Genomic DNA, 57,671 nt, shown 5'->3' on the forward strand with positions numbered 1-57,671 from the left:
CGGATGTAAGAGAGCGTTGGCGGATATGGGCACTGGACATGCAGCAAATACGGCGCTGACCATTTTTGAAAGGTTAGGATTAGAAAAAAGTTCAATACCCTTTGAACTGCCAATCGAACAGCATATTGAACAGCTTAAAGCTTTTAAACCTGATCTGCTCTATACGATGCCGTCCATCCTTGACCATATCGTATATGCTGCCGGAAACCCGCGTGAATTCGGAATTCGCAAGATTATTTTGGTAGGGGAAATTGCTCCGCCTGAGTGGCAGCGGAACATGGCTGGCTTGTTCGGTATTGAGCCTAGAGACATCATCGATACTTACGGCTCCATTGAAATCGGTACGATCGCTTATTACTCCCATGATCATGGCAGGTACATTTTTGCCGACGGAATTTTTGCGGAAGGAATCGGGGTTCAGGAGTTAGACGAAGAAGTAAGCCCACTTCGGAACAATGAAAGTATTCTGGTGCTTACCTCAACTGTCCGCAAGATGCTGCCAGCTCTTCGTTTTGTTACTTATGACGTTGTAAGGGATTTTAGGCCTGTGATGATAGACGGGGTTGAACAACAAAGCTTTGAGTCTATTGTAAAAAGAGTGGGTCAAGAACTGAAGCACGGTGAGAAGATCAGCCTGTACGATATCGAGCAGGTCGTATACCGTCATATTGAAGATGCGATCATTCGGGTCAAGGTAAAAAACAATGCGCTCTCTATTTATATCAAGAGTAAATCTGTGAAGCCCTCTATTATTCCGGTAATCAAAGAGGAAATCAGGGAGTGTATTCCGGAAATCGGGATGATGATTCGCAACCATCTGCTTGATGATATTGAGATCATTATAGTAGCTAAAGGGGAGTCACTGGCCAGCGGGCAGGTCAAGAACAAGAAGTTATATTATCAGAAGAACAAAGCTAAGGTGGACATAAATATCCAAGGCGGTATCTTGTCGACTATCGGAAAAACGCCATTAATCAAGCTGAATAATCTGTTCCAGAATAGTGAGTTTGAAGTCTACGCAAAAATGGAACTGCTAAACCCGGGAGGAAGTGCGAAGGACCGTCCCGCTCTGCGGATGATCCATGAGGCATGGAAGGAAGGGAATATCGGGCCGGGAACTACTATTATTGAGTCGAGTTCGGGAAATATGGCGATTAGCTTGGCGATGATTTGCCAATATTTAGGGCTGCGATTTATTAGCGTGGTTGATCCAAGAACTACCACAACAAATCTGCAGATTCTGAAAGCATTAACTGCAAAAATTGACTTTGTTAGCGAACCCGATCCTGAGACCGGTGAATATCTGCCTGCTAGACTGAATCGAGTGCAGCGACTCTTGGAGGAAATACCGGGCAGCTACTGGCCGAATCAATATGCCAACGTAAATAACTATTTGTCCCACTACCATACGACCATGAAAGAAATCGTGACTGAGCTTGGCGAAGTGGATTATTTGTTTTGCAGCGTAAGTACATGCGGCACGATTCGAGGTCTCGCGGAATATGTAAGAGATCAGGGTCTGAAGACTAAGATTGTTGCCGTCGATGCGGAGGGAAGTAGTATTTTTGGTGGCAACAAAGAGAAACGGCGGTTCCCGGGACTGGGTGCTGGCATCGTACCCCCTTTCTGCAGAACGGATTTAATTGACCGTATCGTGCATGTCTCAGACTTGGATATCGTAAAAGAATGCCGAGCACTTGCCCAGAATGAATCGATTCTGGCCGGTGCATCCTCAGGGGCTAACATTGCCGCTGTTAGGCTTATGGAGCAAGAATTGGCTCCAGGAGCTGTCTGTGCGGTAATTCTGCATGACAAAGGGGAGCGTTACCTCGATACAGTATACTCTGACCCATGGATTCAGAATGAATTTGGGCAGGAATTTTCGGCTGACGGCGGAGATGTCCTTGCTTAACGAACGGAAAAAGGAGGTTGTGGAATGCTGTATTTAAACGATCGGGACATCCGGGAGGTGGGGCTTGATTGGCCTTCTCTCGTGGAATCGATAGAAACTACGGTGCGCATACTTGATTCTGGAGATTACGCACAGCCCGTAAAACCTTATCTAAGGTATAAGAATCCTCAAAATCGTATTATTGCAATGCCCGCATACGTAGGGGGGAACGTGAATGCAGCAGGGATCAAATGGATTTCCAGCTTCCCGGATAATATCCAGGCTGGTCTTCCCCGCGCGCATAGCATCATTGTCTTGAATGATCCCATTACGGGCGAGCCTATATCCGTCCTAAGTTCTCCGCTCCCCAGCATCGTAAGGACAGCTTCCATCAGTGGACTGATGATTGGTCACTTTTTGCAGGCTCGTTCACTTGAACGGATTCATCTTGGCATTATCGGCTGGGGACCAATCGGGCAATATCATTTTCAAATGGTTATGGCATTGTACGGAGATCGAGTTGAACGTATCCGCATCTTTGATATAAGGGAAGTAGATTTGTCAGACATCTCATCTATATATAAGGATAGGATAGAAGTGGAGGAGACGTGGGCGGACGTTTATCGAAAGTCCAATATCTTTATCACCTGTACCGTATCCAATCATAGATATATCGATATGCTTCCGGCGGAAGGTAGTCTTCTACTGAATATTTCACTGCGTGATTATAAGCCTGAGGCATTAGCTTCGGTGAAGGCCATAATCGTCGACGACTGGGATGAGGTGTGCCGCGAGAATACTGACATACAGCAGCTTCATCTGAAACATGGGTTAACTCGTGCCGATACCCGAATGATTACCGATGTTGTCTCGCGCCATTGCCTGAATGAGCTCAGAGCAGATGAGCCGATTTTCTTTTGTCCGATGGGGATGGCGGTTTTTGATATCGCAACAGCGGTATACTTCGTGAAAAAGGCGAGAGAAAAAGGGATCGGGACTGAGCTACAGTAAGGTGGTAGGCATACGTTCGCTATGGTATTTTTTATAGGTTTTTCTGATGTAACTAGACTGATGATCCATCACTTTTAAGAGTGGATTGCTGTCTAGTTTTTTTTATTGTCTTGTTAACGTTCCATTCATAATACTCTGATAATCTCTATAAGTGTTAGGCGGATGATCATCCACCCCAATAAATGATGACTCGGAGGATAATAATGTTAACACCTATGAAAAAAAGGCTGATCGCTGGTCTGACTCTATTGGCTATAATTAGTGTCGGCTTAGGCGCAAGCTTGGTATTTCCCGGGAAACAGGCCTCGGCTGAGACCAAAATGGGTCAAACCGCGCTGCCGGCAGCTCAAATTGAAGCATTTGCCAATCTTGATGATACCGCGGGACTGACTAGCTTCGTTGATGGAATTATGGAAAAAGATATGAACCGGCTGCAAATTCCGGGAGCGGTTATCTCCATTGTAAAAGACGGCAAAATTATTTTAGCCAAAGGTTATGGCAGTTCCAATCTGGAAGAAGCGGCACCGGTTGATCCGACAACCAGCATGTTTCGAATCGCTTCAACAACAAAGCTGTTCACCTGGACAGCGGTGATGCAACTGGTCGAACAAGGCAAGATAGATCTGGACACTGATATTAACACCTACCTGAAATCAGTGAAGATCCCTGCTACTTATCCTGAGCCGATCACGATGCGCCATTTGATGACACATACAGCGGGGTTTGAAGAGGGTGGAGTGGGTTATCAAATCACTACCGACCCTGCCAAATTGCCGGGATCAATCTCGGAAACACTTAATGAGCATATGCTGGCACGGGTAAGACCTCCCGGAGAGATGAGTTCTTATTCGAACTTCGGGGCTACACTCGCGGGTCTGATAGTGGAGGAAGTCAGCGGTGTTCCTTACAATGACTATATACAAAAGTATATTTTCGATCCGCTCGACATGAAGTATTCGACTGTGGTAGAGCCTTTGCCGGAGTCATTCATACCCAATCAAGTTGTAGGGTACACGAGTGAGAACGGCAGTTTTATTCCTGGCACACCTACCTTCGAGGGTGGCTTTCGTCCTGCCGGCTCGGGTACAGTATCAGCAGTAGATATGGCGCACTTTATGATTGCCCATCTGCAGAACGGGAAATATGGTGACCAGCAAATTCTTAGAACCGAGACCGCAGAACTAATGCATTCAACGGCGTACCAATTTGATAAACGTCTGCCGGGAGTAGATCTGGGGTTCTCTGAGAAACGCATCAATGGTCTTAGACTAATCACTCATGGTGGTTCCGACCCCATGTTTAATACTGAGTTTTATCTTGTGCCTGCCAAGCAAATAGGTATCTTTGTTTCCTATAACGGCGGTCAGGGCGGTGATTCCGCGGCAGGCCTAGTCCATGCCTTTTGTGAGCGTTATTATCCCGATCCTGAAGCGAAGCAGCCTGAATTCTCCACTTCTGCGGAATCTGTTCAGAAATATGCGGGAACCTATCAATTCACACGCCGTAACCACAGTGATATTGATAAATTTTTCAATTTTTTTGCCCAGCTAAATGTTAAGGTAGAGGAGAATAAGCTATCTTTGGGAAGTGGTAGTGAACAACAGCTGTACAGAGAAATCGGTCCGAATCTGTTCCAGCTCGAGGGAGGTACCGAACAAATAGGCTTCCGCACAGATGAGTCCGGTAAGGTTACACATATGCTCTTAGGTCTGGCACCGGAAATGCCGCTGGAGCGTACGCCACTCTTGAATCAGAATAAGTTTTGGCTTATCATACTTGGCGGCTCGGGGTTGATTTTCATCACTGCATTGCTTGGGCTAATCTTCTCCAGACGCAAGATCAAGGCGATGACGCCTCCGGAAAAGTGGGCCGTCCGCTTATCTGCGGGAACTGCCGGGTGGGCGCTGCTATCTTTCGTCACGATATTTATGGTGGTTATGTCCATGGACACGATGCAGAAGTTCAGTGGTATCAGTCTTTCGCTTTCGCTCAGTTTAGTTATGCCAATCCTTTTGGTTGGTCTGACTTTAGCTTTGCTAATCTCGGCTATACTGGTTTGGAAGAATAAATACTGGACAGTTTTCAAGCGTGTGCATTATACACTAGTGGCACTTTCGGCTGTAGCAATAACTCTGTTTTTCTACTATTGGAACCTGTTGGGTTGGCAGTTCGGATAACTTCGTTTCTTGTCAAGAATTTATCATATATAATGTAAGCTTATGAGAGGAGGACAATCGTGGCTACTATACTTATTGCTGATGATGATGATAACATCCGAAAGCTAATGTCTTTGTTTTTGCGAAAAGAAGGTTTTGACCTCAAAGAAGCCAGGGATGGCACCAAAGCGCTGTCCATTATAGAGAACTCGCGAGTCGATCTCGTCATCCTAGATATTATGATGCCAGGATTGGATGGTTGGGATCTGTGCAGAGAAATCAGGCGCTCTGATGCCAACATTCCCCTCCTCATGGTGACGGCTAAAGGAGAATCTGCACATAAAGTGAAAGGTTTTCAACTCGGCACGGATGACTATCTGACCAAACCGTTTGATCCGCTTGAACTGGTGATGCGAGTAAAGGCTTTGCTTAAACGCTCGCTGGTCGTTTCTTCCCAGTCTGTGCAGTTGGGCAATGTGGTGCTTAACCGCCGCACTTTCCAGGTTACGCGTGATGAAGAACCGGTAACGATTCCTTTGAAGGAATTTGAGCTACTGTTTCTGCTGGCTAGTCACCCTAGGCAAATCTTCACAAGAGAACAGTTGATTTCTCAAATCTGGGGATTGAACTATGAAGGAGACGGCCGGACTGTAGATGTGCATATAAGCCGGTTGAGGGAGAAATTCTGCGGTAACGACGAGCAATTTCAAATCGAAACGGCCCGCGGCCTAGGATACCGGCTGATCCCTGCGCTATGATCAAGACATTGTATGTACGCGTCGTTCTCACGTTTCTAGGCATCATTATCTTTAGTCTGATCTGTTCCTTTTTCATTGGTTTGTATGTCTTTCAGAAACAAATAAGTTACGAGGGACAGAATGAAATGATCACAGTGGGGAAGGAGATCATTCACCGTTATGATGACGCCAAGCCTGAGGATACAGGCGAGTTCTTGAATAGTATGGTTAAGGTATCTGCATACCCTATCCACCTGTATAATCATTCCTGGGAATATACCTTTTATGGGCTCAAGGATAGTCCGGCCGTCACTATCACTCCCGATGCTGTGAAACAAGTGCTGCAAGGAAAACTCTATCGTTCCTCCGCGAAAGATAAGGATACCTTTATCGGGATGCCCTTTCTGTTTAACGGGGAGTGGCAAGCAATGTTCTTGCAGTATTCTGCCGAGAACGAAAATATCGTCAATCGGATGCTGCTCTTTGTGCTTTTACTCGTGCTTTTACTGGGTAGTCTATGCATTCTTATTGCCGCCAGATATTTGGTGGAGCCGATCAAAGCTTTGACGAATGCGACAAGAAGGCTAGGCAAGGGTGATTTCGAGGTAGAGCTTAAAGTAAACCGAGTAGACGAAATAGGGGAACTGACACAAAGCTATGTGGAGATGGCCGGGGAGCTGAAGCAGCTGGAACAGATGAGGCAGGATTTCGTATCCAACGTTTCTCATGAAATTCAGACACCGCTTACGTCTATTTCCGGCTTTGCCAGGGCATTGCAGAACAATGATCTAATCGCGGAAGAGGAACGTTCTGAATATCTTGATATCATCATTGCAGAGAGTGAACGTCTGTCGAGGTTAAGTGATAATTTGCTGAAGCTCGCTTCCCTGGATTCTGAACATCATCCCTTTAACGCAGGTTCCTTTAATCTTGACGAGCAGATTAGAACCATCGTTGTGACCTGTGAGCCACAATGGTCAGCCAAAGGCCTCGTTATCGATCTTGAGCTGCCGGAAGCTGTCAAAATTAAGGGTGATGAAGACCAGCTGAAGCAAGTATGGATGAATTTGCTTAGCAACAGCATCAAGTTCACACCGGAAGGCGGGAACATCCGCATCAGTATAGATGACAGTGCAGCAGATGTATCGGTCACCATCAGTGATAACGGGATCGGGATTTCTCCGGAAGAGTTCAACGCCGTATTCCAAAGATTTTATAAAATAGACAAATCACGGAATGGAAACAATAATGGCAATGGCTTGGGACTTGCAATCGTTAAAAAAATTGTCTCCCTGCATCAGGGAAACATAGAAGTGGACGGTGCGGTTGGAGCGGGAACGACGATTATCGTCAGGTTGCCCCATAAGTGAAATTAAGGGTTTGTCTGATTCTTGGATTGCCGTACGCCAAACATAATGAAATCCTTGAATTGCCGGTCCATAACCCGATCTTCCTCCGTAACCACACCCCCCCGCTGGTGAGTAATAATGACGGCTTTTTGTAAATACATGAAATACAGGTGGGTGGACTTGTGCAGAATGTCCAGCCACTTATTTTTTTCCTCCGGAGCGACTGAAATTGTCTCAAGGAGAATTAACCGTGAATACCAGCCTTCCATAGCCTGCTTAAAGTCAGGAAGTTCTGCGGGATTTTTGGAAAGCGTGCTGTAGTAAACTCCAAAAATAGCATCATAGTAGATCAGGGCTTCCTGATGATCTCTTAACGCCAGATATTTATCGAGAATGTTCTCCAATGACTGTACAGGGTGTTCAAAATCAAAATCAAACAGCAGCTGTCCAAACATCCGCTCTAGATTAAGGGCATAAATTTGAGCGGCTAATTCTTCTTTGTCCTTATAATGATGATACAAAGTACGCCGGGAGATGCCGGCTTGTTCCGCAATCTGTGCCATATCCGTGCGCTCAATACCTTGGGCACAGAATAAGCTAAGCGCTGTATCCTTAATGATCTCCCTTGTCATTTGCATTTGCTTTTCCCGCAAATTCATTGATTTTCTCTCCTGTCTTGTTGCAACTCTTCCGCTGCTTCTAGCACTATTTCTGAGCTGGCTTCGAATTCATGAGGAATTTGCTGCCCACTGAATAGGGGTTCTGCCGGTTGATCGCATCACCTAACCAATTCAGAAGCTTCACACCATCCTGTTCAGCCTGAAAGAAGGTCTCTCTGGTGGCAAAAGTGTGCGGAGTTGTACCCGTCTTTGCGTTCAGTCCATAGTCGGTGAGATAGTAATAATAATTAGGTAAAGTGGCTGCCAAAGAAGAAACAGATTGCCGCATTTCCTGTGACCACTCATTAATGATGCTTTGATCTCTTGGCCCCTTGTAATCGTTGATGTTGTTCTGAAAGTGGATCAGAATCTCGTCAAATACCGAGTAGGATTGCAATATTATCGCATTCACAGGAAGTAGATGGCCGTTTGCTTTAAAAGCTGCCCCGATGATATCCGCTTCAGGGGCATATCCGAAGTTCTTCACGAAGTCTGCCTGCCATTCCTGCTTCACAACATTTGGCCACTTGTCTGATTTCAAGAAGGAACTGTCCGAATATTGGAAGATCTCGGAGTCCTTGTAGTGAGAGGCGATCTCGGGAGCCCAAAAAGCGGACCCAAAGCCACCAGCACTTTCGCCAGCAATCAGTAGTTTGCCGGGTTTATCCACGTTGGCATATATCCAATCGAGGCTGCTTCGCACATTATTGCTGCCGTTATAACGCATAGTAAAGGGGCTGCCGTCATCTTTTTTATATTCAACCGTGCGGTTGCCGATATGGAAATCACCAGTTGAATAGGGAAGATAGACCACATTCCAGCCATGAAAAGGATTGGCAGGGTTATCCGTATCCATCATGCCTCTCAGCAATGTCAGCATATAGAAGGGGATGTTGGGGAAATAGTTGCCTGTATCTCCACCTTTAATAAAGTTCATAAGCTTGATGGGGTGTGCTGCACTTTGGGCATCCCAGCTGGCCCCGCCACCGGAAAAGAAGATGATCCAGTTATTATTTTCACCCTTTTTATTCCACAAAAAATACTCTGATCCATCACTTGATATGACATTTTCGTCTAGCGTGACTTTATTCCACTTGTAAGGCTTCACTTCCGCGATTACGGGGGTGGTAGTCGCCGGTCTTTTGATTACAAAAGCGCTGATTGCAAACATGGCAATCAAAACAAGGCTGAATAATCCAATACCTGTGAATATTGTGATTTTCCTCAGTTTTCTCATATCCATCTCTCCCTTACTCGGAGTATACGTCAAGATCACTCATTACACAAGGTGTATACTTAAAGGCATAAGAAACAATCGTGAGAAAATATATAAAGAGGTGTCCTCGCAGCCTTTGATCCATGGCTACAGAGACACCTCGATTTTTGTATGTTACTTTATTTTTTGTGTATTACTTTATTAATTTCTCTGCTTCGATTTCAAATGTTTTTAGTTCGTAAGGTTCAAGTATAAAAGTAATGACAGGTTCAGTGTGGACTTCCCCTTCAGGACGCTCCATTAGATTACACTCTTGCCACGAAATAATATTCAAGTCGCTAGTCATATCAATTTGCTGGCGGCTTCCGGAATAGTCGTGCACACGTACGATTAATTTTTGACCATCCTCAGACTTCTTAATCGCAGAAACCATAACCGTTTGAGTAGAAAGGCGAATAAGCGACTTGGTTGCTACTTCTGCTTGACCCATGGTGCTCCGTAGAGGGTTGTTGACGGACCAAGCTTGACGGACGGTGTCACCCTGTAGCCAATCCCCAGTATGAGGCAGGATAGAGTAGGTGAAAGTATGTTCGCCTTGATCCGCTTCAGGGTCAGGGTGCGTTGCCGATTTGATTAAGGATAGACGCATCACATTATCCTTGATGTCATAACCGTATTTGCAATCGTTCAGCAAGCTAACGCCATAACCACGATCTGATAAATCCGCCCACTGATGCCCCACAGTCTCGAATCTAGCGTAATCCCAGCTAGTGTTCCAATGTGTTGGACGCGTAACATTACCGAACTGGATATCATAAGTGGCTTCGGTAGCTCGTATCGCAACAGGGAAAGCTACTTTCATTAGCTGTTGTCGCTCATGCCAGTCTACCTTCGTCACGAAATCGATACGACGATGGTGTGCATGTAAGATCATTTGCTGCTTAATCGTGGAATCCATATAACTCCATGTGAATTGTACAACACATCGCAGTGAACCCTTTTCTATGACTTCAATACTACGGCAGTCGATTACTTCGCGCATTTTTTGTTGATAGTAGATGTCAATGTCCCACGCTTCATGGGCCAGAGGTTTATCTTCAAACACTTGGAACACGTTACCGTGACTTCCGTTTGCTAATACTTGTCTTTGTTCATTTATATCATAGATAGATACTAATTGACCTTGTTTGTTCCATTCAATTTCGAAGTGAGGCGTTGAAATTCCTGATTCATTTAGCTTGAATGGAGCGCTTAGAGACTCGGAATTCACATCTTCTATGAAGGAAATGGTGGTGTATCCGAGAGAAGGAATGTTAGATACTTCAACGATCCAGCGGTCACCTTCACGTTGAGCTTGTAGTTGTTTACCTTCTGAACTTATCCAATGTCCTGTTTCCATCCCGGCTTCAACAGTAATTTCTACGAGTTCTGTCAGCTCCCAAGCAGCATTGTTCCAGATCGTGTATTTACCGGCTTCATTTCCGCTCATAAGTGCCTTACTGGATTGCTCCCAGACAGACTGACCTATTGCTTCTGCTTGTGCATATTCAATTGTACTGTCTTCATATACTTCACGAATCGAAGAGCCCGGAATAATATCATGGAATTGGTTGCGCAAAATAATTCTCCAGCCCTCGTCTAAATCGGTCTGACGATAGTTCGACCAGTCACCTGTCATCACACTTTGCAGTGTATTTAGCCATTCCGCCTCACGGTATAGCAGTTCAAGCTTACGGTTCATCCGCTTATTGTAGGCTTGGCTTGTGTAGGTGCCGCGGTGATATTCTAAGTAAAGCTCACCATCCCATACATGGACATAACGATCTGTATTTGCAACAGTTTCTTGCAGGGTACGGAAGTAGTCTCCCGCTGTTCCTGTTTCAATCTTCGGCAGACCCGGAAGATCGTTTAGCCGACGGCGCATCTCTAGCATTTCACGGTTCACACCCCCGCCACCATCGCCATATCCGTAAGAAAGTAACAGATTGCGATTCACTTCTTTATCCCGGTAAGTATCCCAAATTCCTTTTACAGTCTTAGGAATAATCCGGCCATTATAAGTGTAGAACCAAGAATCTTCTTCCGACCAAGGCTCAGGCGTTGTAATAAAATGTGTTAACACCTCAGTGCCATCAATCCCACGCCATTGAAAGGTATCATGTGGCATCCGGTTATATTGATTCCAGCTAATTTTTGTGGTCATGAAGGTATTAATTCCTGATTTTTTTAGAATTTGTGGCAAGGACCAGCTGTAGCCAAATACGTCCGGCAGCCATAAATAGTCACATTCAACCCCAAATTCATTACGTAAGAAGCGAGTTCCATAGAGTAGTTGACGGACTAGAGACTCCCCTGAGGTCAAGTTGCAATCTGCCTCAAGCCACATGCCACCGCCAGCTTCCCAGCGTCCTTCAGCTACACGTTCCCGAATATTTTCATAGATTTCTGGATAGTCATTTTTGATATATTCATAGAGTTGCGGCTGAGTCTGTAAAAAGGTATAGTCCGGGAACATTTCCATCAGACGTAGTACGGTTGAGAAGGAACGCGCACATTTCTCACGGGTGTGTTTCAATTGCCACAACCAAGCCACATCAATATGGGTATGGCCAATACAGGTAACGGTGACTGGTGAGGACTTCTCCATTTTATTAATTTCATCACGCAAATAATTGCGGGCTTCCCCGATCGAAGCGTAGAAGTTGTCTGAACCTGGGCGAGACCAGTCGATCAGAAGAAAGGAGCGGTCCACTGTACTCATAAGTTGTGTGTATTCTGGAGTTTTGGCATCGAGTACGTTCAGCGTCTCAACTACAGCAAGCGCGGTAAAATAGAAATCATCCGTTGGTTCATCCAGCCAACAAATTTCAGCCATGCGAATGCCATGTGTCTGATCCTTTTTAGGGCCGCCACCTTCGAGTCCCGACCATAACCGGAAGGTCAGTGGAAGCTGAGTGCCTACCGTTTCATTTGGCAAGAACACTTCGGTATGATTGGAATCTACACCTTGATAGGGTTTGCCGTTGAAAAAGAATAAGGATTCAAATCCGGAGTTATTTCCAGCACCCGTCTCGCCAAAATCAAATCGACCCAGTACTCTACGGCCTGCCCAAGTAGCGGGTACGTCTATATTTGTCGTTAGCCATAAATACAAATCGCGGCCTTTCCAGGTATCGCCAACTCGTAGCTTAGACCATTCTCCATCCACGGGTGGTTCGGCTGCAATTTCACCTTGTTCGTCAATCATTGAGTTGAAAAAAGGAATGTGTATACGATCCCGGTAACGATATTCGGAAATTTCGTTTAGTTGGGAGTTGAGTTTGCGTTTGGTTAGAAACATGAGTAATAGCCCCTCCAATATGTTGATGGGGGACGAGGAAATTAAGATCTATTTGGGTTATTATAGGTTTGTTTGGGGGGTAGAAATCAACTATAGACGATTTTGTGTGAGTTGTAAACTCTCGGTGAAGAGAAAAGTTGGAGCGCTAGAATTTATAAATAAAAAATGCATGCGCTTCCATTGCAGAAAAAGAAGTGTGATGTTAAGCTTCTAATCCTAAAGGTGATATTTAGAAAGAAGGTGGCTTTGTTGAATGTAAAGAAATTTTATCAAAACCATTTGCAGAAAAAACTGTTCAATAAAATTTTAGCTATATACTCTTCGATCATTATAATTACGTTAATTGCCTCATCCATTACCGTATATAAATACTATGAACAGACGATCACTCGCCAACATGTAGATGCCAATCGGGAGGTGCTGGATTATGTAAGTTTGTATATGAATCAGCAGTACGAAAGCATCCAAGTAGCCATCCAGCAAATTTATAGCGATGCCTCTGTCAGTGAGGATTTGTCCTACTTTTTGCAACATGATTATGAGGATTATCTTAAATACCGTTTAGATCAATATGCAGACATAGGGAGCTCCGTTCCTCATACGTTCGATACGTATTTCAAAACCTATTTGAATCAGAAAAACGGGATTTATGACGTTATTTTATACAGTACAAAGAAAGAATTTTATTATTTATATAAAAATAATACCCGGCAATTCTACTTGAGCGACATGGACGGCTCTAAGCAAAAATTATCCTTGCCGAAGAATGGCTGGGTCTCGCATGAAACCAAATTAGTGCTTAAGGAAATAAGAGAAGACAATAACAATTTATATACAATGACTAGGGAAATTAAAGATCCGATTACACTGAAAACGATCGGTATGCTCATAGTAGATTTTGACGCAGAACTTATTTCAAAATGGCTTGGCACAAAAGTTGCAGAAAATAATGGTCAATTGTTGGTCTTAACCCCAAGCGGTGACGTTATATATGATTCATTGGGAAGGTATATGGGACAGCGATATCCACATATCGATGCGCTTCATGCCGATGGCTGGACAACACTGGATGGGATCTCCAAGGTTAACTTAAATACAACGAATAGCTCAGGTCTTATTATGGCAGGGATCATTCAGAAGTCACAGGTCAACAACGAAATGAAAACGGTTCGAACTTGGATTATCGGGATTACCACAGCGCTTATTATTACTGCAATGTCTTTTACATACGGTATTATTTTACGTTTTTCTAAAAAAGTGAAGATCATTATCAAATCTATGAAGCGCTTACAGGAAGGCGATTTAAGCACACGTATTCACCTAAATCGAGAAGATGAATTGCAGCTAATTGCCAACAACTTTAACTATATGTGTGAAAGATTAGAACTCTATATTAATAAAGTGTACATTTCGGAGCTTACGCAGAAAAATGCAGAGCTAGTAGCACTTCAATCGCAGATTAATCCACATTTTTTATATAACACACTAGAGGCGATTAGGATGCGGGCAATTACGCAAGGAGCGAAGGATGTAGGTCAGATGATTTACATTTTATCGACATTATTTCGAACGATGATTAAGAAAAGCATGGTCGTTACAATATCTGATGAGATTGAATACTGCAATTTGTATCTGGAGCTATTTCAGATTAGACATAAAGATAGGCTCCAAATCATATCACAAATAAGTCCAGTTGCCATGAATTGTTCTATCGTTAAATTGCTCATTCAACCGGTCATTGAAAATTATATTGTTCACGGATTTAGACCTGACCGTTTTGGCAATCTCATCCGTATTGAAGTTACTGAATCTGGCGGGGAAATTCAAATTGCTATAAGTGATAACGGAAATGGAATTACTCCCAGCAAGCTAACAGAGCTACAGCAAATGCTTCAAGTCAGTATGAGAATGGATGAACCGCCTTCTTCGGTAGGCCTATGTAATGTGAATGAACGAATTAAACTTTATTACGGGACTGAATATGGATTGACGATCGCCAGTGAAGTAAATAAAGGAACAATAGTCATCATGAATATACCAGTCGTAAGGGAGAGTACTAATAATGCACAATATACTTATCGTGGATGATGAACCTCTTATTCTTGAAGGATTACGTTCAGTGATTGAATGGGAGAAATATGGATTGAGAATCGCGGGACAAGCGACTAATGGGGAAGAAGCTTTAGAATTTCTGCGCAATCATAACGAAGGGATCGACATATTAATTACTGACATTACGATGCCCAAACTTACGGGACTTGAACTGATTCAACAAATAAAGGTTTTTGATTCAAAAATGAGATTTATTATCTTGAGTGGCTATGAGCAATTTGAGTATTTAAAAGCTGGAATGAGTCTAGGCATTGAAAATTATATTCTCAAACCCATTAATATAAATGAGTTGGAATCAACCATTGAACAAATTGTTGAAGTGCTGAATCAAGAGGATGTTGAACAATTTCATGCTAAAGAGGATTGGCAAGTTCTGCGCAACAATATTCTAAACCGCTGGGTAACTGGCAATATAGGCCGGCAAGAGCTACAGCACCGTTCAAAAGTCTTAAATATCTCATTGGATTGTTCATTTTTTACGGTGGCTGCGATTCGGCTTATCACTGAACAGGATGACGATGAGGGCCAAGATAAACTCCATAGGAATCAGCTTATGGATGAATGTTATCGTATCGCTGTGAAGTCATTAGAGCAACTTGGAACCGTTATTGTATTTAAAGATATGGAAGGTGATCTTGTTCTTATTATTGCTGAGCGGGCTGAAGCTGAGAACAAAGAAGAGCTTTATTGTGTACTGGAGCAAGTACAATATGAGATTATGCATGAGTTGGAGAAGTCTGTCTGGATAACGATAGGGAGTAAGGAGCATGCTTTTCAGGAAGTCCCCAAAAGTTATAAAAAGGCGAAGAGTTTATATGTTGATCATCTTATGCTACCGGGTTACCCGATTATAGATGTGGAACAACTATCAAAGATGGTTCTGCACGATGAGAAGCTCGAAATTGATTATGAGGAATTCACCAAATTATTATTATCTGGGGACCGGGAGGCTACGAACCAGTTTATCGCAGAAACGTTCGAAAAGCTGTTTGGCTGTGGCATGATTACCCGCATTGATAATTACAACGTAGCGATTGAGTTAATGTTGATTGCTAAGAAAATGGAGAAAAACTCTAATTTTAGTGCCGTGTTTAATCCATTGCTGCGCATACATACTATTGAGCAATTGGTGCACCATGTGCAGGAAAGTGTGAAAGAAACGCTGGACCAATTATCATTAGTAAATGATGAGCTCAGTCCAAATATGAGATATATGGTTGATCAAGTAAGCAAACACTATAGAGAAGAGCTATCCCTGAAAACGCTCAGTCAGCGTATGGAAATGCATCCCAATTATTTGGGGCAGCTATTTCAGAAGGAAATGGGCCGTAGTTTCTCTGATTATGTTAATCAATTTCGAATTGAAAAGGCAAGACAATTGCTGCTTCAAACTACGTTACTAACCAACGAAATTGCAGCTGAAGTAGGATATCCGGATCCAGCATATTTCTATCGCCAGTTCAAAAAATCAGTAGGTGTATCGCCAACAGAGCTTCGGAATATGTACAAAAAAGCAAAATCCTAAAATAAAGGAAATGTTCCTGGGTATCGCGTTCAAGTACGGGTTTCATGGACGTTGATAACGAGAATGTTTCCTTTTTTTTTGCTCAAATTTAAGAGGAAATAGACTTTTTAAATGTCCTTTCTGCTGTGGATCTTTAATTTTTACATCTGATTCTGGAGTTTTTCAACTTTATGAAACCGCTTTTATAGCGCAGAATTAAGGGTAGTTAAAGGGGCGAGGGAAAAAGATCTAAGGGATATATAGGGGTTGTTTGGGGATAGAGAGAAGGGGGATGTGGAATAATGCCTGCATTTTTCAAAAGTTTAATTAAGGATAAAGTACTCTGGTTTATGGTATTACCAGGGACATTATGGTTCCTGATCTTTTGCTACTTACCGATGTTTGGAACAGTAATTGCATTCAAGGATTTCAAGATTCATCGGGATGGATTCTTTGCAAGCGTTTTAAATAGTAAGTGGGTTGGCCTTGAAAATTTCAACTTTTTGTTCTCGACGGAGGACGCCTATATCATTACAAGAAATACGATTCTTTATAACTTGGCGTTGATCTCTCTCGGTTTAGTTCTTGCGGTGGGCATTGCGATCACCTTGAATGAACTTGTGAACAAACGGATGGCTAAAGTTTATCAAACGGCGATGTTTATGCCGTACTTCCTTTCTTGGGTCATTATTAGTTTCTTTACCTTCAGCTTTCTGAGTGTAGATAAAGGAATATTGAATCAAGTGGTTGTTTACTTCGGCGGCGATCCTATTTCCTGGTATGGGGATACTCGCTTTTGGCCATATATCCTAATTTTCATGGGGATTTGGAAATCAATTGGTTACTCAAGTGTTGTTTACTTAGCGGCTATAGCGGGTATCGACAAGTCCTATTATGAAGCGGCTATGATTGATGGGGCCAGCAAATGGCAGCAGATTAAGTTTATTACACTTCCTTTGCTTAAACCTTTAATGGTAACGCTAACGATTTTAGCGATTGGTGGTATTTTTAGATCAGACTTCGGTTTATTCTATCAAATCCCTCGGGATTCAGGTGTTCTATACTCCGTAACGAATGTTATCGATACTTATATTTATCGAAGCATGAGTACGACAGGTAATCTAGGAATGAGTACAGCGGCGGGTCTATATCAATCGATTGTTGGATTTATCATGGTGCTTGTAACGAATTCTATTGTGAAAAAGATCAGCAAAGAGAATGCGATATTCTAGAAAGGAGTTAGTGACGTTATGGCAGTATTCAAACGTAAACCAAAAGAAATCGACAACAACGCCATTACTCCTTTATGGAATGTGGCACTCAATATTATAATTGGCATCTTCGCTTTTACTTGTGTGTTTCCGTTCTTGTTTGTGATAGCGATTTCTTTTACAGATGAAAAAGTACTTGCTTTAAATGGATTTAGCTTGTTACCCGAAAAATATAGTTTAGCAGCTTATCAGTTTGTTTTTAACACAGGTGATCAACTACTTCGTTCCTTTGGAGTTACTTTGATGGTTACTGTACTAGGTACACTCATTAGTTTATTTCTAATAACAACTTATGCGTATGTACTCTCTCGAAGATCATTTCGCTATCGTAATTATTTCAGCTTCTTCGCCTTCTTTACGATGTTATTCTCAGGCGGAATGGTTCCTAACTATATCGTGGCTACGCAGTTTTTACATCTGTACAACACGATATGGGCTTTGATATTGCCAATCGCGATGAATGCATTCTTTATTCTAGTAATGCGGACCTTCTTCCAGACTAGTGTACCTGATGCACTCGTTGAGGCTGCCAAAATTGATGGGTCTGGTGAGTTTCGGACCTTCCTGCAAATTGTACTTCCCATCTCTTTACCGGGGATTGCAACGATTGGATTGTTCTGTACGCTGGGCTATTGGAATGATTGGTTTAATGCCCTGCTGTATATAGATGATGCGAGTCTTGTACCACTCCAAGCGATGCTGATGCGGATTCAGAATAATATGGAGTTTGTCATTCAGAACAGTATGCAGATGGGATCAAGCTTTGAGATTGCTGCTACCTTGCCAACAGAAACCGTTCGTATGGCGATGGTTGTACTGGCGACCTTGCCTATAGCACTAGCGTATCCGTTCTTCCAAAAGTATTTTGTACAAGGTTTAACCGTGGGCTCTTTAAAGGAGTAACACTACTAAGATGTATTTATTCGAATCGCTAGGACAGGAATCGATATAAATAAAGCGTTCATTAATCTAAAGGGGGAAAATAGAAATGAAAATGAAAAAAGGCTTAACACTCGCTCTTGCAGGGACAATGCTTTTTTCTGGCCTTCTAGCTGGATGTGGTTCGAATAATAATACAAATGCTGCTAAAGAAACAAACAATTCAGCGGCAGCAGGGGATTCAGCAGGGAACACATCAGAATTAAAGCCATATGAGTTGAAGATGTATTTAATTGGTGGACCTCAAAAGGATTTGGATCTTGTCTTAAAAGAAGTTAATAAATATACCCAAGAAAAAATTAATGCGACGTTGAACATTACGATGTTCGATTGGGGCGATTACGATAAGAAGATGCAAGTCATCACCGCTTCTGGTGAGCCTTATGATATTGCCTTTACCTCTTCTTGGACAAATGACTTCCGCCGTAACGCTGCTAATGGTACGTTCTTGGGTCTGAATGATCTGCTGGATAAGTATGGTAAGGAAACGAAAGAAGTTTTGGACCCTCGTTTCTTAGAAGGAACTAAGATTAAAGGGGAGATCTATGGTGTTCCTGTAAATAAGGAGCTTGGACAGCAATGGGTATGGCGCTTCAATAAGAAATATGTTGATAAATACAACATGGACATTTCCAATATCCGTACATTGGATGATCTAGAGCCACTGCTTAAAACGATTAAAGAGAACGAGCCGGCTGATATTACACCGCTAGCTGTTCCTAAAGGCTTTAAACCATTTATGCCATTTGACTATGTACTAGGTGATGAGCTACCTATCGGGGTCTATATGGATTCCACAGATGGCAAGGTTGTTAATATTCTGGAGACACCTGAACTTGCAACATCGTTAGATACGATGCGTAGACTTTACACAGCAGGTTACTTACGCCCAGACGTTGCGACACTTGAAGGAATTGATAACATTAAGACCGGTAAATGGTTCGCCGATCGCGAAATTACACAACCTTATGCAGAAAAAGGTTGGTCTCGTTCAGCAGGTTATGAAATTGTAACTTCGCCTATGCATGAGCCTTATGTATATACACAGTCCGCCGCAGGTTCGATGCACGCGATTTCCGTAACCTCAGGTGATCCTGAACGCGCGATGATGTTCTTGAATCTTTTGAATACAGATAAGTACTTACGCAATTTGCTCAACTATGGTATTGAAGGCACTCATTATAAGAAAATCTCCGACAATGTCATTGAAGATCTGCCAGCTATGCAAGATAGCTATGCAATGCCAGGCTTCACGCTTGGGAATATGTTATTGACTTATCTGCATGCTGATGACCCTGCTGATAAATGGGATGCTTTCAAGAAGTTTAATGATTCTTCAAAAGAAGCCCCTACCTTCGGGTTTGCATTTGATCCTACACCTGTGAAAACAGAAGTAGCGGCCATCAACAACGTAACTAAAGAATTTATGCCAGCGCTGTACACAGGTTCTGTTGATCCTAAAACATATCTGCCAAAAGCAGCGAAGAAATTTAAAGAAGCTGGATTGGATAAAGTCATTGCAGAAGTTCAAAAGCAACTTGATGAGTGGAACCAGACAAAGAAATAAGCTAATGAACGTAACACGCCTAAGATTAATCACTAAAGGTAACACAAATAGGATTAGTGGAGACGGGCAGCTATGCTGCCCGTCTCTCTATCTATCCCCATTTATTATGAAGGAGTAGTGAGAATATGGAAAAATTCCGACTTCCCACCATCTCTATGCCGAAGCTGCCGCTTCCTCAAGCGGTTCAAGAGGTATTGAACGAAGCAGAGGAGAAGTTAGCTCATCGGCCGAAGCTGTTGCAGCTCTTTAAGAACTGTTTCCCTAATACGCTTGAGACAACGACTAAGCTTATGGATGATGGAACAACGTTTGTGATTACAGGAGATATCCCGGCTTCTTGGTTGCGAGACTCTGTAGAGCAGGTTATGCACTACGTGCCCTTTGCTAAAAACGATCCCGATCTTCAGCGGATTATCAGCGGGTTAATTAAACGTCATATCGAGTATATTCATATCGATCCGTACGCCAATGCGTTTAATGAGACGGCGAATGATTGGCATTGGAGCACTAGCGATATTACAGAAATGTCCCCCTGGGTGTGGGAGCGTAAATTCGAGATCGATTCTCTTTGTTTTTCCATGCGTCTGGCGTATGCCTATTGGAAAGAAACCGGAAAGGCTGATATATTCGACGCCGGATTTAAGGCAGCCATGGTCAAAATATACAACCTGTTCAAAACTGAACAGCACCATAGTGAATTATCTCCATACCGCTTTACGCGTAACAATGGGATTCCTGAAGATACACTGCGTAATAACGGCCTGGGTATGCCTGTTAATTACACGGGCATGGTTTGGTCCGGGTTCCGCTCGAGCGATGATGCTTGCGACTTCCATTACAACATTCCGGGGAATATGTTCGCTGTTGTTGCATTACGTCATATGCAGGAATTCGCTGAATGGGTATTCCGTGATCTTGAATTTCTGGAACAGCTTAAAGCATTAGAAGCTGAGATTGATCACGGAATTCAATTGTACGGTATTTATCGTCATCCGAAATTCGGTCCAATCTACGCCTACGAGACCGATGGTTATGGCAACTACTGCTTGATGGATGATGCGGGAACACCAGGACTCCTGTCGATTCCTTATCTCGGCTATGTTACCGCAGAGGATGGAATTTATCAGAATACGAGACGATTTGCTCTGAGCAAGGAGAATCCTTTTTATTTTGAAGGAACCGCAGCGAAGGGAATCGGCAGTCCGCATACTCCTAAAGACTACATCTGGCATATGGCATTATCCATGCAAGGTTTGACGGCTTCAACTAAGGAAGAAAAGCTGGAGATGCTTACGATGTTAGAAGCTACAGATGCGGATACTGGCTTTATGCATGAGGGATTCCATGTTGATGATCCGAATACGTTCACTAGAAAATGGTTCGCCTGGTCCAATAGTCTGTTCTCCCAACTTGTCTATAAAACGATGAAGGAAGGACTACTATGAGCAGCCTGAGCAGACCTGTCATCATATTTTATGATTCTGATTTTCCAATTTCCAGTCCCATTCCTAGCGATGCGATTACATCCATGAGTGAGTTCGGATCTATTGTAAGTGAGAATCAGCTTGCACAAACGCTATGCGAAACGGAAGGCGGCTGTTTCATCAATCTGCATGCCCCTTATTTCCCGAAAGCGGCTTGGATGGCCATTCTTGAATACCTGCAAAGAGGTGGAGGGCTGATTAGCATTGGAGGCGCACCCTTCAAACAACCTGTTCGTTGGGAAAATGGCCGATGGCATGTGGAAGCGGAGCAGACTTCCTATCATCAGGAGTTGTATATTCATGAGGCACTTCGTGTTGAATGCTCACGCAACCATTCATTGCTTGCCTCGGATGTCATTCCTCTGCTTAAGGGTCAAGAAACTCTTTTTCTAACGAGTGCAGACACATGGAACCTCGTGCCACATACGACAAAGACGAGTGATTTACCACATCAAATGGGCTCGGCAGGTCCGATGAGCACACGGATTTACCCGCTATTAAAAGGAATTACACTCGAGGGTCGGGAAATTTCTGCCCCAGTGGTTCTTTGGGAGAATACGATTGGTTTATATGCAGGTTCACGTTGGCTGTTCGTAAATACACCTGCAGCAGCTTCTTTTTGGGAGCAAAAAGGTCCTTCCGCGATCTCCAATTGGTCTCGTTTCTGCAGCAAGGGTGTTACGGAAATGTGGGTTAAGCCCAATTACGCGTCTTATGAATCAGGAGAACGAGCTTCCCTAACCCTTCAGATTCAGCAGCTTGAACGAGTGAGACCTTCTATGCGAAATGAAGATACATGGAATTTCACAATTCATGTAGAGCATGAATCAGATACCTCTTTGAAGTGGTCTCAGAGTTTGGAAATGAAGGCGAATGCTGAACTAAACATGGTGCGTCTGCCTGTTCCTTTGGAGATAAGTAGGGGCCTCTACCAGATTCTCTGTGAAGCAGAAGCCAGTGATGGTGAGGTTCGCATTCTGCGCCAAGGGTTCTGGGGTCATGCTCCTGAGCTGCTGGCAGCAGGCCATCCGGTAACGAGCGGCAGAGATTATTTTATAAAAGATGGGCGTCCGCTACCAGTGGTCGGCATGACTTATATGGCGAGTGATGTGGCGCGTAAATTTCTATTTCTGCCGAACGCCGGAGTTTGGGATCGTGATATGGGCCAGATGCGGAAGGCCGGGATTAACTGGATCCGCACAGGGATCTGGACAGCTTATCGGAATGTGATGCAAGACGATGGACATGTCTCGGAAGAAGTATTGCGGGCGATTGACGCCTTCATCATGACGGCGAAGAAGCATGATCTTCAAGTGACTTTCACGTTCTTCTCCTTCACACCGGAAACGTGGGGAGGGGTAAATCCTTATCTGGACCCACAAAGTGTGGAAGCTCAGAAGCGGTTCATTCGGTCTATTGTATCTCGTCATAAAGATTCTTCGAATGTAGATTGGGATCTTATTAATGAACCGTCGATGTTTGATCCGGCACGTATTTTTTCGGACGGCCCGAGTTCATGCCATGATCGTTTTGAGCGACAAGCCTTTATGGAATGGCTACAAGAAAGACATGGTGTAATCGACGTGCTGCAGGAACGCTGGAATATGACACCTTCACAGCTTCCGGACTTTGTATCGGCAGGGCTGCCTGAAGCAAAAGAGATTAACTTCGATGTACAAGATATGCACAGTGCCAAGAGGGGAACACGCTGGTTGGATTATTGTCTGTTCTCTATGGAGATGCATAACCGTTGGGTGAAGCAATTATACGACACCATTAAGGAGCAATGTCCAGCTCAGATGGTTACGGTTGGCCAGGATGAGGGACTAGGAGCGCAGCGACCTTCGCCATTCTTCTACGAGGAGGCGGTGGATTACACCACTGTTCATTCCTGGTGGTTTAATGATTATCTGGTGTGGGATGGCATCTTTGCCAAGACGCCTAATAAGCCAAACCTAATTCAGGAGACTGGCGTCATGTATGTAGAAACTCCAGATGGCCGAGCCAAACGTTCAGAACAAGAGCTGCGGAATTTGCTGGAACGGAAGTATGCTTACGCTTTTGGAACGGCTGGTGCGGGGGCTATTCACTGGATCTGGAATACGAATTTCTATATGGATAATGCGAATGAGTCCCATATCGGAGCACTGAGAGCGGATGGAACCGAGAAGCCTGAGGCAGACGTATCTTATGATTTCGGGAAGTTTATAGAAGGTATCCGTGATATATTTGGTGATCGGAAATTGGAAGAAATTGCGGTGGTGTTCCCTTATTCGAATGATTTCTCAAATCGGAAGTTGGCTTTTGCGTCTACAACAGAGCTTACCCGCATTCTGTCTTATGAGCTCAAGACGTCTTTTCGGGGGGCTTCTGAATACCACCTAGATGATTTGGAGAAGAACCCTGCGAAACTGATTATACTGCCAAGCGCGCATAACTTCGCTGATGCAGCGATGGAACGGTTGTTACATATCGTTGAAGAGACAGGAGCGGTATTGCTTGCCACTGGACCGTTAAGCATTGATGCCTACTGGCGTTCTTCGGATCGGTTGAATGATATTCTTGGCAAACGTGAATTGCGTAATGTGCGCCGCGAAGAAGTGCTTATGCTTCAAGGTCAAGTACTGCCTGTCTCTTTTGCCCACCGCCGGATAGCTGAGGTGACGAAGGAAACGATCATTCAAAAAAATGGTGGGAGTTCTACTATAGACACTGTCGTGAACCTTCCGCTTGGCAAGGGTCGACTCCTATGGAGTCCACTGCCCGTTGAATTAAGTGAGCGAAGGGATACTACGGCTGCACTTTACCGCTACGCGGTTAATGCTGCTTTTGTGGAACGTGATTTTGAATGGATTAGTGGTGGGGACTTAGCGGGTATCTACGGACGGAAGCTGAGCTTTGCTACGGGTGCACTTTTTACCTTCGTGTCGGAATATGCCCAAGATGCAAAGATCGAGGTGAAGGATTCAGCCACTGGCCGAACCTATTCGTTCGTGTTGGAACAGGAACGTTCTGTTCTTTTTGCCACGGATAGTAAAGGAGATTTGCTTGGTGTTTATCGCCCGCAGGAAGTCGAGATCCATGTGAATTATCCACATCTTCTACATTAAGCATCTTGGTAGATAGAACGCATTGCATATAAGGAGGTCTTCACTTTGGAAAGTTCAAAACAATCAATTAAACCTCAGACAGCCCACATCATTTCTCATACACACTGGGACCGGGAATGGTATCTTCCCTATGAGAAGCATCATGTACGCTTAGTGAAACTGGTTGATGAATTACTGAACCGGTTGGATGAGGATAACGAATTTAAGAGTTTCTATCTGGATGGACAGACGATAATTCTGGAAGATTATCTTCAGGTTCGTCCCGAAAATCAAGAGCGGCTGCAGAAATATATTACGGAAGGTCGCCTTCTAATAGGACCTTGGTATATTCTGCAGGATGCGTTCCTTACTAGTGGGGAGGCCAATGTTCGTAATATGCAGATTGGCCATCAGGATTCGAAGCGTTACGGGGAACCCTCCAAAATCGGTTATTTTCCGGACACCTTTGGTCTAGTCGGCCAGACTCCACAATTAATGCTGCAATCCGGCATCAATAATGCCTTTTTTGGAAGAGGTGTGAAGCCCACTGGATTCAATAATACGGTGTCAGATGGAGGTTACGAATCCTCATTCTCGGAGCTGATTTGGGAAGGTCCTGATGGATCCAAAGTGCTCGGCATCCTATTTGCCAATTGGTATTCTAACGGAAACGAAGTGCCTGTAAATGAAGCAGAAGCCAAAGTGTTCTGGGAGAAAAAGCTGGCAGATGCGCGGAAGTTTGCCTCTACAGGTGAGCTGCTGTTCATGAATGGTTGCGATCATCAGCCGGCTCAACTGGATTTGCCAGAGGCTGTCGAAACTGCGAAGCGGTTGTATCCAGATATGGAGTTCATTCATTCGAACTTTCCTGATTACCTTAAGGCCGTAGAGGGTGTAATGGATCGCAGCAGCTTGTCGACTGTAAAGGGAGAACTGCGGAGCCAGCATACCGATGGATGGGGTACGTTAGTGAATACCGCGTCTGCGCGTGTCTATTTGAAACAGATGAATCAGGAAGGGCAAATCTTGCTTGAAAAGTTGGCCGAGCCACTTGCTTCGTTCGCACATTTACTGGGCAAAGAGTACCCCCATCATCTGTTCAACTATGCATGGAAGACATTAATGCAGAATCATCCGCATGATAGTATTTGTGGATGCAGCGTGGATGAGGTACACCGTGAGATGGTCACCCGTTTTGACAAAAGCCGTCATGTGGCAGAGACCATTGTTGAGGGTAGTAAACGAGTGATTGCAGAAGCTGTGGATACGACCGGGTTTACAGCATATGGTGAAGACGTGCTTCCACTAGTTGCGATGAATATGACGGGTTGGAGTCGCACGGGTACTGTGAGCGTAGAACTTGATGTGGCGCGTCTATATTTGCGAGAAGGGTTCTCTCTGGAAGAAACGGCTAGCCGTATGACCGGAATTGACTTGCACGATCGTGTGTTAGTAGACAATCAAGGGAATGATATTGCCTGCCAGCTGGAGGACTTAGGTCTTCAGTTTGGTTATGATTTGCCAGATGACAAGTTCCGTCAGCCGTATATGTGCCGCCGGGTAAGACTTACCTTTGAAGCCGTAGAAGTTCCTGCGCTGGGTCTTCGTTCATATGCTTGGGTTCGCCGGGCAGATGCAGAACTGCCAATAGCCGCTGAATCTTTGCTACAAGGAGATCGGGTGCTGGAAAATGACGTTATCAAGGTAGTTATTAATGATGATGGTTCGTTTATGCTAAGTGACAAAACTAGTGGCGTGACCTATCAAGATCTTGGCGTATATGAAAACACCGGGGATATCGGCAATGAATATATGTACAAACAGCCAGAGGCCGAACAAGCTCTGACGACTAAAGGACTAAAGGCTAATATTTGTGTGCTGGAAAATACATCGTTTCGCGCCGCTATAGAAATTAACCATAACTGGGAGATTCCAGCCTCGGCAGATGATAAGCTGGATGAGGAGCAGCGTGCATTGGTTTACTATCCGGAGCGCAAAGCTCAGCGCAGTAGTGACACAGTCATTTTAAAACTTCGTACTGTAGTCACCTTGGAGCGGGGCGGAAAGGGATTGCATATCGAAACGACAATAGATAACCAGGCCAAAGATCACCGGATTCGTATACTGTTTCCGACAGATTTGAACGCTGCTACGCATCGTGTAGATTCGATGTTCGAGGTCGCTGAGCGGAATATTGAACCAGCTACAGAATGGAAGAATCCGAGTAACACGCAACATCAGCAAGCCTTTGTTGATGTTAGTGATGGGGAAGCGGGTCTAACCGCCGCTAATTTTGGATTAAATGAATATGAAGTGCTGCGAGATGGACGTAACACTATTGCGATTACACTGTTACGTTCTGTTGGCGAACTTGGTGACTGGGGGCTATTCCCTACTCCAGAAGCGCAGTGTCTTGGAGAGCACGTTGTTCGTATGGAGCTAATCCCGCACACAGGTGAGGGTATAACTTCTGGTGCTTATGCTAAAGCTTACCAATTCCAGGTTCCGTGGATTGTATGCCAGACAGATGTACATGCAGGTGTGGTTGCGCCGGTGTATACTCCATTCGATTGGGAGAGTAAGGAACTCGCATTTTCTTCACTAAAAATGAACGAGCAGACTGGAGATATACTGCTGCGTTGGTACAACATGAGTCAGCAGAACACCAACCTGGCCTTCCATTCGTTTATTCCGCAGCAGTATTTCTATAAAACGACGATCCTAGAAGAGGAGAGCCACCCAGTTACTAGTGATGAGAAAGGTAGCTTTGACTTACAGATCGGTCCATGCGAAATTGTAACAATTGGTATTAGAAAATAAATGAAAAAGGACGGTATCCAGAGAGTCGTATGACTTGTGGATATCGTCCTTTTTTGTATAAATACGTATCTTAGGAAGAAGATTTGCCGCGCGCAGTGGATCCAAGATGATCAATCTGCTCTTCCAGAACCGCACTTGCTTTGCCTAAAAACTGCGAAATAAGGGCGAGCTCTTTATCCGTATAAGAAGCTGCGAGCTTAACCATGGCGGTATGGAGCGGTTGATACGTATCTATGACATCATCTTTATTCTCATATAATGGCACAATAATCACTTTACGGCGGTCATTCGGGTCATTTTGTCTGCAAACATAGCCGTTTTTTTCGAGCCGGTCTATTAATGCGGTAACACTGCCTGTGGTCAGACCCGTTAATTTGGACAGTTCTCCCGCAGTAATCGGACCTTTCTCCCGTAGAATATCTATAGATAAGAAATCATTATTGTATAACCCAAGTGAGGCGGCTACATTTTGTTGGTACAATACCGTTCGGTTTCCCAAACTGCGCATAAGCAAGGTGAATTGTTCCTGCTCTGGTGTAGGTTGTTCGTGGCTTGACAAAAGATAACGCTCCTTTTAAAATAATTATATCTTGATAGTCAAGATATTAGATTATAAAGTTATTCGAAAATTTTGTGATTTATCAAATACATTCTATCGAAATTAGAAATGTTTTGCAAAATAATTGCAATACAACAACTTTGGGGAACCATATGGATAGAAGATATAACTACGAACCAGTGGGTTGAATTGAGAGGGGAATAGATGTGAAAGAGACTATTGTTATTAAAGGTGCAAGAGAGAATAATCTGAAAAATGTCTCGCTCACGATTCCTAAGTATAAGCTAGTTGTCCTGACAGGACCTTCGGGATCAGGGAAATCGACGTTAGCTATGGATACACTTCAGCGGGAATGCCAAAGACAGTATTTGGATTCCATGGGCATGACGTCAGATACGATCAGCAAACCAAAGGTGGAGTCTATTATTGGACTGTCTCCGTCCATTAGTGTTGGACAACATGTCACCAATCGTAATCCCCGCTCGACAGTTGGGACAGTCACCGACATCTATACGTTTGTCCGGTTTATCTTTTCCAGATTAGGCGAGCGGGTTTGCCCTTCCTGTAGTGGCAGCATTCCACCTTCTTTTGAAGCGAGGGGATTGCTGATCGAGGAAGACGAGGAAATGGATGGTCAAACGATGGGTTGTCCGCATTGCGGAGCTGAGCTTGAAAAGCTGGGCATGTCACACTTTTCTTTTAATAAACCGGAGGGAGCTTGTGAAGCCTGCGGCGGTGTTGGATCTGTGGCAACTATAAATGAAGCGGCCGTGTTTAATCCAGAGCTTAGTATGCGTGAGGGTGGGGTGGCCTCGCTGAATGGTGTTCATCGTGATATACAGATGCGTATATTAGTGGCTGCTGGCAAGCATTTTGGCTTTGAGTTTGACCCGGATCAGCCCTTAAAAAATTACAGCGAAATTCAGCGCGACTTGTTATATTACGGAGTGGAAAGTGAGGCGTTTAAGCGCCATTTTCCCAATGTTAAGCCGATTCAAGGCACCAAATTTGAAGGCGTCATTCCTGGTTTGTGGCGGCGATACAAGGAGAAGGAAGGAGAAGCTGGTACACAGGAAAAAGACGGCGGATTTTTTCATGAACAGCAATGTCCGGAATGTCTTGGCGCTCGCCTAAAAAAAGAAGTTCGTCTCGTTCGGGTAGCTGACGCATCGATTACGGAGGTATCGGATTGGTCATTAAGCGATGTTTACGAGTGGACGAAAGGCTTGGAGGCGGCTTTTCCCGCCGAGGGACTTCATCTGCTTGAACCCATCCTTCACGATATGCCTACCCGACTAAAACGGATTATCGATGTTGGTCTTGGTTATCTTTCCATGAACCGTCAGACGGTTTCCCTCTCTGGTGGAGAGGCACAACGGTTGCGCCTTGCCTCATTGCTGGGGTCAGGTCTGACTGGAGTATTATACATTCTAGATGAACCGACGACCGGGCTTCATCCGCGGGATACTGTTGGCCTCATTCGTGTGCTTCAGGAGCTGCGCGATTTGGGTAATACGGTGCTCGTTATCGAGCATGATATTGAGATGATGCGCGCTGCCGATCATATTATTGATATGGGTCCGGGTGCTGGTCTGGACGGCGGGCAAGTTGTTGGCGAGGGCAGTATTGAGGACTTGATGGCAAGCGAGACTTCCGTTACGGGAGCCTATCTTAGAGAAGAGCGTCATAAGACTGCTGCATACGTTCGCCGGAAAGGGGAAGGAAAACAGATCACCATCCGACAGGCACAGTACCGGAATATTGATATCCCGGAAGTATCTTTACCTCTAGGTTGTCTGGTCTCTGTAACTGGGGTTTCGGGTTCAGGCAAGTCGACGCTGGTCTTTGATATTCTTGCGCAAGGCAGTGCGAAAGGTCATGAGCAAATAGGCTGTGCGGAGATTGCGGGCTTAGATCAGGTTGGAAATATAGTGATCTTTGACCAATCGCCCATGGGTAGAATGCTGCGTTCTAATGTAGCGACGTATACAGATGTATTCACACATCTGCGCCAATTGTTTGCTGCTTTGCCGGAGGCGAAAAAAAGAAAACTGACCTCCAAGCATTTTTCCTTTAACACACCGGGTGGACGCTGCGAAACCTGTCAGGGCCTTGGGGTGCTGACTGTGGACATGAATTTCTTACCCGATCTGGAGGTTAAATGCCACGCATGTAAAGGGAGAAGATTTACGGATGAGGTTCTCCAGGTGAAATATGATGGGTACTCCATCTCGGATCTGCTGGACATGTCCGTGCAGGAAAGCTTGCCGATTCTTAAGTCAGAAGCCAAAATGGCGGGGATTATCGAGACATTGTGTGAGGTGGGTCTCGGTTACCTTAAATGGGGACAATCTGTCAAAACCTTATCGGGTGGTGAAGGGCAACGGATAAGACTGGCTAAAGAGCTGAGCAAACCTTCCAAAAACCATACGCTCTATCTGCTCGATGAACCAACAACAGGCCTTCATCCGTCAGACATCAAGCAGCTCCATACCTTGTTGAGCAAATTGGTTGATACGGGAAATACTGTCGTAGTTGTGGAGCACAGCTTAGAGCTGATTCGGGAGTCCGATTGGGTGATTGACATCGGCCCTGAAGGTGGCGTTGTGGGCGGTAAGCTTGTAGCTGAAGGTACACCGGAGCAGGTTGCTGAAGTGCGGGAATCCTACACAGGGATGTTCCTGAAACGGATTCTGGCTGAAGGGCTGTAATCAAAAAAAGGAGGTGTCCAAAAGCCATGAAAATGGCTAGGACACCTCCTTTTTTGAACTTAAACCAAACCTCTGCTCTCAACTCTAAACTTCGTCTGAACGTCTGAACCAATCCCATTCACGCGTACTTAACACTTTCGGAATAACAGATGATCATGAGTCAATGGTGTTTGATCCGCAGATGATTAGGATACGGTAGCATCAGACAGCGAAAGACTATGCTTCGGCGGTATCGGACTCAGCAGACCTTAAATGCAGGAAAATCCGCCATTTGGAGTATTATCGGACCGCATAGCTCCTATTGGCGGAAAAATCACCGTATAAGAGCCTGTTTCTAAGGAATAGCTGCGCTGGAGTCCGATGAGTTACTGAAAAGGAGAAAAATTAGTAAATAGCGTCATTGGAGTCCGGAAGCTTCGGCAGGAGATCATGGTAGCAGTAGCAGTATCAGAAGTAGTAGTGGTAGTAGACCAGCGAATGATCATACTTCGGCGGTATCGGACCCAGCAGACCAGCGAATGATCATACTTCGGCGGTATCGGACCCAGCGGACCTTATATGCAGGAAAATCCGCATATTGGAGTATTATCGGACCGCATAGCTCCTATTGGAAGAAAAATCACCGTATAAGAGCCTGTTTCTAAGGAATAGCTGCGCTGGAGTCCGATAAGTTGCTGAAAAGGCGATAAATTAGTAAATAGCGTCATTGGAGTCCGGAAGCCTCAGCAGGAGATTATGGTATCGATAGCAGAAGCAGAAGCAGAAGCAGAAGCAGAAGCAGAAGCAGAAGCAGAAGCAGTAGCAGTAACAGTAACAATAACAATAACGGTAACAGCAGACCAGCGAATGATCATTCTTCGGCGTATCGGACTCAGCGGACCTTAAATGCAGGAAAATCCGCCATTTGGAGTATTATCGGACCGCATAGCACCTATTGGAAGAAAAATCACCGCACAAGAGCTTGTTTCTATGGAATAGCTGCACTGGAGTCCGATGGATTGCTGAAAAGGCGATAAATAAGTAAATAGCGTCATTGGAGTCCGAAAGCCTCAGCAGGAGATCATGCATCTAGCGCAGCTTAATAATCCAGCAGACGTCCATTATCATGCCATTGCCCGTACATTTTATTTTCTTTAGTGTTTGCTATAAACTTGTCTAATTTACTCTTAAATAAATCTGGCTGATGTTTATTGCTTTGGATCGTGTCGATCCGAACTCTTTTATAAAGGTCTGGAAAAGCCTGGAAATTCTCATATACTTGCCTGTCCTCTTTGAGCCGTTGCTCTATAATCTTATCTACTATAAAAGAATCAGGGTTCATATCAGGAAGTACCCGTTTTCCTTCAGCACTCATTAATCCCAGCTTTTCGAGGCGGCGGACCCGTTCTTTATTCAATTCAGTCCAAGAGCTTTTTTTGCTTCGGGGAGAGAGTCTTTGCGCCAGCTCCGTTTCCGAAATTTTCTTTTTCACTCCATCGATCCATCCAAAACACAAACATTCCTCAACTACGTCCAAATATAGCAACGTTTCTTGGTTTGGCGTCATACTAACGAGTACCCAACAAGATTTTTCAGTCTTAGAATTCTCCTGCAGCCAAACTCTTAAATCTTCTCTCGTCTTTACTGTAATTAGATTTTCAATCTCCATAATTAAAATACAATTTCCTTTCTAGGTATGGAGTGGGGCAGATTGCCCATTAGAGTTTAAATAGCTTCCGAATGTACCTGATACCAAAAAAGAGCATAGTCATTCATGGTGGAAGCATAGCCTAACTGCCGTAACATAGTAGATACATTACCTCTATGATAAGTCCCGTGATTAACGACTTGCAACACAATTTCTGATAGGTGTGTTTGGCGGATTCCGGCGAATGGATTGTCAAGCAGAATGGTTTGCTCCAAATCGGATTGGTTGTGTAACCATTTTTTGTATTGTTCCGATAGCTGGGCAAAGATATTTACGTATTCATCCACAGAATCTAGAATGCTCAAATTTAGCGGGATACTTTGTTGAAAAGCCTCAGGCATGGCAGTGCCCGTTAAAACAAGATACCACATCGTATCAACCGCATAGATATGGCTAAGGGCATGAGCGAGGGTGGGAAATGAGCTGTTCACTTCTTGACTTAGAACAGAAGCCGGGAGTTCCTTGATTCTCCCCAGGATAGTTTGGTTTGCCCATGTGTGGTATTTAAACATTTCTACTGGATAATTTGTCATTCGTACAATCTCCTTTTGAATTGTCATGGATTTTTTTTGTTACTGTAGTTAATATAAAAGAAGAAGTATGACATCAGACTGTCATACTTCTTCATAAAGTTTGAGTGTGTTTTGAAGCTGCTCTTTTAAAATTCCTCGCAATGCAGGGGGTTCGAGGACTTCGGCCCCGCTGCCGAAACTCAGCAGAATGGACCAAAGCCAACGTGCTTCTAATGGCTTATACACAGGAATTCGCATCGTCATGCTTTTATCGGAATGAAATTCCTTGTCGACTTGATGAAACTGATCCAAAGCTTCTGCCAAAGCCTCAGGGCCCACCCGGATTACTATTTCCTCCACCTGATCTGCCCTGTTTGAACAGCCAGCCTCTTTAGGTACCTCATGTTGTGATTTAAAGGTATCCTTCGTCAGGTACAAATTCAGCATCCGGGAAAGACGAAACTCCCGATAGTCCTGCCGTGCGCGGCAATAACCATAGATGTACCAGTTGCTATATTTAAAATGAAGCTTTACGGGTTCCATTTCACGGGTTGTACGTTCATTTTTTACACTGATGTAATCAAAACGGACGACAATTCGTTCTGCTATAGCCGCACGTAAAAGAGGAAGTGCGTCAGGATCCGTACGCCGCGTTTCAAGATCCACCGCGAGACTAGAGGTCTGTGGCTCCGTTCCAATCGTTTGCAGCCGTTCAATGGTTCCTTGCGCATGCTCATCTTCAAACACGGAAGAGAGACTGTTAAGTACAGTAATCAGAGAAGTGACATCATACGAACGGAGCAGGCTTTTATCCATTTTATATCCGTCCATGATGCCATATCCACCTTTAGTTCCGTGATATGATACGACCGGGATGCCAGCGGCACAAATTACATCGATATCCCTATAGATTGTTCGCTGGGAAACCTGAAACTCTTCAGCCAGCTTGGAGGCAGATAAAACTTCGTGGTTCAATAGCTTGTAGATCATAGAAATCAATCGTTCCAATTTCATATGTGTATTCCCACCCATTAGTCCATTTCGTGTTACAGCATGATTATATCATAGATTTTTTCGGGCTAATTTTGGGAGGGAGGAGTTTTGTTGTTGGTGATGAAGAAATATCCTATGACAGAGTCTGACAGAGCTGATTAATCTATTTACAGATTAAATGCGCAGACTCGCCAGATAAATCATTAACAGAAATAATAGCATCGTTTTTTTTCACAGGTGGGGTCCAATATTGCTCATTCCCAGGCAGGTCATCGAACCATTCGGCGTCCTTTGGACAATCTAGAATCATAAATTTTCCGTATTCCTGATCTCTGGATTGATGGTATTTGAGATAGGCTTTCCCGTTATCAATGGCGAGAATTTCTATTTTTCCTGAGGTGTGGCTCATGGATAAGCGTACTCTTTTGCCAAGTCCTGAGGTTCTGGCTTTGGCTTCTTCTACAATTTGATAGACTTGCTCGAGCGGTAATACGAAATCCCGGTTTCCGGCAACGGGCCGGTTCACAAAAAAGTAGTAGGGTGTAACGCCAGCCCATGAAAGCCGGTCCAATAGTTCCCCTAAAATAACGGGATCATCGTTGATGCCTTTGAGGATGGGAGTCTGATTTACGACAATTGCCCCTGCGTTGTGGAGAGCTTTAAATGCTTTTTTGGCTTCAAGTGTGATTTCACGAGGATGATTGATGTGCGCCATAACATAGATTCGTTTGTCTTCGGTAGAGTAAGTACGAATCAGCTCCAGCAGCTCTTCGTCTTCAGAGATCCGCATCGGATTAAATACGGGTATCTTCGAACCTAGTCTAATGATTTTAACATGCTCAATGCTTCTTAGATTTTCAATAATGGATCTTAGCTTCGGTGTGGAGAGAATTAAACTGTCCCCGCCCGTAAGAAGTACGTTGTTAATCTCCGGATTCTTTGCGATATACTCCAAGCCCGGAGAGACATCAGCCATCGCCTCTTTCACGTCATTTCGAAACAGACGCTTACGGAAACAGTAGCGGCAATAAGCCCCGCAGACCTCGGATACAATTAGCAGTGCAGTGGTTCTATACTTGTGCTGACAACCAGGTACCACATAATTCGTGTCCTCATCGGAGGCGTCCCAGCGCCCATACTCCAGCAGTTCACCTTCGTTAGGAATAACCAGCTTACGGATGGGATCTTCTGGATCATCCCAGTTAATCAAAGACAGATAGTAGTCATTTACACGAAAAACAAATTTTTCTGTAATTTCTTTCAGATTCTCTTTTTCCAGCTCAGACAACATAGCTATTTTGTTAATATCCGTGAAGTACTTTACCTTTTGCACGTACATCTCTCCTTTGTCTCGTAGTGTGAGAAATGAGGGAGCCTTAGTGTCAAAGGCCAATCTACTGCCAGCAGGGTCCAAAAAAAGCACAAAAAGAGACCCTTAGCAAGGGTCTCTGGTTATGTAAATAACATGAAAAGCAGACCCATCCACTGCTGACGAGGTTAGCTGACGGACTCGGGTAAGATGGTACCCTACATTCTAATGCTCAATGATTCGCCCCAATTAACTGGTTCCCCCGCTTTTCAACTGTAAAAGTTGGAAATTAAGCGTAGATAAAGTATACCCTATGAAGTTTTGAAAAGTCAAAAGAGAATCCTAGATTCACCTTCAATTGCTAGCGCTACTTCCGCCGAGTAGTTTAGGCAGCAGCGTTAGCAGCTTCTCCCGGGTTAACGCATCACTGGAGTTCCATTTGCTTCCGTCGAGCAGATAAACATGTCCCTGGCGTACTGCCGGGAGACTGTTCCAAAGTGAACTGTCTAGTAGTCGTTCCATTGCAGCTCGCGAGTCTTTGCGTTCCGGAATGAACATGAAGATATGATCTCCGGCGTAGGCAGGCAGTCGTGTTGGATCCACTTCGGCGAACCCTAACTCTTCGTCCAATATGGCCTGAATCTCTTCGGTCGGTTGTAAACCACATGGGGCATAAAGCGCAGTGGAGAATCCGGACATTCCCATAGCATATAGATGATCTCCATGATCATAGACCAAAGCAGAGGCGGTTTCTCCAACTTGGAGAGTTGTCGAGTAAAGCTGCTGCCACATGGCTGCGTTTTTGATTGTGAATGACTCCAGCCATGCTTCCGCTTCGCGCTGTTTACCTAGCCAACTGCCTAATGTCCGCATTCGGTTGTCGAGAGGCGCAAATGAATCAAAGGTGAGTGTCGGAGCGATACCAGAAACTGCTCTGTAGGCTCTTTCATCACTATTTGCCAAAATGATCAAATCTGGGTTTAGGGAAGCGGTCAACTGCGGGTCCAGTGGAAACCCGACGTTGGCGAGCTTCTTAAGCCGATGTTTATAGACGCTGTTCCGGGCGAACGCTTCATCTCCACCGATAGGCTTTACACCTAACGCGAGAAGGTCGCCAAGTGTTTCGCCATGATAGACAATACGTTTCGCTCGCTCTGGAATCTCCACCTCATGACCCGTCCAATCCTTGACGGTAAGCTTACGACCTTGCTGATGTGCATATTGTCCGGGTGTAACTCCGGTTTTTTGCCGAAAGCGGCGGCTGAAATAGTATTCATCCGAGAAGCCGACCAGTCTGGCGATTTCCCGCAGTGGTTCAGACGATTCCTGCAGGAATCGTTTGGAATGATTAATTCGCAGATCCGTCAGGTATTCAAGCGGCTTTTTACCTGTAAGCTGTTGAAAGATCGGTGTATACTGCCAGATGGATATCCCCGCCCGTTCAGCCAACTGCTTCACGGTGATACTCTCTGTATAATGCTCCTGAATGAATGTTATGGTCTTTTCTACGGATTCCGTAGGACTTGGCAGATGTTTGGAAGGGTAATTATGCTCAAAAAGTAGCAGCAGCAATTCTTGGAATTTTAATTGTCGCTTGAATTGTTGTACATCATCGGTATTATTCCTGTTCATGAGCAGCTCTTCGACTAGTCGGATTACCTTGGTGAACGGGTGCACAATTAACTCCCGTCTGCCGGAAAGCAGTTCTCCAGAATATCGTTTAGGATGCTTGGTTGTATAAATTGCTGTAAAGGTGATGAGGTAATAATACAACGTCAGCTCCTGGTTGTTCGTACTATAGGAGATTCCAGGAGATAGTAGATAACATTTATCCGTACTTAGTATCACGCTTTGATCATCGAGGTTCAATTGTCCGTTCCCTCCAGTAAATATGAGAAGGGTATAGTCCTGGGGTGTACGCGTTATTGAGCTTGAATCGGCAGCTTGAATCATCAGTTCGGCCTCGTTTAGCTGAAATAACAGAGAGTGGAGTGGGGGGCAGGACGATGATGTATGCAGCATGGGTTCAGCCTCCGTTCATTTGGTGAGAATGATTATCAATGAATTCATTGTATATAAAAAAAAGAAGCATATCAACAGCTGTTGACATGCTTCTTGCAGTTTTTTATCAGCCTTGTGTTAAACACTTCATCTCGGAAGGTTATTTCATATTCAATAGCTGTGGAATTTCGCCAAGCAGCCATTCTCTTGTTGTCGCATCACTTGAAGTCTTCATGATGTCTTGTGTATAGACATATCCGTTCTTGACGGCAGGAAGGCTCTTCCAGATAGGGCTCTTTAATAGATTCTCTGTGGATTGTTTTGCTTCTTCTGCCACTGGAGTCAAGATGAATATCCGGTCTCCGGCATATTCTTTCAGGACTTCCATGGATACTTCCTGGAACCCTTTACCTTCATCAAGTATCTTTTGAATAGCTGGGGTTGCCTTGAAGCCATTCTCCCCATAGAGTACCTGTGAAAGTCCGGTTGCTGCCATTATAAACAGTCTGTCTCCTGGATAATAAGTGAAGACCGCAGCGGTTTCGCCTTCTTTCATGCCTGCGGATTTCAATTGCTTCCACATGTTCTCTTCAGCGGTTTTATACTGCGCAAGCCATGCTTCTGCTTCAGTCGTTTTACCAACAATTCCACCAATGTCCAGCATACGTTCCTGGAGTGGGGCAAAGGTATTAAATATTATCGTTGGTGCAATTTTGGAGAGCTGCTCGAAATCAGCTTCATCTGTGCCCGCATAGATGATCAGGTCAGGCTGAAGCTCCAATGTTTTTTCCAGATTGATAGGGAAGCCTACATCCTCCACACCTTGTAATTGATCTTCAAAAACCTGGCCTTCACCCATAGAAAGAGGATAACCTACCGCCTGCACACCAAGTGCGAGCAAATCGCCATAAGTTTCTCCAGAATAGATAATTCGCTGCGGATTCACCGGAATCTCTACAGTATGCCCTATGTAATCTGTATAGGAGCGGGTAGTCGCTGCTGCTTCATCTGTACTGCTATCTGAGGGTTCTGCTGAAGGTACTGCGGTTGCAGCGGAAGAGTTCCCGGTTGCGTTTGCCGTACTATTGGCAGAGGATTGTTCCTTTGAGTTTCCGCACGCTAGTAACAATGTACTCATCAAAAATAGTACACATACCACAGCGAAGGACTGTCGTACCTTGTTCATATCTTATTGCCTCCCTATTATATGTAACGACCACCAATAATGATAATCATTCTCGATTAAAAACTATCATAAATTAAAGCCTCTTTTTACTCAATGGACAAAAAATAACCCCGTAATTTGATTTGTACAATCAAGTAAAAAGGATGTGTTTGAAATTATTTTTAGCTGCTTGGAAAAATACTCTAAATAACGGCAATGGAGAGAAAGAGAGGAAGCTTGTCTTCATAACAAACTTGGTAGATGGAATCCCTTGAAGCACATAGGATTGTGGTGTTTTTTTGAATCTGATTACTGTTATGTTTTAAGATATTCAGGTATCCAAAAATCCAGGGTTATCCGCCTTGATTGTAATCGTTATCATTGCGTGGCATGTTATCTACCGTGCTTGACGCCAGTAGAAGGGCTTTGTTATGGTTTTTATAGTCAAACGCAAGCCGAAATAGCTTTTTGTAGAATATGCAGAAGGTTTTGCGTAAGATATTCTAACCAAACATAATACGAGGGAGATGGTTGATTGTGATCAAAGGAATTATTTTTGATTTTGACGGAACGATTATCGACACGGAGACTGCTTGGTACACCGCATTTAACGAGGCTTATGCAGAATATGGAGTGGACCTGACGCTTGAACAATATTCCACCTGCATCGGCACGAGCTTGAACAGTTTTAATCCTTATGAATATTTGATGACTGACCTTAAGCTCGCAATTGACAAAGAAGAGTTCAGCAAGGCTGTTAAACAGAGACACAGCAAACTGATGGAGCTTGAAACAATACGACCAGGTATTCAGCATTATCTTGATTCTGCCAAGGCAGCTGGACTGTGTATAGGGCTGGCCTCAAGTTCTTCACTGGAATGGGTGGAAAAATATCTGAATCAATTGGGTATTCGCGAGTATTTCGAATGTGTTCGGACTGCTGACCATGTGGCAAAAGTGAAACCAGATCCCGAGCTATATAACCAAACGTTAGCTTGTCTTGGAATCACAGCTGATGAGGCGGTTGCTATCGAGGATTCACCGAATGGATCTAAGGCAGCGGCAGCAGCTGGCATCCGTTGCATTGTGACGCCTAACGAAATTACTAATTTCCTTGAATTCGATAAGCAGCACCATAAAATAGATAATTTAAGTCTTCTTGAATTTGATCATGTAGTTACTCAACGTTGCTTCGTATAGAGAAACCGAGAAACTGAGTTCAAATTAAAGGGGGATACCAAATTGAGAGCCGTACACTTTGGAGCGGGCAATATTGGCAGAGGTTTTATTGGGCCTATGTTGTCGGACTCCGGTTACAACGTTTGTTTCGTCGGAAGAAATAAGAGTAAAATTGCCCAATTGCAAAAAAGTGGGCAATATCCTGTCACCCTAGCTAACAAGAACCGGGACAGCTTTATCGTTGATAATGTTACTGCAATCAATCTGAATGATACAGAGGACGTTACTAGAGCTATAGCAGAAGCTGAAATTGTGACAACTGCAGTCGGAATATCCGCTTTAAAAGATATTGCTGAGACCATTGCGCAGGGCATCGAACGAAGGCTTGAAAATAGCAGAAATCTCACCCCACTTCATATCATTGCCTGTGAGAATGGGATTGGAAGCAGTCAGAAGTTGAAAAAATCAGTTTATCGGCATATGAAGCAATCCTTCAAGGAGCTTGCTGACCGCAATGTCGCTTTTCCCAATGCGATGGTGGACCGGATTGTACCTATGCAGAAAAATACAGATTCACTTGAAATCCTCGTTGAACCCTTCAGTGAGTGGGTTATTCCCCGCAGTGGAATGATTGGTAATTACAATGAAATTAAAGGCGTCCATTATGTGGATTCGCTAGCGCCATACCTCGAACGGAAGCTATATACTGTGAATACAGGTCATTGCAGTGCAGCCTATTTTGGATATCTGGACGGTTATACTAGCATTCAAGAAGCGATGTCTGATCCCGAAATCAGGGCTCGTGTTCACGGGGTGCTTATGGAAACAGGGACATTATTGGTGCATTTATATGGCTTTAAGCCCATAGAACATGACCGGTATATAGAAAAGATGATGGAACGATTCACTAACCCCAACTTTAACGATAAAATTACACGTGTAGCCCGCTCCCCGCTTCGCAAGCTTTCACCTAATGATCGACTCGTAAAACCGGCCATGCTTGCTCATGAACTTGGTTTTGAGACCTCACATTTAGTCTCAGCTATTGCTTCTGCACTTTATTTTGATCATGAAAAAGATCCAGAAGCCTTACAGCTTCAAGCCGAAATCCGAAACCACGGGCTAAGTGAAGTCATTGCTGCACAACTAAAAATTCCCGCGGAGCATCCGCTTCATGGTCGCATTATTTTGGAGTCCAACAAATTACGCGCGAGATATCCTCATAGGACTAGAATGAAGACAGTAAACGTCAGGGTACCCTACTTTTAATATAAATTGATGGTTATAAAACTATAAAAGAGTGTTCTCTGCTGGATGGGCAAGAACACTCTTTTTATAGGTTATGAAGTTCTGTAAGAGTCTCTAATCTAATTCAATCCGCAGAACAACCGGAGTCTCACTGCGAACCGAGGTTGTTTTTATAACCAAGGCTTCATCGGTTTTTTCCCATGCAGGTTGTTCCTCAAAACCTAAGATTTTGATCTGTTTAATCATCCCATGGAAGTGAGCAGAGTTTTCTTTAAGGGATTTGATTTGCACTATACCGTTGTTTGGATAGACAAGAACAGTAGCGTAAAGATAGCTGCCTTTTACCGTAAAGCGGATATCTTCATTGGTGAAAATTTTCGTGATCCCATCTGTAAACTGACCTTCAACGATCTCTGTAGGGCCTTCCCCGAAGGTGCGCCAGTAGGTCGTATCATAGATAGCTTCACCATTTACCTTTAGCCATTCTCCGATGCCAAGCAGAATCTCCTGATCCTGAGCTGGAATGCTGCCGTCCGCTTTAGGGCCTATATTCAGCAGCAGGTTGCCGTTTTTGCTTACGATATCTACTAAATCTCTGATAATTTCTACGGCAGATTTATAATCATTTTCCGGTGTATAACACCATGAATTTTTAGCTACTGCTGTATCCGTTTGCCAGAAATAAGGTTTAAGCTCGGAGAAATGACCTCTCTCAATATCTGGGATCGCTGAGCCAAACATGAAGGCATCATGCTTATAATTGATTGCAACCGGAGTTCCCCATTCCTCTCCCTTATTGTAATAGTAAGCGGCGAACTTTTTAAGATAGGGTTTGAAGGCAGCTGTGTGAATCCACCAGTCAAAGTAAAAGATTTTCGGCTGATAATTGTCTACCAGCTCGCAGCAGCGAATCAACCAATCCTCCAGAAATTCTTGATCGGGTGGGGAGCCGAATAAATCCTGATGATCGGGTTCGGGCATAGATGGCCAATAGAAATCTCCACATCCAAGCGGTTCATGAATATCGGAATCAAATTCCTTGCCATGAGACAGGAAGAACCAGTGTTCAGCTCTATGGGAAGATACACAAAACTCTAATCCCTGCTGCTCAAAAGCGCCTTTCATTTCTCCGACTAAATCCCGCTTGGGACCCATCTCATATGTGTTATAGTGGGAGTAAGCGCTCTTATACATTTGAAAGCCGTCATGGTGCTCTGCAACAGGCATCACGTATTTGGCTCCAGATAATTTGAAGAGATTGGCCCATTCCTCAGCATTGAAATGCTCAGCCTTGAACAAGGGGATGAAATCCTTATAGCCAAAGGTTTTATGCTCGCCATAAGTAGCGAGATGATGTTCATATTCCCGTGAACCCTGGATATACATATTTCGGGGATACCACTCATTGGCGAAAGCTGGAATAGAATAAAGGCCCCAATGAATGAAAATACCAAACTTAGCGTTCTCATACCACGTGGGCACTTGAAATTGACTTAGTGAATCCCAATCGGCTTTGAATCTTCCAGTTGCGATCGTATCTTCGATTACTTTTAAATATTTGTTTTTATCCACCATTTTGCAATCATCCTTTCAAACGTTTATTTCTTCTTCATTGTAGTGAATGGATGTGGGAATCAAAATGTAGGACATTAACTTTTAGATGTACAAAACTAACCTGATAAGGCGGAGTAAGAGATGGATAACCATGTTTTGCTTACTAATTATTTATCCAATTTAAAGGTTGATTTATTTATGGCTGATTACAATCTTTGTGGCCGTGACTGGAGAGATCTCGACTATACACCTGACTATAGTAAATTTTATTTTATTTGCGATGGGGAGGGTTGGTTAAAGATTGGGGATCGAGAATATTATCCGAAGCCTGGTCAGCTTTTTTTGATGCCTGAGGGAGTTAAGCAATCTTATTCTTGCATAAGTGATCAACCCTTTGAGAAGTATTGGTGCCATTTCAGCGCAAAAGTCGGCGACATTAATCTATTCAAAATGTTAGAGTTAAGTCATGTATGCAGAGAAGTAGATCCTCATGTAATCCAAGAGATTTTCAGCAGCTTAACGAGTCATATGAAATCTGATGCGGTATATGCTCATTTATTAGCCAAAAGTAAGTTAATGGAGTTATTTTCTTATTTTATTATGAACATAGATGTAGACGAAATCACTTTTAAGAATCTAAGCTCGATCGAAAAATTAACGAAAATATTAACGTATATAGACGCCCATATCGAGCGAAATATCACCATACACGAGCTTGCCGAGATTGCGTACATGCATCCCAACTATTTTATCCGGCTATTTAAACAGCAAATCGGAGTTCCACCCATACAGTATATCACCAGAAAAAAGATAACTAAGGCCAAGGAGCTATTGAGGGGGACGCAAAGTTCTGTCGGTGAGATTGCCCATGATCTTGGTTTTAGCGATCTCTATTATTTCTCCAAACAGTTCAAAAAAAATGTGGGTTTAAGCCCTTCGGAATTCAGACAAGGAACAGTAGCAGTGAAATAAATAAAAGAAGACCGTCCTGTGTGGTAGAAACCAACCAGAGACGGCCTTTTTTATAAGTGGAAGAGATTAGAGCAGTGAGACAGTGAAACGGAAGAAGTACGGGCGATTAGCCGGCAGAGTGAACTCTTCGTGGGTTGGTGCGCCCCAGCTGTCGTCCCCGCCAACACCCATTTGCTTGTAGTTAACTCTTAGTACGCTTTTGTTCGAGACTGGCAATTTATAGACGTGGTCATGGGCTTCCAGTTCCTCAGGCTTCCAAGGCAGGGCATTAATTTCGATAGGCGTTGCACTTTCAAAATAGAACCCTGATCCATCGTTGCCCTCTGTAATTGAAGCGAATCTGACATCAGTCTTGTTGCCGCACTCTTGAGGTTTGAGATAAGGCGTGAATTGATCACTGACCTTTCCTGTGTAACGTCCAAGTGGGGCTCCGGTTTGTCGATCCCAATAATTCTCATGAGGTCCGCGGCCGTACCAAGAAAGGGTATCAAGACTTCCATCTAGAACGAACATCATTCCGAACTCAGGGATTTCTGGTAGAACGCTGCTGCCGGGACTCAGTTCTTGCGTGATCTCTAAAGTCCCGTCAGCGTGAATCACATACTGGACCCGAAGCGTGGAATCCGGACTTGTAGCCAGAAGGTAGCTGGCAGAGACAAAACAGAGAGAGCCTTCGGTTCTAAATGTAAAGCTGATTAAGTGTTGTTTATGCGATGAATGCTTCCATACTGCACACCGCTCTGGCAATTTATTACCACAATCATTATCTGTAACTGCTCTCCAGAAGTTAGTTCTTACAGGTTCTAGCAGACGTTCTTTGCCTGCGGAACGGTAAGAGTTCAGAGCCCCCGTAGTGGTACTAAAGCTCAGTTCGAAATTATCACCTTGTACGTTCAAAATATTCTCAAGCTCGCTGACACGCAGTGTTTCTGCAGTTGTCTTTGAGGTATTGGTTACGAAACGGGGTGACAGAATGAACTGTTCCCAAGCGATTTCGTGATTGGCTTCTGCCCATATAGTTGCTGAAGGCTGAATAAAGGAAAGATTCAGAACTGCTTCATGATTGCCACGCAGTGAATCCAGCTCGTAAGGAACTTTGCATGAAATGCTCTCACCTGGTGCACATGAGATCTTCAGCAAACCTTCTTGTGCAGTTATTCCGTCTAAACGGACTTCCCATTTGAGATCGTATTCCTTTAAGTTGGTAAATAAGAAGGAATTGCGAATCTGGAAGAGTCCTTCTAGGATATTTTCAGCCGTTACTTTAATATTCTGATAACATTTTTTGACCTCAAAGAGCTTAGGAGTAACCGTACGATCAGCAAAAAGCAATCCGTTGCCACTAAAGTTGCCGTCATGAGGCGATTCACCAAAGTCACCGCCATAAGCGAGATATTCAATTCCCTCGGAGGTGTGGGTCCGAATGGCTTGATCTACCCAATCCCAAATGAATGCACCTTGAACAATGTCATATTTGTCGAACAAGTCACAGTATAAGTGCAGCCCACCGCATGAATTGCCCATGGCATGACTGTATTCGCAGAGGATATAAGGCTTCTTCGGATTATTAAGCGCATATTTTTCAACATCCTGCGGTTTAATGTACATAGTAGATTCTATATCACTTGCTGCTTCCGATTCTCTACAGTGAAAGATTCCCTCATAATGAACCGGCCGCGAAGGATCGATTTCTCTCAGGTAGTCGTGCATAGCGATAAAATTGTCGCCTCCGAAAGATTCATTGCCGAGAGACCAAATGATGACAGAAGGGTGATTTTTGTCCCTTTGCATCATGGAGTTGCAGCGGTCAATGACATTGGCCCGCCATTCCGGTTTGCTTCCAGGGACATTCCCGTCATTCAATCCTTCTTGGCTGTATGCCCAGGTGCCGTGCGTTTCCAGATTGGTTTCGTCAATTACATATAATCCGTATTCATCACATAACTCGTACCAGACAGACTGATTCGGGTAATGGGAGGTTCGAACGGCATTAATATTATGCGTTTTCATTAATTGGATGTCGCGCAGCATATCTTCTTTGCCTAAAGCACGACCAGTATCGCAAGAGAATTCGTGGCGATTGACACCTTTGAGCACGATTCTTTTGCCATTGATCTTCATAAGTCCGTCTTTAATCTCAAACTTGCGGAATCCAACCTTACAGCTGACCGTTTCTTGTGTATTTCCTTTGCTGTCATTTATAGACAGGACTAAGGTATAAAGATAAGGGGTTTCAGCACTCCATTTAAAAGGCTGCTCAACCGGGGCAGAAAGCTTGAGCTGTTGAACGCCTTCTTGCTCAAAGGAACCCGTAGTGGAGATAGGAGTCTCCCAAACAGGCTGGCCCTCTTTATTGTAAAGCTGCATTTGCAGTGTATATGGGCTTTGCTCGTTAAAGTAATTTTCCACCTTGATATCTACATTTAAATCCGCATGTACGAAGTTTTCATCCAGATCGGTGTGGACGAAATAATCAGCAATATGAACGGAAGGAGCTGAATAAAGATAGACTTCCCGAAAAATACCACTAAGGCGCCAGAAATCCTGATCCTCTAGCCAGCTGGCATCACACCAACGATAAACCTCGACAGCTAGTTTGTTGTCCCCTGCAACTAAATATGGGGTGATATCGAACTCTGATGGAGTAAATGTATCTTCACAGTACCCGACAAGTTCACCGTTTACCCAGACGTAGAAAGCGGATTCAACACCCTGAAAGCTTAGGTACACCGGTTGACCGTTCCAAGACTCAGGTACAGTAAAGGTTCGCAGATAAGAGCCTACTGGATTATATTTTGTTGGGGCAAAGGGGGCTTTAAGCTCTGGCTCGGATTCCGCCCAAGGATATCGGAGATTTGTATATTGTGGATAGTCGTAACCTTGGAACTGCCAGTGGGACGGTACAGGAATGGTATCCCAAGTACTGCAATCGAAATCGGTTTTATAGAAATCCACAATTCGTTGATCCGGTGTTTCGGAAAAAGCGAATTTCCAAAGCCCATTGAGGGTTTGGTGGAAAGGTGAGGTTTCTTTATCGTTAGTTAGCGCTTGGGATAAACTACGGTAAGGGATCATGGAGGCATGTGCATCCAATCGATTCAATTCAAAAGTCTCTGGGTTGTTATTCCATTCCGGATAACCGTTAGCAGGTGGCTGGTAGACAAACTTTGCTCGCATGAGTTGATCTCCTTTATAATCATTGTAATGTTATTATATTCATATTATAAGTTGAAGTAATGTTAGGATAAATAAAAGAATTTTAGTCCCTGATAACAAAATATGAAACGAGGACTTTTTATGGAGAGCAAAATTATTTTTTGCCAAACAGAAGATGTAAGCATGCTGCCGCTTTATGCTACAACCCTTGGATTTTGGGAGCATCAGCCAGAAACTATACGTCCTGCAGGCTTTCCAGACTATCAAATACATCAGATTCACGAAGGTAAGGGCGAGCTTATCATTCATGAGAGCCGATATCTCGTGGGTCCAGGGGATGTGTTCTTTTTGTTCCCGGATATTCCTCATTCGTATGCCCCTATCAGTGGGAAGGAGTGGAAGGTATCATGGGTCTCGTTCAATGGCAGAGAGGTTGGTCAAATGCTGCTCTATGCGGGCATCCGCGAGTCTGGTCCTGCTAGATTAAAAGAAGATCAATGGCTCAATCCTCTAAAGCAAATCCTTATGCTGCCAGATAGCAATGAGCTGGAGACTAATTTAGCACGTTCTAAACATCTTTACGCATTGCTTCTGGATTTAAAAAGAAAGCTAGTATCGCCGCTGAATGAGGCACATGAATTGGAGCGAATTAAACCGGTGCTGCGTTATATAGAGAGCAATCTGCATAGGACGCTTCCTTTAAAGGAGCTGGCGGAGATTATTTCGGTATCGCCACAGTATTTATGCAGACTTTTTCAAAAAACAATTCATGATCGACCTGTAACCTATATCAATAAGCAACGTATCAATTTGAGTAAACAGCTTATGTTTAATGGACGCGATAAAAAAATGTATGAAATTGCCCAGCTAGTGGGCTTTGATAATGCTAGTTACTTTTGTTTGGTGTTTAAAAGATTGACAGGGATGAGTCCTGAGCAATTTAAGCAGCTACATGGTTTGGATTAGATAAACGCTTACTTGTTACCGTCTAGCACAACATGATATAGTTTACTTGAGTTCCTGCGATGTTTTTTTTGCGGCTTAGCCCATACTTTTACTGCCACAAGAATTCAATACATAGAACCAAATTAACGATCTGAAATGACGAAAAGCATCAGGAAGGAGACATCATTTTGAATGAGAAGCTAAAGCAAGCCTATGAGCGTTTGAACTTGCCTGAAGACGTTACCCGGGAGGAATTGAACAAAAGGTTAGATATTCATTTGAAACGCCGTCGATCGAATTCGACTGAAGATGAGGTCGCAGCTTATGAAGAGGAATTCCGCGCTTACAAAACCATCCTAGATGGCTTGGATCAGAAGGAGATTCAGGAAGCAGAGGACAAGCGGCTGGAGAAGTGGGGAGCCATGTCCGGTGTAGCACGTAAATCGGAGAATTTCTTTCGACTCTACAAAACGCACACTATTATTTCTATTATCGTGCTGCTGGTAGTTATCTTTGGGGGGAAAGCGCTCTATGATCAATGGCAGGAAAGAAAATATGAAGCTACGCTTCCACCGGTAGATGTTCGAATCATGTTCTTAGGCAACTATGAATCTCAGGACTCGTCAGGTAAGAATGAAGAGCTAAAACAAGAAATTATCAATCGTTACCCGGCTTGGAAGAGAGTGGAGGCAGAAATCGTTTATCTACCCTCAACAGGTGGGACGGACGGTGGAGCCTTGGATATGAGCTATATGCAGCGGGCTATGGCGATGCTGGCAGCCGATCATCCGGATATCCTGATAATGGATGATGCTACTTTTGAATGGATTGGCCAGCAGTCGGGACTGCAAAATCTGGAGTCGTTTATTAAATCCGCAGGACTTCCTCTGGACGATAACCGTTTGAAACGTATGACTAACCCGGAGAGTGGCCAAGAGCTGATTACTGGCATAGATATCACAGATACGGATTTTGCTACAGAACTCCCTATCCATTCAAACCAGATGATCATCGGAACGTTAGGGCAAGATGACAGTAAGACTAAATCAACTGATTTTGTTGAGTTTTTACTTAAACAGATCACTAATCAATAAATTAATAGGGCCGATGTTGTATGGATGTTCATACGACATCGGCTTTTTTATGATCTGTAGAGCTTGCGGTACGCGATGGGTGTCTGGCCGACTATTTTTTTGAATACAGCGTTAAAGGAGTCGATGTCACGGTAACCAACTAGCTCGGCAATCGTATTAATTTTATGTCCAGAAGTACGCAGCAATTCACAGCTTTTATGCATTCGCAGATTCTTCAAGTAGGTCCCAAAGGACTGGCCAGTATGCTTGTGGAACATACGCTGAAGATGCCTGCTGCTCCACTGTGAAATACGGGCTAATTCGGCAAGTGTAATCTTCTCCGACAGATTATGCTCTAAGTATTGAATGACTTGCGTGAAGTCTGCCATATCCATTGTAGATTTGTCATCTTCTCCGTATTTTTGCCTGTACACTGCTATGATTAATTGACTCAGCAGGGTGTAAAGCATTGTTTTGGAGCCCATACCGGATACCGACATTTCATGATATAAATTCAGCATAAAGCGCTCAATCGAGCCATCTCGATCTGAGACGGAAAAGTAAGATGAGCTGCTACTCCCAAGAGTGGCTAGGTGCTCCCGGATAGATGGCTCTTGAAGGACGATATTTAATTGCTCCACCATTTGCATATCAAAAAGGCAATTATAGACGATCAGGCGATTCCCTAAAGTATCAGAAGATGCTGGACGGAACACATGGGGAGCACCTACAGGAATCACGAACAACATTCCTTTTCTAACGGGAAGGATCTCATTTTCAAGGTGATGAAAACCTCTTCCTTCAGCTACATAGCAATACTCAATAAATTCATGTGCATGAAAAGGGGCATGGAAGTTCTCTGAATAGCGGTTAACCAGCAGATGCAGATCGTTTTGAAAAAAGACTTCATTTTTGAACAACTCGGTGGTTCGTTGCATATTGAATTCCCCTTTCCAAAGTTATGGCATAATTGCAGGGATATGATGTCCTTATTACCGGGTGATGAAAGCGGTGACGCAGCTATAATTATAGGGCAAAGACTAATTTGTCGCTATAGAAGGAGGTTTTATCTATATGTTCGCAATCACTAAGCTTCGTTGTGAGTACAAAGAAAATCCGCTAGGAATTGATGTGATCAGACCCAGAATCAGTTGGCAGTTAGTTTCAGATGACAGGGACTGCATGCAGTCTGCTTATCAAATTCAAGTGGCTGAGAATATGCTTTTTCAAGGCAAGCTATGGGATACAGAGGAAGTAAAGTCTTCTCAATCGATCCATGTTGAGCTTGAAGGTCTGCTGCTGGCAGCTCGCACGCGTTATTATTATCGGGTTCGGGCATGGAATCAGAATGCAACAGACTCGGGTTGGTCTGAGATTGCATTTTTTGAAACCGGACTATTAGATGCGGGGAATTGGCAGGCGGAGTGGATCAGCGCTCCTACAGCCTCTTTTTCACAAGATTCTGAGATTTGCCCACAGCTTCGTACATTCGTGGATGTAAAAGGTCCAGTGGAAAGTGCAAGGATTTACGTTACTGCTTTGGGCTTGTATGAACTGCAGCTGAACGGAAGTCGGGTGGGAGATCATTATTTTACTCCAGGCTGGACCAGTTACAGTAAACGGCTGCAATATCAAACTTATGATGTCACAAAGCTTCTGCATGAAGGTGCGAATGCGTTAGGCGCACTGTTGGGCAATGGTTGGTACAGAGGGTATTTAGGCTGGGATAATCAAAAGGAGATATATGGATCAAAGACTTCACTTCTGCTGGAGCTTCATATCCGGTACGCAGACGGTTCAAATGAGCTTATTAGCTCAAATCAGAATTGGCAGGCTGCAAAAAGCGCAATTATGATGTCTGAAATTTATAATGGTGAAACCTATGATGCTCGGCTGGAGCTGGATATCACCGATCCTTCATCAGAAGGTTGGCATCCAGTGGAGATTATTAACTATTCCAAAGCGATCATCGTTGCCCAGGAAAATGTGCCAGTGACACAAGTTGAAACCTTGAAGCCGATTGCACTGCTGACTACCCCGCAGGGAGATAGAGTGCTGGACATGGGCCAGAACATGGTAGGGTGGTTAAAATTTAATGTAAAAGGTCAATCTGGTCAGGCGGTAGAACTTCAGCATGCTGAAATATTAGACTGGGACGGAAATTTCTACACGGAGAATATGCGTAAAGCGAAACAGTGCATCCGCTATACTCTGAAAGGTGGAGAGCAAGAGACGTATGAACCACACTTCACTTTCCAAGGTTTTCGGTATGTGAAGCTTAGTGGGTTCTCAGCAGATCTTCAACTAGAGGATTTCACAGGAATTGTGATGCACTCCAATATGGAACGTACGGGTGATTTTCAGTGCTCAGATCCACTTGTGAATCAACTGCATCACAATATCCTGTGGGGGCAAAAAGGGAATTTCCTCGATGTGCCCACTGATTGTCCACAGCGTGATGAGCGGCTCGGCTGGACGGGGGATGCTCAGATGTTTGTCCGCACAGCCTCTTATTTGATGAATACGGTACCATTCTTTACGAAATGGCTGCGGGATTTGAAGGCAGACCAAACCCCTGAGGGTGGCATTCCGTTTTTTATTCCAGAGCTGAGAGCAGCTCCTCCTGGGGACGGAGATACTAACCATTCTTCTGCGGCCTGGGGAGATGCAGCTACGATCTGTCCATGGACAATCTATGAAATGTACGGCGACAAAAGGCTGCTTGCAGAGCAATACGAGAGCATGAAGCATTGGATTTCTTATATCTACGCACAGGGAAGCAATCCTTATATATGGAATACTGGCTTTCATTTCGGCGATTGGCTAGCACTTGATTCCAAGCCAGACAGCTATGTGGGAGCTACAGATCGGGATTATGTCGCCACCGCTTTTTATGCCTATTCTGTTTCTCTGACTTTGAAAGCGGCAATAGCCTTAGAAAAATCGGAGGATGTGGACTACTATAGTGAGCTGCACGTCAAAATTATAAAAGCATTCAGTGATGAGTTCATAACACCTGCGGGAAGGTTATCTGTCTCTACACAGACTGCACAGATATTAGCCTTACGTTTCGATCTTGTAGAAGGGGTCGCCAAAGAACGTGCAATTCAGAAGCTCACTGAGCTGCTTGCTGAAGCTAAGGATCACCTGACTACTGGATTCGTGGGCACACCTTATCTGAATCCTGTGCTCAGCGAGAGTGGAAATAACGAACTCGCGTATAAGCTTCTTTTTCAAAAGGATTATCCATCCTGGCTGTATCAGGTGACGAAAGGTGCGACGACGATTTGGGAGCATTGGGATGGGATCAAGGAGGACGGCAGCTTCTGGAGTGCAGATATGAATTCTTTCAATCATTACGCCTATGGCGCAATAGGTGAATGGCTGTATCGTTACGTTGCAGGAATTGGAACAGATGAGTTGGAGCCTGGCTTCAAAATCGTTCATATCAAGCCACAGCCAGGCCCCGGTCTGGATTACGCAGAAGCTAGTCTTGAAACCATGTACGGAAAAGTGGAGTCAGCGTGGCGGCGATCAGAGGATAATGGAATGATGATTCGCGTTACGATTCCTGCCAATACCAACGGTATTGTCGTTCTGCCTGGAGCCAATCAACTAGGGTTATTAGAGAATGGAGTTCCTGTAGAGCAGTCCAGAGGCGTGCACAGTATCAGCTTGGTCGATAACGGAGTTAGACTCGAATTAGGTTCGGGCAGCTATCAATTTACGTATTCTTTATAACCTTTAGGGGGCTTCCTAGTGTGAACTGACATCGAGAGGTATTCGGTGTCAGTTTTTCGTTTTCGAATTGACGAATGTAGAGAGGAGTTATTATAATGATTTATATTGATATGAACTAAGTAATATAAATATAAATCAAATTGGAATTCACAAGGAGGAAGCCAAAAGAATGAAGACAGAAGGAAAATTGACGATACATACGCAGCAGCGTGGGGCGGAGTTAGGCGATCTATTCGGTATCTTCTTCGAGGATTTAAATCATGCGGCCGATGGTGGGCTTTACGCTGAACTAGTTCAGAACCGATCTTTTGAGTTCGACCCGATTGACCGGGCAGATTATCATGCGCTAATGGCTTGGGAGCCTGTAGAACGTGGAGCTGGAAAGGTAAAGATCTCTGTAGAAGACAGCAAGCCCTTAAATGATCGTAACCAACATTATGTTGCCATCGATATTGTGGCTGAAGGTGACGGCGTTGGCCTGATGAATCTAGGCTTTAACAGTGGTATTCCGGTAAAAGAAGGCGAGAATTATAACTTCTCGGTGTATGCCCGCCGGGAGACAAGCTTTGATGTGCCGCTTACCGTAAACATCGAAAGCACAGACGGCACCATTCTTGGTGAAGCGAAAATAGCCGTAAGCAGCTCTGAATGGACCCGATATGAAGCCGTTATCACAGCTAATAGCACAGACACAAGCAGTCGTCTTGTAATCGTTACCAAAGGTAGCGGGAAGGTATATCTGGATATGGTTTCCCTATTTCCTGAGAAGACCTTTAAGAATAGACCCGGAGGCATGCGTGAAGATATTTCGCTGCTGCTCGCTGATTTAAAACCTAAATTTATGCGGTTCCCAGGAGGATGTCTGGTGCATGACGGTTCCTTGGATCCAGATGACAGAGACTCCATGTACAGATGGAAGAATACGATTGGGGATGTTGCACAGAGACCGGCAAGACGCAATAACTGGTCGTATAATCAGACACTTGGGTTAGGTTATTATGAATATTTTCAGTTCTGTGAGGATATTGGAGCTAAGCCGATCCCCGTTCTTCCGGGCGGCTATGACCCGCATCATAAACGGATGGTACCGCTGGATGAATTAACGCCTTGGATTGAGGATGCTTTGGATTTAATTGAATTCGCCAAGGGGGATTCTTCCACGAAGTGGGGAGGCATTCGTGCAGAACTGGGTCACCCCGAGCCTTTTGGGCTGGAGTATGTCGGCATTGGGAATGAAGAGGTAGGCGCACCCTTTTTCGAGAGATATCCTTACTTTCATCAAGCCATTAAAGCAAAATATCCGGAAATCAAGGTCATTAATTCTAGCGGCCCGTTCTCTGCCGGTCAGGAATATGAACGAGGCTGGACGTCGGCAAAAGAGAACAATTCGGACCTCGTAGACGAGCATTATTACTGTACACCTGAATGGTTCCTGGCTAATCATCATCGTTATGATGACTTCAAAGCGGATGAGCCAAAGGTATTCCTCGGTGAATATGCTTCATGGGGCAATACCTATTACAATGCATTGGTGGAAGCAGCATTTATGACAGGTCTGCAAAATAATGCCCATGCCGTTGGCTTAGCTTGTTATGCTCCAATGCTCTGTAATGTGGATTATATCAACTGGAAGCCGGACCTGATCTGGTTCAATAATCATGAAGTGTACGGCACGGCAAACTATTATGTGCAAAAGCTATTCATGAACCATCAGGGAGATCATTTGCTGAAGATGGAAGCAGATGGCTTCACGGCACCGAAGGAAAGCAGAAAGGAAGCGATCACTGGAGCCGTCAGTTTCGGTGTGGATGCCTCCGCTGCTCGTTTCTCCGAGATCACATTAGTCAACAATCTTACGGGAGAAGTGAAGACGTACTCTGACTTATCAGAGGAAGTCTCAAATCTGCCTGACCCTGCTCAGAATAGAACGGCTAAACGGATACTAGAGCTTGGTGAGACAGAGTGGGAAAACTATACTTTGCATTTTAAGGCTACACGAACCGCAGGAAATAAAGGGTTTATCTTCTATTTTGGTAAAGCGGATGATCAGAATCATTTGTACTGGGAGCTGGGTGGCTGGCAGAATCAGGATTCGATTGTGGCCTCAATTATCAACGGAAGAAATTCTGTTCTGACGCATACTATGTTTACGGTTGAAACAGATGTAGAATACGATCTTAAGTTAGAAGTGGTGGGCAGACAAATCCGTACTTTTATTAACGGAGAACTGGTGAATGAGACAGAAGATAAACTTCCGGTCATCGAACCGTTGTATTACACGGCAAGTGTGGAAGAATTAACGGGGGATATTATCCTCAAGACAGTAAACGTACAAGAGAATAGTGTTTCTGCTGAGGTTGCACTGGAATCTTTGGCAAAAGAAGCACTGACCATCGAAGTCTATGAAATGTCGGGATACCAGCTTGAGGACGAAAATAACTTTGAGAATAAGCAGCAGGTCTCTCCGAAACAAACCAGCTTTAAGACAGAAGGAAGCAGCTTTAGTTATGAGTTTCCGAAGCAATCCGTGACAATTTTCAGAATAAAATAACGAAGACGCCCCCATGAATCTATAGCTTATTAAAAATTCATGGGGGCATTTCTATGACTAATTACAAGTTAACTTAGCCGTTCACCCGCAGACGAATCACATTCCAGGAAGCTTTTGCGAGAAGGGCTTTTACATGTCCACCCTCAACAACGGCTTTGCCTTGACTAGGCATCACGTTATGAGGATTGGATTTGGTATTTACAGCTTTAATATCTTCATGTTCCAGTACAATATGCTCAATAATGTTTACGGAACTGAAGCTGCGCAGATCCACGTCGAGCTCTAGTCCTTCGGATAAATGGCGGTTTACAGCGAAGACGGTTACTTCATTCAGCTCCTCGTTGTATACACTAATGGCTTCCAAGTAAGGCACATCAGTGAAATCTTTGGAATCGTATTTAGGGCTGGAAATCAGCGGGTGAAGTACGGTTCCACGACCATAAAGGGAAGCATGCAGGTACGGATAATAAGTAGTCTGCAGCCAAAGCGGTCCGCCATTTTCAGTCATAATTGGGGCGATAACATTGATCAGCTGCGCTAAGCAGGCCATTTTCACACGATCAGCATGCTTCAACAATGAAATAAGACAGCAGCCCACAACGAGTGCATCTTCAAGTGTGTAGACATCTTCGAATTCTGGCGGTGCGATCTGCCAGTGTTGTTCGGCACGGCTGCTGCCTTGTGATTTCCATACATTCCATTCATCCAGTGACAGATTAATTTTCTTTTTGCTCTTTTTCTTCGCTTGAACATAATCACAGGTGGCAGCCACACTGCTGATGAAATGATCCAAATCCATGGAGCGGGCTAGGAAGTTAGGCGTGTCGTCATTGTTGTTATTGTAGTACGTATGCAGTGATAAATAATCTACATTATCATAAGAAAGATCAAGCACGGTAGCTTCCCACTCGGCAAAAGTGTCCATGCCGCTGCCGGAGCTGCCACAAGCCACAAGCTCAAGCGTTGGATCGACCCAGCGCATAGCTTTTGCAGTTTCGTTCGCTAAGCGGCCATATTCGACCGCGGTTTTAGCTCCAATCTGCCACGGACCATCCATTTCATTTCCGAGACACCAGGTCTTAAAAGCGTGAGGCTCTTTATACCCATGAGAGATCCGCAGGTCACTGTAGTAGGAGCCGGAAGGATGATTGCAGTACTCTACTAGATTTCTAGCTGCATCGATACCGCGTGTTCCAAGGTTAACTGCCATCATGACTTCGCTGCCTACGAGCTTAGCCCAATCTGCAAATTCGTTGGTACCGACTTGATTTGTTTCAGTGGTCCACCAAGCTAGTTCAAGAGATTGCTTGCGTTCATGCTTGGGTCCAACCCCATCTTCCCAATTGTAACCGGATACAAAGTTTCCTCCAGGATAACGGATGATAGGAACGTTTAAGGCACGAATCGCTTCGATGGCATCGTTCCGAAAACCATTCTGATCCGCAGTAGGGTGACCCGGGTCATAAATCCCACCGTAAACTGCTCTTCCTAAATGTTCGATAAATGAGCCGTAGATTCGCGGGTCTACTTCAGCTAGTCTGAAATCTTTGTCAATAATCATTGTCGATTTAATCGGCATGAGTGTACAGCTCCCTCTAGTTGAATTAATGATTTAACTAATTAAGTAATTGTTTTATGATTACATGATACTGATTTTCGCTTATAATAAGCAATGAATTAATTTAGGATTCGTTAAAATACTAATTCAATAAGCATAGGAGACGTTGAAATGTACTTAACCACAGATTCTGAATCCTTGCAGGTGTATGAAGCGCTGGCAAGTGAAGTTAGGCTGCGAATTATTGAACTTCTGGACCGCAGAGAGATGCACATCAAAGAGCTGGCAGCGGAGCTCTATCTTAGTAGTGCAATTGTTAGTACTCATGTAGCAAAGCTGCAAAAAGCAGGCCTGATCAGTTCTAAAATGAGACGAGTAAATGGAGGGACCTATAAATATTGTTCTTTGTCTGCGAATTACCTGCAGATTAAATTATCGGGCTCCCGTGGAGTTGCCAGAAAGGTGGTTGAGGTGTCTATCCCTGTAGGGCAATATACCGATATTCAGGCTTTACCTACCTGCGGGATTGCTACTACTGAGAAACTGATCGGCTATTATGATGATCCGCGTTATTTTCTGGACCCGGAACGGGTGAATGCCGGCATAGTATGGTTTGCGAAAGGTTCTATCGAGTACAAGATTCCAAATTATCTATTTCAAGATCAAGTGGTGCAGGAGATTGAGATTTCGCTGGAAATAGGTTCTGAAGCTCCACATGTAAATGAGAAGTGGCCGTCGGATATTGGCTTTATGATGAATGGACAGGATTTAGGAAAATGGACCAGTCCGGGCGACTTTGGCCTTACTAGAGGACGATTAAATCCCATTTGGTGGCGTTCAGATGTTAACCAATATGGTTTGCTGAAGGTTCTGCGGATTAATGCAGGTGGAACCTTTGTGGATGGGCAGCAAATTTCAGATATTACCCTGGAAGATGTACGAGTAGAGCAGGATCAGTGGACCTTTCGTTTAACGGCAGAGAATAGCGGACGGAGAAGAGGCGGACTAACCATATATGGCCGCGGGTTTGGGAATTACGAGCAAGACATTATGTTTAGAGTGTATTACGAATGATTTCGAGTTTGCAGGTAAGGAGGTTTATAAGATTCTGTAGAAAATTTAAGCTTGTGTACCAATTATTACCTCTGATAAAATAAAAATAAAAAATATATTGTAATGAAAACGTTTTTATGTTAATTTAAATCTATAAAAACGTTTTTATTCGTAAAGGAAGATTGAATCATTATGGAAAAGGTAACGATCAAAGATGTTGCCAGAGAGGCTGGAGTCTCCATTTCTACGGTTTCCAACGCGTTAAATGACGTAGATGTATTGAACCCGGAGACGAAATCACATGTTCTTAAGGTTGCGAAGCGATTAAATTATGTTCCTAACCTGAACGGTAAGCTCCTTAGGAACGGGAAAACCAAAATGCTGGGTTTTTTCACAACAAGTGTGTCGGGTCCATACTTCTATAAGCTGGTTGAGTCCATGTCGCGTGAATGTGATCGGCTAGGTTACGGGCTGAATGTATTTGTTACCAAGGATAAACAAGTGATTATGAGCAATATTCTAGGCCGGCGAGTGGATGGTGTTATTATCTACGAAGAGC

At 44.1% G+C, this 57,671-nt stretch carries 38 protein-coding genes and 1 riboswitch (2 of these 39 running past the window's edge); of the genes, 24 read left to right on the forward strand and 14 right to left on the reverse strand.

All coding sequences use genetic code 11. The features are described 5' to 3' along the window. The 5 genes from sbnA to MHH60_RS14340 all read left to right on the forward strand — a co-directional run. On the forward strand, positions 1-1,912 hold the 3' portion of the coding sequence (gene sbnA, locus MHH60_RS14320) for a 2,3-diaminopropionate biosynthesis protein SbnA (protein WP_341161139.1). It extends 293 nt beyond the left edge of the window; 1,912 of the gene's 2,205 nt are visible here — the last part of the coding sequence; its start codon lies beyond the left edge, outside the window; the stop codon is at positions 1,910-1,912. A gap of 24 nt (positions 1,913-1,936) precedes the next feature. After that, positions 1,937-2,902 (forward strand): 2,3-diaminopropionate biosynthesis protein SbnB, encoded by a 966-nt coding sequence (locus tag MHH60_RS14325; protein WP_076133504.1) that lies wholly within the window; start codon positions 1,937-1,939, stop codon positions 2,900-2,902. Positions 2,903-3,117: 215 nt separating this feature from the next. Further along, positions 3,118-5,079: a serine hydrolase domain-containing protein gene (locus MHH60_RS14330; RefSeq protein WP_341161140.1), complete on the forward strand. Its 1,962-nt coding sequence runs from the start codon at positions 3,118-3,120 to the stop codon at positions 5,077-5,079. A gap of 59 nt (positions 5,080-5,138) precedes the next feature. Beyond that, positions 5,139-5,816 carry a response regulator transcription factor gene (locus MHH60_RS14335; RefSeq protein WP_076100805.1) on the forward strand — a complete coding sequence of 226 codons (678 nt, stop codon included), beginning with the start codon at positions 5,139-5,141 and terminating at the stop codon, positions 5,814-5,816. Next, entirely contained in the window at positions 5,813-7,165 is a 1,353-nt protein-coding gene (locus tag MHH60_RS14340) for a HAMP domain-containing sensor histidine kinase (RefSeq protein WP_076133502.1), read from the forward strand. Before MHH60_RS14335 ends, MHH60_RS14340 begins: the two co-directional genes overlap by 4 nt. A gap of 2 nt (positions 7,166-7,167) precedes the next feature. Here MHH60_RS14340 and MHH60_RS14345 read toward each other — a convergent pair whose 3' ends face one another. From MHH60_RS14345 to MHH60_RS14355, 3 genes are all read right to left on the reverse strand, one after another. After that, positions 7,168-7,803 (reverse strand): TetR/AcrR family transcriptional regulator, encoded by a 636-nt coding sequence (locus MHH60_RS14345; RefSeq protein ID WP_076133501.1) that lies wholly within the window; start codon positions 7,801-7,803, stop codon positions 7,168-7,170. Between the two features lie 46 nt (positions 7,804-7,849). Continuing rightward, positions 7,850-9,040: a pectinacetylesterase family protein gene (locus MHH60_RS14350; protein WP_256715051.1), complete on the reverse strand. Its 1,191-nt coding sequence runs from the start codon at positions 9,038-9,040 to the stop codon at positions 7,850-7,852. A gap of 172 nt (positions 9,041-9,212) precedes the next feature. After that, entirely contained in the window at positions 9,213-12,359 is a 3,147-nt protein-coding gene (locus MHH60_RS14355) for an alpha-mannosidase (protein WP_076133499.1), read from the reverse strand. A 249-nt stretch (positions 12,360-12,608) separates the two neighbouring features. On the opposite strand from MHH60_RS14355, the gene MHH60_RS14360 reads away from it, so the two are divergent. The 8 genes from MHH60_RS14360 (at position 12,609) to MHH60_RS14395 (ending at position 27,145) form a co-directional block, all read left to right on the forward strand. Further along, on the forward strand, positions 12,609-14,447 hold the full coding sequence (locus MHH60_RS14360) for a sensor histidine kinase (protein WP_162636714.1): 1,839 nt from the start codon (positions 12,609-12,611) through the stop codon (positions 14,445-14,447). Then, complete coding sequence (locus MHH60_RS14365; protein WP_076133498.1) at positions 14,422-15,996, forward strand: response regulator transcription factor; 1,575 nt, start codon at positions 14,422-14,424, stop codon at positions 15,994-15,996. Before MHH60_RS14360 ends, MHH60_RS14365 begins: the two co-directional genes overlap by 26 nt. A gap of 281 nt (positions 15,997-16,277) precedes the next feature. Further along, positions 16,278-17,207: an ABC transporter permease gene (locus MHH60_RS14370; protein ID WP_076129998.1), complete on the forward strand. Its 930-nt coding sequence runs from the start codon at positions 16,278-16,280 to the stop codon at positions 17,205-17,207. Positions 17,208-17,225: 18 nt separating this feature from the next. Continuing rightward, a complete protein-coding gene (locus tag MHH60_RS14375) occupies positions 17,226-18,149 on the forward strand; it encodes a carbohydrate ABC transporter permease (RefSeq protein ID WP_076133497.1) in 924 nt (307 codons plus the stop codon). An 85-nt stretch (positions 18,150-18,234) separates the two neighbouring features. Next, on the forward strand, positions 18,235-19,752 hold the full coding sequence (locus MHH60_RS14380) for an ABC transporter substrate-binding protein (protein ID WP_076133496.1): 1,518 nt from the start codon (positions 18,235-18,237) through the stop codon (positions 19,750-19,752). Positions 19,753-19,877: 125 nt separating this feature from the next. Next, positions 19,878-21,197, forward strand: coding sequence for a glycoside hydrolase family 125 protein (locus MHH60_RS14385; protein ID WP_076133495.1), 1,320 nt, complete (start codon positions 19,878-19,880; stop codon positions 21,195-21,197). Then, positions 21,194-24,346, forward strand: coding sequence for a beta-galactosidase (locus tag MHH60_RS14390; RefSeq protein WP_076133494.1), 3,153 nt, complete (start codon positions 21,194-21,196; stop codon positions 24,344-24,346). Before MHH60_RS14385 ends, MHH60_RS14390 begins: the two co-directional genes overlap by 4 nt. 45 nt (positions 24,347-24,391) lie before the next feature. Then, positions 24,392-27,145 carry an alpha-mannosidase gene (locus MHH60_RS14395; protein ID WP_256715050.1) on the forward strand — a complete coding sequence of 918 codons (2,754 nt, stop codon included), beginning with the start codon at positions 24,392-24,394 and terminating at the stop codon, positions 27,143-27,145. 70 nt (positions 27,146-27,215) lie between these two features. On the opposite strand, the gene MHH60_RS14400 is transcribed toward MHH60_RS14395, so the two are convergent. After that, a complete protein-coding gene (locus tag MHH60_RS14400; RefSeq protein ID WP_081388842.1) occupies positions 27,216-27,704 on the reverse strand; it encodes a MarR family winged helix-turn-helix transcriptional regulator in 489 nt (162 codons plus the stop codon). 206 nt (positions 27,705-27,910) lie between these two features. Between MHH60_RS14400 and uvrA the strand changes: the two genes are divergently transcribed. After that, complete coding sequence (uvrA, locus tag MHH60_RS14405; protein ID WP_076133493.1) at positions 27,911-30,415, forward strand: excinuclease ABC subunit UvrA; 2,505 nt, start codon at positions 27,911-27,913, stop codon at positions 30,413-30,415. Between the two features lie 735 nt (positions 30,416-31,150). Further along, complete coding sequence (locus MHH60_RS14410; protein WP_179088853.1) at positions 31,151-31,300, forward strand: hypothetical protein; 150 nt, start codon at positions 31,151-31,153, stop codon at positions 31,298-31,300. Between the two features lie 193 nt (positions 31,301-31,493). On the opposite strand, the gene MHH60_RS14415 is transcribed toward MHH60_RS14410, so the two are convergent. The 6 genes from MHH60_RS14415 to MHH60_RS14440 all read right to left on the reverse strand — a co-directional run bounded on the left by MHH60_RS14415 (position 31,494) and on the right by MHH60_RS14440 (position 38,103). Continuing rightward, positions 31,494-32,063 (reverse strand): YdeI/OmpD-associated family protein, encoded by a 570-nt coding sequence (locus MHH60_RS14415; protein ID WP_076133492.1) that lies wholly within the window; start codon positions 32,061-32,063, stop codon positions 31,494-31,496. A gap of 56 nt (positions 32,064-32,119) precedes the next feature. After that, on the reverse strand, positions 32,120-32,635 hold the full coding sequence (locus MHH60_RS14420; protein WP_076133491.1) for a DinB family protein: 516 nt from the start codon (positions 32,633-32,635) through the stop codon (positions 32,120-32,122). A gap of 81 nt (positions 32,636-32,716) precedes the next feature. Continuing rightward, positions 32,717-33,628: a helix-turn-helix transcriptional regulator gene (locus tag MHH60_RS14425; RefSeq protein ID WP_076133490.1), complete on the reverse strand. Its 912-nt coding sequence runs from the start codon at positions 33,626-33,628 to the stop codon at positions 32,717-32,719. A gap of 142 nt (positions 33,629-33,770) precedes the next feature. Then, positions 33,771-34,946 (reverse strand): KamA family radical SAM protein, encoded by a 1,176-nt coding sequence (locus tag MHH60_RS14430; RefSeq protein WP_370511468.1) that lies wholly within the window; start codon positions 34,944-34,946, stop codon positions 33,771-33,773. Between the two features lie 132 nt (positions 34,947-35,078). After that, positions 35,079-35,222: riboswitch (cyclic di-AMP (ydaO/yuaA leader) on the reverse strand. 48 nt (positions 35,223-35,270) lie between these two features. Continuing rightward, on the reverse strand, positions 35,271-36,938 hold the full coding sequence (locus MHH60_RS14435; protein WP_076133488.1) for an AraC family transcriptional regulator: 1,668 nt from the start codon (positions 36,936-36,938) through the stop codon (positions 35,271-35,273). A 139-nt stretch (positions 36,939-37,077) separates the two neighbouring features. Beyond that, positions 37,078-38,103: an ABC transporter substrate-binding protein gene (locus MHH60_RS14440; RefSeq protein WP_076133487.1), complete on the reverse strand. Its 1,026-nt coding sequence runs from the start codon at positions 38,101-38,103 to the stop codon at positions 37,078-37,080. 516 nt (positions 38,104-38,619) lie between these two features. Here MHH60_RS14440 and MHH60_RS14445 point away from each other — a divergent pair. Further along, complete coding sequence (locus MHH60_RS14445; RefSeq protein WP_076133677.1) at positions 38,620-39,282, forward strand: HAD family hydrolase; 663 nt, start codon at positions 38,620-38,622, stop codon at positions 39,280-39,282. 42 nt (positions 39,283-39,324) lie between these two features. Further along, complete coding sequence (locus tag MHH60_RS14450) at positions 39,325-40,530, forward strand: mannitol-1-phosphate 5-dehydrogenase (RefSeq protein ID WP_076133486.1); 1,206 nt, start codon at positions 39,325-39,327, stop codon at positions 40,528-40,530. Between the two features lie 93 nt (positions 40,531-40,623). Here the strand turns inward: MHH60_RS14450 and MHH60_RS14455 are convergent, their stop codons facing one another. Continuing rightward, positions 40,624-42,084, reverse strand: coding sequence for an alpha-L-fucosidase (locus tag MHH60_RS14455; RefSeq protein ID WP_076133484.1), 1,461 nt, complete (start codon positions 42,082-42,084; stop codon positions 40,624-40,626). A gap of 120 nt (positions 42,085-42,204) precedes the next feature. On the opposite strand from MHH60_RS14455, the gene MHH60_RS14460 reads away from it, so the two are divergent. Beyond that, positions 42,205-43,035: an AraC family transcriptional regulator gene (locus MHH60_RS14460; protein ID WP_076100780.1), complete on the forward strand. Its 831-nt coding sequence runs from the start codon at positions 42,205-42,207 to the stop codon at positions 43,033-43,035. 66 nt (positions 43,036-43,101) lie between these two features. Here the strand turns inward: MHH60_RS14460 and MHH60_RS14465 are convergent, their stop codons facing one another. Beyond that, on the reverse strand, positions 43,102-46,212 hold the full coding sequence (locus tag MHH60_RS14465; RefSeq protein WP_076133482.1) for a glycoside hydrolase family 2 TIM barrel-domain containing protein: 3,111 nt from the start codon (positions 46,210-46,212) through the stop codon (positions 43,102-43,104). 120 nt (positions 46,213-46,332) lie between these two features. Between MHH60_RS14465 and MHH60_RS14470 the strand changes: the two genes are divergently transcribed. Next, a complete protein-coding gene (locus MHH60_RS14470) occupies positions 46,333-47,157 on the forward strand; it encodes an AraC family transcriptional regulator (RefSeq protein ID WP_036689725.1) in 825 nt (274 codons plus the stop codon). A gap of 167 nt (positions 47,158-47,324) precedes the next feature. Next, a complete protein-coding gene (locus MHH60_RS14475) occupies positions 47,325-48,230 on the forward strand; it encodes a hypothetical protein (protein ID WP_076133480.1) in 906 nt (301 codons plus the stop codon). Between the two features lie 47 nt (positions 48,231-48,277). Here the strand turns inward: MHH60_RS14475 and MHH60_RS14480 are convergent, their stop codons facing one another. After that, complete coding sequence (locus tag MHH60_RS14480) at positions 48,278-49,147, reverse strand: AraC family transcriptional regulator (protein WP_076133478.1); 870 nt, start codon at positions 49,145-49,147, stop codon at positions 48,278-48,280. A 136-nt stretch (positions 49,148-49,283) separates the two neighbouring features. On the opposite strand from MHH60_RS14480, the gene MHH60_RS14485 reads away from it, so the two are divergent. Then, a complete protein-coding gene (locus MHH60_RS14485) occupies positions 49,284-51,950 on the forward strand; it encodes a family 78 glycoside hydrolase catalytic domain (protein WP_076133476.1) in 2,667 nt (888 codons plus the stop codon). Positions 51,951-52,119: 169 nt separating this feature from the next. After that, positions 52,120-54,501, forward strand: coding sequence for an alpha-L-arabinofuranosidase C-terminal domain-containing protein (locus tag MHH60_RS14490; RefSeq protein WP_076133474.1), 2,382 nt, complete (start codon positions 52,120-52,122; stop codon positions 54,499-54,501). A 73-nt stretch (positions 54,502-54,574) separates the two neighbouring features. Here MHH60_RS14490 and arfA read toward each other — a convergent pair whose 3' ends face one another. Continuing rightward, entirely contained in the window at positions 54,575-56,080 is a 1,506-nt protein-coding gene (arfA, locus tag MHH60_RS14495) for an arabinosylfuranosidase ArfA (RefSeq protein ID WP_076100772.1), read from the reverse strand. Positions 56,081-56,230: 150 nt separating this feature from the next. Here arfA and MHH60_RS14500 point away from each other — a divergent pair, with 150 nt between their 5' ends. Then, positions 56,231-57,133: an ArsR/SmtB family transcription factor gene (locus tag MHH60_RS14500; RefSeq protein WP_076100771.1), complete on the forward strand. Its 903-nt coding sequence runs from the start codon at positions 56,231-56,233 to the stop codon at positions 57,131-57,133. 171 nt (positions 57,134-57,304) lie between these two features. Next, on the forward strand, positions 57,305-57,671 hold the 5' portion of the coding sequence (locus tag MHH60_RS14505) for a LacI family DNA-binding transcriptional regulator (protein WP_036689737.1). 641 nt of this gene lie beyond the right edge of the window; 367 of the gene's 1,008 nt are visible here — the first part of the coding sequence; its start codon is at positions 57,305-57,307; the stop codon falls past the right edge of the window.

The sequence above is a fragment of the Paenibacillus sp. FSL H7-0716 genome, assembly GCF_038002705.1.
GTDB lineage: Bacteria > Bacillota > Bacilli > Paenibacillales > Paenibacillaceae > Paenibacillus_AQ > Paenibacillus_AQ odorifer.

Bases quoted from the DNA above. Each gene is read 5' to 3' on its own strand.
- MHH60_RS14325 (WP_076133504.1), top strand. From the start codon at position 1,937: ATGCTGTATTTAAACGATCGGGACATCCGGGAGGTGGGGCTTGATTGG.
- MHH60_RS14330 (WP_341161140.1), top strand. From the start codon at position 3,118: ATGAAAAAAAGGCTGATCGCTGGTCTGACTCTATTGGCTATAATTAGT.
- MHH60_RS14340 (WP_076133502.1), top strand. From the start codon at position 5,813: ATGATCAAGACATTGTATGTACGCGTCGTTCTCACGTTTCTAGGCATC.
- MHH60_RS14345 (WP_076133501.1), bottom strand. From the start codon at position 7,803: ATGAATTTGCGGGAAAAGCAAATGCAAATGACAAGGGAGATCATTAAG.
- MHH60_RS14350 (WP_256715051.1), bottom strand. From the start codon at position 9,040: ATGAGAAAACTGAGGAAAATCACAATATTCACAGGTATTGGATTATTC.
- MHH60_RS14355 (WP_076133499.1), bottom strand. From the start codon at position 12,359: ATGTTTCTAACCAAACGCAAACTCAACTCCCAACTAAACGAAATTTCC.
- MHH60_RS14365 (WP_076133498.1), top strand. From the start codon at position 14,422: ATGCACAATATACTTATCGTGGATGATGAACCTCTTATTCTTGAAGGA.
- MHH60_RS14370 (WP_076129998.1), top strand. From the start codon at position 16,278: ATGCCTGCATTTTTCAAAAGTTTAATTAAGGATAAAGTACTCTGGTTT.
- MHH60_RS14375 (WP_076133497.1), top strand. From the start codon at position 17,226: ATGGCAGTATTCAAACGTAAACCAAAAGAAATCGACAACAACGCCATT.
- MHH60_RS14380 (WP_076133496.1), top strand. From the start codon at position 18,235: ATGAAAATGAAAAAAGGCTTAACACTCGCTCTTGCAGGGACAATGCTT.
- MHH60_RS14385 (WP_076133495.1), top strand. From the start codon at position 19,878: ATGGAAAAATTCCGACTTCCCACCATCTCTATGCCGAAGCTGCCGCTT.
- MHH60_RS14390 (WP_076133494.1), top strand. From the start codon at position 21,194: ATGAGCAGCCTGAGCAGACCTGTCATCATATTTTATGATTCTGATTTT.
- MHH60_RS14410 (WP_179088853.1), top strand. From the start codon at position 31,151: ATGGTATCGATAGCAGAAGCAGAAGCAGAAGCAGAAGCAGAAGCAGAA.
- MHH60_RS14415 (WP_076133492.1), bottom strand. From the start codon at position 32,063: ATGGAGATTGAAAATCTAATTACAGTAAAGACGAGAGAAGATTTAAGA.
- MHH60_RS14420 (WP_076133491.1), bottom strand. From the start codon at position 32,635: ATGACAAATTATCCAGTAGAAATGTTTAAATACCACACATGGGCAAAC.
- MHH60_RS14425 (WP_076133490.1), bottom strand. From the start codon at position 33,628: ATGAAATTGGAACGATTGATTTCTATGATCTACAAGCTATTGAACCAC.
- MHH60_RS14430 (WP_370511468.1), bottom strand. From the start codon at position 34,946: ATGTACGTGCAAAAGGTAAAGTACTTCACGGATATTAACAAAATAGCT.
- MHH60_RS14435 (WP_076133488.1), bottom strand. From the start codon at position 36,938: ATGCTGCATACATCATCGTCCTGCCCCCCACTCCACTCTCTGTTATTT.
- MHH60_RS14440 (WP_076133487.1), bottom strand. From the start codon at position 38,103: ATGAACAAGGTACGACAGTCCTTCGCTGTGGTATGTGTACTATTTTTG.
- MHH60_RS14455 (WP_076133484.1), bottom strand. From the start codon at position 42,084: ATGGTGGATAAAAACAAATATTTAAAAGTAATCGAAGATACGATCGCA.
- MHH60_RS14460 (WP_076100780.1), top strand. From the start codon at position 42,205: ATGGATAACCATGTTTTGCTTACTAATTATTTATCCAATTTAAAGGTT.
- MHH60_RS14465 (WP_076133482.1), bottom strand. From the start codon at position 46,212: ATGCGAGCAAAGTTTGTCTACCAGCCACCTGCTAACGGTTATCCGGAA.
- MHH60_RS14470 (WP_036689725.1), top strand. From the start codon at position 46,333: ATGGAGAGCAAAATTATTTTTTGCCAAACAGAAGATGTAAGCATGCTG.
- MHH60_RS14480 (WP_076133478.1), bottom strand. From the start codon at position 49,147: ATGCAACGAACCACCGAGTTGTTCAAAAATGAAGTCTTTTTTCAAAAC.
- MHH60_RS14485 (WP_076133476.1), top strand. From the start codon at position 49,284: ATGTTCGCAATCACTAAGCTTCGTTGTGAGTACAAAGAAAATCCGCTA.
- MHH60_RS14490 (WP_076133474.1), top strand. From the start codon at position 52,120: ATGAAGACAGAAGGAAAATTGACGATACATACGCAGCAGCGTGGGGCG.
- arfA (WP_076100772.1), bottom strand. From the start codon at position 56,080: ATGCCGATTAAATCGACAATGATTATTGACAAAGATTTCAGACTAGCT.
- MHH60_RS14500 (WP_076100771.1), top strand. From the start codon at position 56,231: ATGTACTTAACCACAGATTCTGAATCCTTGCAGGTGTATGAAGCGCTG.